We start from the raw sequence: 57,195 nt of genomic DNA on the forward strand, positions 1-57,195 counted from the left end.
ACGTACACATCGAGTTTTTGCCGCGGGTCGCTGCCATAGGCAATGCCCTCGGTCTTGTCGAAGCTGTCTTTAGGGGTCAGTGCATTAAGCGCCTTGAGCGGTGAACAGGCCGCGATCGCAGCCAGCACCAGCGCGCCAATGGCCCGTTTGCAAAATAGCCGAATCCTGATCGCCATCGACGCCACACCTCAGGGTTTGTTGTTCTGCCACAGATAGCGCAGCCACAACCACTCATCGAGCACCTGTCGCTCGCTGAAACCTAGCGCCAGGCCTTCCTGAAGATGGGACCACGGGCGCTCGTAATCGGTCCCCGTGGTTTCACTCCACTGCCAGGCTCGCCCGCGCCAGGCCAACCGGCCCCACGCGAATCAAGCCTTGGCGCCAACCCGTCAGGACGACAGGTAAGACGAACGGGTCAGGCCCAGACGCAAGGCGTCGAGGAACTGGGTGCGTTCGGCGGCAGTGATGCGCGCGCTGGCGCATTTGTCGCGGTAGTGGGTCATCAGCTCTTCCGGCGACAAGTGCACGTAGCGCAGCATGTCTTCGATGGTGTCGTGGGTTTCGATACCGGCGTGATACACACTGCCATCCGCGTTCTGGTAGATGTTCACCGAGTCGGTGTCACCGAACAGGTTGTGCATGTCGCCGAGAATTTCCTGGTAGGCGCCCACCAGGAAGATACCCAGCAGGTAGTCTTCACCTTCGTTCAGACCGTGTACCGGCAGGCTGGTCTCGATGCTCTGCTCGTCGACGTACTGCTTGATCTTGCCGTCGGAATCGCAGGTCAGGTCTTGCAGCACGGCACGGCGCAGCGGCTCCTCGTCGAGACGGTGCAGCGGCAGGATCGGCAGGACCTGGCCGATGGCCCAGGTGTCCGGCAGGCTCTGGAATACCGAGAAGTTGCAGATGTACTTGTCGGCCAGTTTGTCGTTGAGTTCGTCGAGCACCTGGCGGTGCGAACGCTGACGCGCCTTCAACGAGTTGTGCAGGCGACGGCACACCGCGAAGTAGCATTGCTCGGCCAGGGCTTTTTCCGCCAGGGTCAGCTTGCCATCGGCGTACTGGGTAGCCACGTCGCTCATGTAGTGAGTGGCGCGCCAGTAGGTTTCGGTGACCATCTCGATGTCGGTCGGGCCCAGCAGGTCTACCAGCCACTGCACGGTTTCCGGCAGGGCCTCCTTGTTCTCGATCTGCGGCACGTCGTCGTTGTGTTTCTCGACGTCGGTGACCTGCACCACCAGCATGGCGTGGTGCGCCGTCAGCGAGCGACCGCTTTCGGAGAAGATGTTCGGGTGCGGCAGGCTCTGCGCGTCGCAGAATTCCTTGAGCATCCCGACCACGACGCCGGCGTAGTCGTCCATGTCGTAGTTGATCGAACTGGCGTTACGCGAGTGGGTACCGTCGTAGTCGACGCCCAGGCCGCCACCGACGTCGATATGATCCACCGGCAGGCCGAGGTTGCGCAGTTCGCCGTAGTAGCGGATCGCTTCCTTGAAGCCGTGCTGGTAGTCCGCCAGGTTGGCGATCTGCGAACCCATGTGGAAGTGCAACAGGCGGATGCCTTGGTCCAGGCCCGCCGCGCGGAAACGCTCGACCACCGACAGCAGCTGCGCCGCCGACAGGCCGAATTTGGATTTCTCGCCGCCGGTATCCGCCCACTTGGACGACGCCAGGGACGACAGGCGCACGCGCAGGCCGACCTGAGGCTTGACCTTCAGCGAGGCGGCTTCTTCGATCACCAGCTCAACTTCGGATTCTTTCTCGATCACGATGAACACGTTGTGCCCGAGTTTCTGCCCCATCAAGGCCAGGCGGATGAACTCGCGGTCCTTGTAGCCATTGCAGACGATGGTGCCGCCTTTGGGCGCCAGGGCCAGCACGGCCAGCAGCTCGGGTTTGGAACCGGCTTCAAGGCCAATGGAAACATCCTGGGTGGCGATGATGTTTTCGATCACCGCTTCCTGCTGGTTGACCTTGATCGGGTAAAGCGCGGTGTACTTGCTCTGGTATTCCAGGCGTTCGATGTTCGAATCGAATGCACCGGTCAGCTGACGCACGCGGTCTTGCAGGATGTCGGGAAAACGAACCAGCAATGGCAGGGACAAGCCGCTCTTGCGCAGCTGGTCCACTTGCTCGAACAGGTCGATAGGCGAACTGGCGGGGCCGTTCGGACGAACCTCGACGCGACCGGCGTCATTGATGGCGAAATACCCGGCCCCCCAATGGCGGATCCCGTAAACACTGCGGCTGTCCGCAACTGTCCATTGGCTGCCATCGTCTTTGCGTGTGCGTCGTACGGACATTGAAGTCCCCTATAAAGAAGTCATAGAGCGTCGCCTGGGTTCAGGCCGGCGCAGTCTAAAGAATGAAAATGACGGTTCGTCAACGAGGGGGTAGACCTCGCCGACCGCAGTGAGTTTAGAAACCGGTCAGAACAGGCTCTGTGAAAACCATGTGGACGACGCCAGACCTGCTGTGAGGACTGGATCAAGTCGAGGGTGGTTTTCACAGAGGCTGCTAGCCGCCGGACTTCTTTGCCTTGAAACCGAGCTTGATCAATTCCGCCAAGAGTAGTTCGACATGATCGCCCTGGATTTCAATGATGCCGTCTTTCAACGCACCCCCGGTCCCGCAACGTTTTTTCAACGTGGTCGCCAGGTCCTTGAGCGCATCTTCAGCCAGGGGCACACCGGTGATGGTGGTCACCGTCTTGCCGCCACGTCCCTTGCTTTCGCGACGTACGCGAGCAATGCCGTCACCGGCCGGGATCACGGTCTGTTTGCAGATGCAGGCGTCCACCGGTTTACTGCACTCGGGGCAATGACGACCTGCGTCGGTGGAAAATACCAGGCCACCTAGGGCGGCGAAGGATGCGGCTTTTTTGGCCACCGGCAATCCTCTTGGGAGGACAAAGACTGGCCGCAGCGCATGGCTATCGACCGCGAAGCCCCACTCAGGCAGGGGCAGCGCTACTGAAACGGAAAAGCCGGTGTAGGAGCTGACGAGTGCAACGAGGCTGCGATCTTTTGATCTTGATTCAATGGCAAATCAAAAGATCGCAGCCTGCGGCAGCTCCTACGCCGTACTGATGTCGGTTCAGTTTGAAAAGGTCGCGCAGTGTAACGGCAAAAACGCCGATTGCTAAGAGCCAATCGGCGCCAATTTATAGCTCTTTTGCGACGTCTTTCCCGCAGGCGCGAAGATAGCGCTTCAAAGCCGCCAGCGAGTCCGGGCAGTAAGGCTTCTGCCGGATTTCCAGCATTACCTGGTCGATGGGTAGAAAGCGCGCTTCAACCACCTCTTCCGGCTGCAGGATCAACGGCCCGTCCCACACTGCCGAGAACGCCGAACACCACAGGCGATTGCCGGTGTCCTCGAAGTAGAAATGGTCGTGGGCGGTCAACTCCACCCCGCCAACGCCCAGCTCTTCTTCCAGTTCCCGTGCGGCCGACTCGGCGTAGGTTTCGGTGGCAAGCACCATGCCGCCAGCGGCAACGTCCCAGTAACCGGGATAGATCGCCTTGCTCAGGGTGCGGCGGTGCACGCACAGCTCACCCGCCGAATTGAACAGCATGATGTAGGTGCCACGCCCGATCAGGCCCCGCTCGCGCAGGTCGGAACGGACCAGCGCGCCGAGCAGGTTGTCCTGCTCATCGACCCAGGCAATCTGCTCGGCGTCCGAGGCCGCGCGGTGGGCGGCCTCTTTGTCGCTGTCAGCCATGACTCAGCCCTGGTTGAGCAATTGACGCAAGTCGATCACTGCGGCGTTCGCTCGGGAAATGTAGTTAGCCATGACCAGCGAGTGGTTGGCCAGAACGCCAAAGCCGCTGCCGTTAAGGATCATCGGACTCCACACCGGCTCCTGCGAAGCTTCCAGCTCACGAATGATCTGGCGCACGCTGACGGTGGCGTTTTTCTTCGCCAGCACGTCAGCGAAGTCGACTTCAATGGCGCGCAGCAGGTGGGACAAGGCCCATGCCTGGCCGCGGGCTTCATAGAATACGTTGTCGATCTGCATCCACGGGGTTTCGACGATTTCCTCGTCAACCTGTGGTACCTGGCCCGGGGCCACGACCTCGGTTTTCAAGGCGGTGTTGAGCTTGACCCGGCCAACGCTGGCCGACAGTCGCTGCGACAACGAACCCAGGCGTGTGCCCACATCACCCAACCAGTTGTTGAGGTTGTCGGCACGGGCGTAGAACAGCGCATTTTTCTGCGAAGGATCGGACAGGCGAGCCTGGTAGCGGCTCAGGGAATTGATGCCTTCCTGATACTCGGACTCACTGGACGGCAGCACCCAGCTCTTGTTGTCGAAGTTGAAGCGCGGTTCGGCCTTGGCCAGGTCCGAGTCTTCCGCCGATTGCGATTGCGAGCGGGCAAAATCTTTACGCAGTGCTCGCGTCAGGTCGCGCACCTGCACCAGCACCCCGTATTCCCAGCTTGGCGTGTTGTCCATCCACAGGCCTGGCGGGAAACGGTCATTGGAAATATAGCCGCCCGGCTTGCTCAGCAAGGTATCGGCCACGGTCTTGAGGGTTTCAACCGTGGTGTAGCCGATGACCATCTGCTTGCCTTCTTTCTCGGCAGCGACCTGGGCATTCTGCTGAACCGGGAACAGTGCCGGCTCCTGGCTCCAATACCAGCCCAGGGCGATAGCCACCAACAGGTACAGGCCGATCAAGGTGACCAGCGCCCGGCTGAACAACAGTCCACCTATATAGCTGCGGGTGGCTGATTTTGGTTCAGCGGCACGTTCAGGCGCGCTGCCCGCGCGGTTCTTCCAGTCCAGCATGGCGATATCCTTTCAATCACTTGAGTTCATCGGTTCGACCACAACCCTACGCCATCGTGCCTCGTTTGCCGCGCATTAATACGCGCATGCCGCAAGCATCAATCGCACGGTCGATACCGCCACTATAAATGAACACCACGCCTTGTGTTGGTGCGGCGTACGCATCCCGTACGCAGCACCGCGACTCGCCAGTCATAAACTGAATGAGCTCGCTATGCAGATTATTGACATGCGACACTGATCCACCCTCGGAAGAGATGCTAGCATAGAGCCACCAGTCGATCTCAGCATGCACCCTAACTAGTAGTCAGGATATGACCGAGCCAGAAGACCCCAGCCGTGAGCGCCTCAAGCACCACTTTGCCCAGCGGGTAATTCATCAGGCACGTCAGATTCTTGAGACATGGCAGCGCCTGCAGCGCAGCGAGTGGTCTGCCACCGACCTGGCGGAACTGAGCGAAGCCAACCTGCGCCTGTTGCGGTTCGCCGAGCGCTTCGAGCAGCCGGAACACATGCAACTGGCCCGCCACATCGGCCAGGCACTTGACGCAGTCGAGACCAATCGCGGTCGCCTCAGCAGCGGCCTGATCACTGACCTTAACCGCCTGATGCAGCGGCTGTCGCGCACCGGCCTGCGCCAGGGCGATCAGCTCGATCAGACGTTCCTGCCGCCCTTGCGCAAACCGATCTACGTGATGCTGCAGGATCACGACCGCGCGGAGCGCCTGGCCAAACAGCTGGAATTTTTCGGTCTTAGCGCCCAGTCCCTGGACAGCGTGGCGGCGTTTCGCTCCTCGATGGTCGAGCGCCTGCCGGCGGCGATTGTCATGGATGTGGATTTCAGCGGGCCCGGCATCGGCCTCAAACTCGCCGCCGAAGCCCAGGAAGGCCTGGAACAACAACTGCCGCTGCTGTTCTTCAGTCTTAATGAAACCGACACCCCGACCCGCCTCGCCGCCGTGCGTGCCGGCGGCCAGGAGTTCCTCACCGGCACCCTCGAAGCGTCAAGCCTGCTGGAAAAGATCGAAGTGCTGACCTGCGTCGCGCAGTACGAACCGTTCAAAGTGCTGATCATTGACGATTCCCGGGCCCAGGCCATGCACACCGAGCGCCTGCTCAATAGCGCCGGCATTGTCACCCGCACCTTGATCGAGCCTATACAGGCCATGGCCGAACTCGCGGACTTCCAGCCCGACCTGATCATCCTCGACATGTACATGCCGGCCTGCACCGGCACCGAGCTGGCCAAGGTCATCCGCCACAACGACCGATACGTCAGCGTGCCGATCATCTACCTTTCGGCCGAGGATGACCTGGACAAGCAACTCGACGCCATGAGTGAAGGGGGCGACGATTTCCTGACCAAACCGATCAAACCGCGGCACCTGATCACCACCGTGCGCAACCGCGCGGCACGGGCGCGCAACCTGAAGGCGCGGATGGTGCGCGACAGCCTCACCGGCCTGTACAACCACACCCATATCCTGCAGTTGCTGGAAGACTGCAGCTTTCGCGCGCGCCGCGAGAACAAGCCACTGAGCTTTGCCATGCTCGATATCGACCACTTCAAGCGGGTCAATGACAGTCATGGCCATCCGATGGGCGACCGGGTGATCAAGAGCCTGGCGCTGTTCCTCAAGCAGCGCCTGCGCAAGACTGACTTCATCGGCCGCTACGGTGGCGAAGAGTTCGCCATTGTGATGCCCGATACCGATCTGGAGTCGGCCCACAAAGTGCTCGATGAAATCCGCCAGCGCTTCGCCGAAATTCACTATCCGGCGCAGCCCCAGGACCTTTGGTGCACGTTCAGCGCCGGGGTGGTGGACCTCGGTGAAAACTCCGACAGCTTGATGATGGCGAGCCAGGCTGACGAGGCGCTGTACCGCGCCAAGCATGCCGGGCGCAACCGCGTGCAGTCCTCGCGGGAATCAAAGCAAAAGGCCACTATTTCATCTGAATCCACCGAACCAGTCATAACCCTGTAATAGAAACGCAATAACTTCGGGCGCTTACCATTCTGCCGTTGGTAGTCCCGCGATGCGCCTCAAGCTGCTGACCAATCTCAACACCGTCCTCTTAATTGCCGTGTGCGCTGCGCTTGGCGCGACCCTATGGTGGTCGCAAAAAGCCCTTGAACGACCCTATCTGCTGATGGAGCGTTACCTGAGCCTGTCCCAGCAGTTTCAACGGCAGGTGGTGGGCAACGTGCAGGATTACCTCGTCAGCGGTGATGCCCTGCGCCTGAGCAGTGCGGGCCAGGCGATCGATGAGCTTAAACACGAGCTCGATGAACTGCCGCCCTCCCTGGCCGACGCCGTGCGCCCCAGCCTTGCGGAGCTTGAAGGGTTCAGCAAAACCGAACTGCTCGCCGCCGGCAAGCTTGCAGGCGACCCCCAGGCGTTGCTGCTGCAGGCAGAACGGGAGCTGGGCGCAAACCTTGACCAGCTCAGCCAATATGCCAGTGCCAACGCGGACTACCTCAAGCCCTTGCTCAACGCCTCGCAGAACGTGGGCAAGCTGTCGCTGGCCCGGGACAAACTGGTCAGCAGCGGTCGCAGCGAACTGGCTGCGGAGGTGGAGCGCGAAGTCAGCAATATCCGCACCCAGGCCAGTATTCTGGAGGCCCTGCCCTTGCTGGGCGTGACGAGCAGCAGCGAGTCCAATACCGATGATTTTGCCGCCATGATGGGTCTGGAAAGCACTGAGAAGACCGTCGCCGAAGACGCCGGCATTGCCCTCAAACGGGAACTCAACAGCCTGTTGGCCCGCTACCCCGCAGAACTTGCCCGCACCCGCGAACAGATCGAAAAACGCAGCGAGCTCAGCGCTGCGACTCACCAGAAAATGACCGCCGTGCAGCAGTCCATTGCAGATCTGGAGCCGGCAGTGCGCGCGCAACACGGGCAAATCCAGAGTGAGGTGCGACTGCTGCAGGGGTTGATGATCGGCCTGATCCTGCTGATCGCACTGCTGATCGACACTCTGCAACGGCGACTGGCTCGCACCCTGACCAACCTCGCACCCGCCCTGTCGACCTGGGCCGAGGGCGATTTCAGCCGGGACATCGAACTGGGCAGGACCAACCGCGAATTGCACGACATTCAGGCTTCGCTCAACCGCCTGCGAGCCTACCTGGTCGACCTGGTGGGAACCATTCGCCTGAACGCCGAGCAAGTGGCCGGCAGCAGTCGCACCCTGGCCGAGTTGAGCAACGACCTGCACGGCGGCGCTGAGGATCAGGCTGGCGACACCGCGATGATCCGCGATTCTCTCGCAGAGCTGGAAGCTACGATCCAGCAAGTGGCCGGCGATGCCAGCCAAGCCGCCGACGCCAGTCGCCATGCGGGGCTGGCGGTAGAGCAAGGGCAGAAAGTCATCGGCCTGAGCCTTGCCGGCCTGCATGCCCTGGTCGGCGAAGTGCAAGGCAATGCGCAGATGATTGAACATCTGGCCGAAGAGTCGGCCACGATCGGCGGGGTACTGACGGTCATCCGCTCGATCGCCGACCAGACCAACCTGCTGGCCCTGAACGCCGCCATCGAGGCGGCTCGTGCCGGGGAAATGGGTCGCGGGTTTGCCGTGGTTGCAGAGGAAGTTCGCTCGCTGGCACAACGCACTGCCGGTGCCACGGCGCAGATCCAGACCTTGATTGCCGGGCTGCAAACGGCGGCACGCCAATCGGTCGAAGGCATGCGCGCCCAGGTCGGTCACGCGCAGTCCACCGCCAACCAGGCCCAGGCGGCGGACGGCGCACTGGATAAAATCGTCGATGCGATCCAGACCATTTCCGACACTGCAGTGCGCATTGCCGATGTGACTGCGCAGCAAAGTGGTGCGGTCAGTGAGATTCGCGATCACAGCGAGCGGATTCACCAGCTGGGTGGGGATAACTTGCTGCGAATTGGTGAAGGCCGTGAGCAAGGGGAACACTTGCTGGTGCTGGGCGGACGGTTGCACACGGCGGTACAGGCGTTTCGCGTCTGATCGAGCGCCTTCGCGAGCAAGCCCGCTCCCACACTGGATACATGCGCGGCACAGGCCCCAGTGGGAGCGGGCTTGCTCGCGACGGCAGCACACCTGCCAACCCCATCATGCCGGCCGGGCCCAAATGACCGGATTCAATCGGGCGGTCATATATTTCGCGCAAACATCGGCCATCGTGCTGGCTATTGCATAGAACTGGACAGTCACAAAGTCTTTGCGGCATAGTCGCCGGGTTCTGACAAATGCACTCGGATAACAAGGAACAGCAGATGGCAACCTTTCTGGTTCTGCACGGACCCAACCTGAACTTGCTCGGCACCCGCGAACCGGGCACCTATGGCGCCACGACGCTGGCCCAGATCAACCAGGACCTGGAACGCCGTGCCCGTGAAGCCGGCCACCATTTGCTGCACCTGCAGAGCAATGCCGAGTATGAATTGATCGACCGCATCCACGCTGCCCGCAGCGAAGGTGTGGATTTCATCCTGATCAATCCAGCAGCTTTTACGCACACAAGTGTCGCTTTACGTGACGCGCTGCTGGCGGTGAGCATCCCATTCATCGAAGTGCATTTGTCTAACGTGCACAAACGCGAACCATTCCGCCATCACTCTTACTTCTCCGACGTAGCGGTGGGAGTGATCTGCGGCCTTGGCGCCAGCGGTTATCGACTGGCCCTGGAGGCCGCACTAGAGCAGCTTGAAACACAGGCAACGACTTGAACTACAAGCGTTAAGCGCCCCTGACCGACCCTTGGGAGTTGATGATTCATGGATATCCGTAAAGTTAAGAAACTGATCGAATTGCTGGAAGAGTCCGGCATCGACGAGCTCGAGATCAAGGAAGGCGAAGAGTCCGTACGTATCAGCCGCCACAGCAAGACGCCAGCTCAACAGTACTACGCACCGGCTCCAATGCACGCTCCGGCTCCAGCGCCTGCCGCTGCCGCCCCGGTTGCCGCCGCTCCTGCCGCTGCAGCCGCGCCTGTGCTGAACGGCACCGTTGCCCGCTCGCCGATGGTGGGTACTTTCTATCGCAAATCTTCGCCAAGCTCGCCGTCCTTCGTTGAAGTCGGCCAGACCGTGAAGAAAGGCGACACCCTGTGCATCGTTGAAGCGATGAAGATGATGAACCACATCGAAGCTGAAACCAGCGGTGTGATCGAATCCATCCTCGTCGAAGACGGCCAGCCGGTTGAGTACGACCAACCGCTGTTCACCATCGTTTGAACCGCGGAGAAACTTTGATGACTGCGAAGTTGGAAAAAGTTCTGATCGCCAACCGCGGTGAGATTGCCCTGCGGATCCTGCGTGCCTGTAAGGAAATGGGCATCAAGACTGTCGCCGTTTACTCCAAGGCCGACAAGGAGCTGATGCACCTGGGCCTGGCAGACGAATCCGTCTGCATCGGTCCGGCGTCGGCCGCCCATTCTTACCTGCACATTCCGGCAATCATCGCCGCAGCTGAAGTGACCGGCGCTACCGCCATTCACCCAGGCTACGGTTTCCTCGCGGAAAACGCTGATTTTGCTGAACAGGTCGAGAACTCCGGCTTCGCCTTCATCGGTCCGAAAGCCGACACCATTCGCCTGATGGGCGACAAGGTATCGGCCAAGCACGCGATGATCGCTGCTGGCGTTCCAACCGTTCCGGGTTCTGACGGCCCGCTGCCGGAAGACGAAGAAACCGCCCTGCGCATCGGTCGCGAAGTCGGTTACCCGGTGATCATCAAGGCCGCTGGCGGCGGCGGTGGTCGCGGCATGCGCGTTGTGCATAAAGAGGAAGACCTGATCTCCTCGGCGAAACTGACCCGTTCCGAAGCTGGCGCGGCGTTCGGCAACCCGATGGTCTATCTGGAAAAATTCCTGACCAACCCACGTCACGTGGAAGTTCAGGTGCTTTCCGATGGCCAGGGCCACGCCATCCATCTGGGCGACCGCGACTGCTCGCTGCAACGTCGTCACCAGAAGGTCCTCGAAGAAGCACCGGCACCGGGCATCGACGAGAAAGCTCGCCAGGAAGTCCTCGCACGCTGCGTTAAAGCCTGCATCGACATCAACTACCGTGGCGCGGGCACCTTCGAGTTCCTGTACGAGAACGGCGCGTTCTATTTCATCGAAATGAACACCCGCGTTCAGGTCGAGCACCCGGTTACCGAAATGGTCACTGGCATCGACATCGTCAAGGAGATGCTCAGCATCGCCGCTGGCAACAAGCTGTCGTACACCCAGGAAGACGTCGTCATCCGCGGTCACGCACTTGAATGCCGGATCAACGCCGAAGACCCAAAAACCTTCATGCCAAGCCCAGGCACGGTCAAGCACTTCCACGCTCCAGGCGGCAACGGCGTTCGCGTCGATTCGCACCTGTACAGTGGTTATGCCGTTCCGCCGAACTACGATTCGTTGATCGGCAAGCTGATCACCTACGGCGCAACCCGTGACGAAGCCCTGGCGCGCATGCGCAATGCGCTGGACGAAATCGTGGTCGACGGGATCAAGACCAACATCCCGCTGCACCGCGACCTGGTCCGCGACGAAGGCTTCTGCAAAGGTGGAATCAACATCCACTACCTGGAACACAAGCTGGCTGGCGACAAGCACTAAGCTTTAGCTGGTAATCAACCAAGCCGCCTTCGGGCGGCTTTGTTGTTTTTGAAGCACAGTCAAAAGATCGCAGCCTTCGGCAGCTCCTACATTTGGAATGCGCTCCCCTGTAGGAGCTGCCGAAGGCTGCGATCTTTTGATCTTCAACCATGGTCGTCTTCTTAGCCACGCTCGCGTAAACTTGCGCGCTTCTCGCAGCCCGCTAGGCTGCAATCAATATTTTTCAAAGGTGCCCGCCATGCCTTGGCTGCAAGTCCGTCTCGCCATCAGCCCAGAACAAGCCGAAACCTACGAAGACGCTTTCCTTGAAGTGGGCGCCGTGTCGGTGACCTTCATGGACGCTGAAGATCAGCCGATTTTCGAACCGGAACTCAACACCACGCCACTGTGGTCGCACACGCACCTGCTGGCCCTGTTCGAAGGCGGCACTGAAGCGGCGAGCGTGCTGGCGCATCTTGAATTGCTGACCGGCAGCCCATTGCCCGAGCATCACAGCGAAGTCATCGAAGACCAGGACTGGGAGCGCAGCTGGATGGACGGTTTCCAGCCGATGCGTTTTGGCCAGCGCCTGTGGATTGTCCCGAGCTGGCACGCCGCACCCGAGCCTGACGCGGTGAACCTGTTGCTGGATCCGGGCCTGGCGTTTGGCACCGGCACACACCCGACCACCGCACTGTGCCTGGAGTGGCTCGATGGTCAGGACCTGAAGGATTGCAACGTGCTCGACTTCGGTTGCGGCTCGGGCATCCTGGCGATCGCCGCCCTGTTGCTGGGCGCCAGGGAAGCCGTAGGCACTGACATCGACGTGCAGGCGCTGGAAGCTTCCCGGGACAATGCGGGGCGCAACAACATTGCCGAAGCGTTGTTCCCGTTGTATTTGCCAGAAGATCTGCCGCAGGTGAAGGCCGACGTATTGGTCGCCAATATCCTCGCCGGGCCGCTGGTTTCCCTGGCGCCGCAACTGTCCAGCCTGGTCAAGCCGGGTGGCCGCCTGGCGCTGTCGGGCATCCTCGCCGAGCAGGGCGAAGACGTCGCCAGGGCCTACGCCCAGGACTTCGACCTGGACCCGATCGCCAATCGCGATGGCTGGGTGCGCATCACTGGCCGTCGGCGCTAGAATGGGCGCCTGCATTCATCGGATCGCCGCATGACCGACAGCTTCGTCACCCAGTGTCCGCATTGCCAAAAGAGCTTCCGCGTCAGCCATGCCCAGTTGAGCGTGGCCCGCGGAGTGGTTCGTTGCGGGTCATGCCTGCAGGTTTTTAATGCCGCCAAGCAGCTGCTGGAGCAACACGCCGGCAAGGAGCCTGTTGCCTCCACATCCCCAGTCATCGTCGAGCCGCCAGAGCAACGGGCCATCAGCCTGAAGCAGTGGACGGCCGCCGAGCTGGACCTGGACAGCATGGACCTCGACGAAGAACTCGCGCGCCTGGAGCAGCGGGAGATCCAGCCGACCACCGAATTCGGCCGGCACCGCGAAGATTCACTGAGTGCGCGACGCGACAGCGCCGATCATGAGCATGCCCCCTGGGCCGATAGCCTGTACAGCGAATCGGCGGCCGAGCGGGCACAGGCCAGCCAGGTCCAGGAAGCGGCCGCGGTGGTGCCGTTTACTCCACTCAAGCCAGCCCGTACCGAACCCTCGCTGACCCTGGAGCTGGTCGAGCTCGACGATGAGCCGCGCCCTCCCCTGGTGCGCCAGGAACTGGTGCTGGAGCCGCCACCCGCGCCGGAACGCCTGTCCCTGTCCGCGGTGGATGACCTGGATGACGACCTGCCTTCGATCGAGCCGTTGCGTAAAAAGCGCAGCGAACCGGCAGTGCGCGCCGAGGTGCTGCAGGACCTGACCGACGACCCGCTGCAACTGGACTGGCAAAAACGTCGTTCGCCCTGGGGCCGCCGTTTCATCTGGATGCTATTGGTGGCGCTCGCCGCGCTTGCGCTGGGCGGCCAGTACGTTGCGTATCATTTCGAAGAACTCGCGCGTCAGGACCAGTACCGTCCCTGGTTCCAGCAGCTGTGCCCGCAAATCGGTTGCACCGTGCCGTCCAAGGTCGACATCGCGAAAATCAAGAGCAGCAACCTGGTCGTGCGCAGCCACCCGGAATTCAGCGGTGCCCTGGTGGTCGATGCGATCATCTACAATCGCGCGCCGTTCTCCCAGCCATTCCCCCTGCTGGAGCTGCGTTTTGCCGACCTCAACGGTCACCTGATCGCCAGGCGTCAGTTCAAACCCGGCGAATACCTCAATGGCGATCTCGAAGGCATGGCGGAAATGCCGCCGCAGACGCCCATCCACATCGCGCTGGATATTCTCGATCCAGGCTCCAAAGCGGTGAACTACAGCCTGAGTTTTCATTCGCCCGAGTGAAACGCTTCACTGATCCGCGATTGACGACGGATTTCTGCCTGAGCGTGCCTGGACCAAACCGCTGGCGATAACAGAATAACTGTTCAGATTTTGTTCAATTCAGCCTTTATCCAGTCATCGAGAGCGGGTATCATGCCAACCCTTTTTCGAACTCTCATGATCCGGCCCCACAACAGGGAAGTCCTATGTCGGCGGTACGCATCGGTCCATATACATTGCACAACGGCTTGATTCTCGCCCCCATGGCGGGCGTCACAGACCAACCCTTTCGTCAGCTGTGCAAGCGACTGGGCGCCGGGCTGGTAGTTTCAGAAATGGTCACCAGCGACATGAGCTTGTGGAACACCCGCAAGTCCCGCATGCGCATGATCCACGAAGGTGATCCCGAGCCCCGCTCGGTACAGATCGCCGGTGGCGATGCGCAGATGCTGGCAGATGCGGCACGGGCCAACGTCGAACTGGGCGCACAGATTATTGACATCAACATGGGCTGCCCGGCCAAGAAGGTCTGCAACAAGGCCGCCGGCTCCGCACTGTTGAAGGATGAAGCATTGGTGACCGAGATCCTGCGGGCCGTCGTGGCCGCAGTCGATGTGCCGGTCACCCTGAAGATCCGCACCGGCTGGGACCGGGACAACAAGAACGGCCTGACGGTGGCGAAGATCGCCGAGCAGGCAGGAATCACGGCGCTGGCGGTGCATGGCCGCACCCGTGCCGACCTGTACACCGGTGAAGCCGAGTACGACACCATTGCCGCGATCAAGCAGGCGGTGTCGATCCCGGTGTTTGCCAACGGCGATATCGATTCGCCGGAAAAGGCCCGGTATGTGCTCGACGCCACCGGTGCCGATGGCCTGCTGGTAGGGCGGGCTGCCCAGGGGCGGCCATGGATTTTTCGCGAGATCGATCATTACCTGCGCACCGGTGAAAAACTTCCGGCGCTGGAACTGATCGAGGTGGAACGCATACTGCTAGAGCATTTGGCCGCGCTGCACGTTTTCTATGGAGACGTCATGGGTGTGCGCATTGCTCGCAAGCATGTGGGCTGGTATCTCGCAACCTTGCCGGGCGCCAGGGAGTTTCGCGCCCACTTCAATCGTTTGGAAGATACGGAAGCACAATGCGCCAACGTTCAGGGCTTCTTCGCCGAACGTTACAAGAGCCTGACAGGGGACGGAGAAGGGGTGGCCGCATGACGATGATGACCGAGACTTTAGTGAGTGGAACAACACCCGTGAGCGACAACGTGAATTTGAAACAGCACCTCAATACGCCTAGCGAAGAAGGCCAGACCCTTCGCGGGAGTGTCGAGAAGGCGCTGCACAATTATTTCGCCCACCTTGAGGGCGCTGCCGTCACGGATGTGTACAACCTGGTGCTCTCCGAAGTCGAGGCTCCCCTGCTCGAGTGCGTGATGAACTACGTCAAGGGCAACCAGACCAAGGCCAGCGAACTGCTCGGACTGAACCGGGGCACGCTGCGCAAGAAACTCAAGCAGTACGATTTGCTGTAAGCATTCAATCAAACCAGAAAGGCGCCCGCGTAAAAACGGTCGCCTTTTTTGCTGACTCCTTTGCTTTTGATGGAAATTGAGATGACCGACCAGACTACCCGCCTGCCGATCCGCCGCGCCTTGATCAGCGTTTCCGACAAGACCGGGATCCTCGAATTCGCCAAGGAGCTTGAAGCCTTGGGCGTCGAGATCCTCTCCACCGGCGGAACGTTCAAGCTGCTGCGCGACAACGGTGTTGCCGCAGTGGAAGTCGCGGATTACACCGGTTTCGCAGAAATGATGGACGGTCGGGTGAAAACCCTGCACCCGAAAATCCACGGCGGGATCCTCGGTCGTCGCGGCATCGATGACGCCATCATGAACGAGCACGGCATCAAGCCGATCGATCTGGTAGCCGTCAACCTGTACCCGTTCGAAGCCACCATCAACAAGCCAGGCTGCGACCTGCCGACCGCCATCGAAAACATCGACATCGGCGGCCCGACCATGGTCCGTTCCGCGGCAAAAAACCACAAAGATGTAGCGATCGTGGTGAATGCCAGCGACTACGCCAGCGTGCTCGAAGGTCTCAAGGCCGGCGGCCTGACCTACGCCCAGCGTTTCGACCTGATGCTCAAGGCCTTCGAACACACGGCCGCCTATGACGGCATGATCGCCAACTACATGGGCACCGTAAACCAGGCTGCCGATACGCTGAGCACTGAAGGTCGCAGCGAATTCCCGCGCACTTTCAACAGCCAGTTCGTCAAGGCCCAGGAAATGCGCTACGGCGAGAACCCGCACCAGAGCGCGGCGTTCTACGTGGAAGCCAAGCCTGCCGAAGTCGGCATCGCCACCGCGACCCAACTGCAAGGTAAAGAGCTGTCGTACAACAACGTGGCGGACACCGACGCCGCGCTGGAATGCGTGAAGAGCTTCGTCAAACCAGCCTGTGTGATCGTCAAGCACGCCAACCCGTGCGGCGTGGCCGTAAGCCCCGACGCCGAAGGCGGTATCCGCCAGGCCTACGAGCTGGCCTACGCCACTGATACCGAGTCTGCGTTCGGCGGCATCATTGCCTTCAACCGCGAACTGGATGCTGAAACGGCCAAGGCCATCGTCGAGCGTCAGTTCGTCGAAGTGATCATTGCCCCGTCCGTCAGCGAAGAAGCTCGCGCCATCGTCGCCGCCAAAGCCAACGTGCGCCTGCTGGCCTGTGGCGAGTGGTCGGCCGATCGCGCTGCTGCGTGGGATTACAAGCGCGTCAATGGCGGCCTGCTGGTGCAGAGCCGTGACATCGGCATGATCGGCAGCGAAGACCTGAAAGTGGTGACCAAGCGCGCACCGACCGAACAGGAAATCAACGACCTGATCTTCGCCTGGAAAGTCGCCAAGTACGTCAAATCCAACGCCATTGTGTACGCCAAGAACCGCCAGACCATCGGCGTCGGCGCTGGCCAGATGAGCCGCGTGAACTCCGCGCGAATCGCCGCGATCAAGGCTGAACACGCGGGTTTGCAAGTGCAGGGTTCGGTGATGGCATCGGACGCGTTCTTCCCGTTCCGCGATGGCCTGGACAATGCGGCCAAGGCCGGTGTCACTGCGGTGATCCAGCCAGGCGGCTCGATGCGCGACGCAGAAGTGATTGCCGCCGCTGATGAAGCCGGCATCGCCATGGTGTTCACCGGCATGCGCCACTTCCGTCACTAACCAGACAACGGCCGCACTGAAACCGGCATCTGCTGCGTTGGAGGCTACCTTGATGATGCTCATTGCCAAAAGGCAACTCCGCTCATCAAGGTAGCCTCCGCCTTGCATCTACCGGCTTCATTGCGACCTCCTGCAGCGCGAAGCGCTTCAGGTTCTAAAACAGAATTAGCTTCATCCGAGGTTTTTGAAATGAATGTTTTGATCATTGGCAGCGGTGGCCGTGAACACGCCCTGGCCTGGAAAGTGGCTCAGGATCCGCGCGTGCAGAAGGTTTTTGTTGCGCCTGGCAACGCCGGCACCGCGATTGAAGCCAAGTGCGAAAACGTTGCGATCGATGTGCTGGCCCTTGAACAGCTTGCCGACTTCGCCGAGAAAAATGTCTCACTGACTATCGTAGGCCCGGAAGTGCCACTGGTGGCCGGTGTGGTCGATCTGTTCCGCACACGCGGCCTCGACTGCTTCGGCCCGACCGCTGGCGCAGCCCAGCTGGAAGGCTCCAAGGCGTTCACCAAGGACTTCCTGGCTCGCCACAAGATCCCGACAGCCGACTATCAGAACTTCACCGAGATCGAGCCTGCCCTGGCTTACCTGCGTGAAAAAGGTGCGCCGATCGTCATCAAGGCCGACGGCCTGGCGGCCGGTAAAGGCGTGATCGTCGCCATGACCCTGGCCGAAGCCGAGGACGCCGTACGCGACATGCTCGCTGGCAATGCCTTCGGCGACGCTGGCTCCCGCGTAGTCATCGAAGAGTTCCTGGACGGTGAAGAAGCCAGCTTCATCGTCATGGTTGACGGCAAGAACGTACTGCCAATGGCCACCAGCCAGGACCACAAACGCGTCGGCGATGGCGATACCGGCCCGAACACAGGCGGCATGGGTGCCTACTCCCCTGCCCCGGTGGTCACCAGCGAAGTGCACCAACGCGTAATGGATCTGGTGATCTGGCCGACCGTTCGCGGCATGGCCGATGAAGGCAACGTTTACACGGGCTTCCTGTACGCCGGCCTGATGATAGACAAAGCCGGCAACCCTAAAGTCATCGAATTCAACTGCCGTTTCGGCGACCCTGAGACCCAGCCGGTCATGCTGCGCCTGCAGTCGAGCCTGGTGTTGCTGGTCGAAGCCGCCCTGGCGCAAGCGCTGGACAAGGTCGAAGCACAGTGGGATCCACGTCCGAGCGTCGGCATCGTGCTGGCAGCGGGCGGCTATCCTGGTGATTACGCCAAAGGCGTGGCCATCAATGGCCTGGACGCTGCCGCAGCACTGGAAGGCAAGGTCTTCCACGCCGGTACCGCGCTCAAGGATGGACAAGTGGTCACCGCCGGTGGTCGAGTGCTCTGTGCGACCGCCATGGGCGCCAGTGTCGATGCGGCTCAACAGCAGGCTTACCAGCTGGCAGCCAAAATCGATTGGGAAGGCTGCTTCTATCGCAAGGACATCGGCTACCGCGCCATTGCCCGTGAGCGTGGCGAAAATCAGGAATAGTCGATCCATTCGGTCGGGCAAGGGCCTCAAGCCCTTGCCGGACTATTCCGGCGCCGCGCATAGTTATATTCTGGCATCAACCTACGAAGGGATTTCGCCGTGCGCTGGCTCAGGATTGCCGTAAGTCTCACCGTCACTCTGCTGACCTTGCTCTGCATGCTCCCGGCCCAGGCCGCGCAAGGCAGTGGCTGGGCCGTATTGCTCGACGAGCAGGGCAACCTGCAGTTGAGCGACATCCGTTCCGCCCGTTATACCAATCAATTCAGCCCTATCGAACTTGAACGCCTGACGGCGGCCGAGCCCGGTGGCGCGCTCTGGCTACGCTTCAGGCTGGCCCCCGGCAAACACGAGCAGGTGCTGAAGATATTCGCTCCGGACCTCGAAAACCTCAAACTCTACGTGCTGGACGGCGACAAGCTCATCGACCAGACCCAGGCCGGCGCCGATCAGCCGCAAGCTGAGAGGCGAATGGCTGGCAGTGATGTCCTGTTGCCGCTGCCACAAAGCAATAACACCCTGGATGTCTACCTGCGCCTGGTTTCCGATCACCAGATGCGCCCCTACATCACCCTGCAATCGGCTATCAGCACCGCCGCCAACCAGACCCAGACACTGATCTACGGCCTGCTGTTCGGTTGCATCGCCATGCTGATCCTGCACAACCTCATCCGTTACGCCTACACGCGATCACGCAGCAGTCTTTGGCTGGCCGGGTGCGAGGCCTTGTTGATGCTCAGCCTGGCCCTGTTGCTGAATCTTGCCGGCCCCTGGTTGCCAGCCTGGCACGCCATCCAGACGCCCGGAGCGTATCTGGCCCTGCTGCTGACCGCGCCCTGCGGACTGATGTTTGCCTATCGCTTTTTTGCCCCCCTGGGCTCGCACCCGCTCAATAAACTGCTACAGGGGGAAATGCTGTTCATCATCGCCTGCGGCCTGTTGCTGTTGTTCGTCAACACGCTGCCGCTGAACATCATTACCTATGGGCTGGTCGCCCTCGCCGGCCTGAGCATGTTGTTCGCCGGGGCCTGGCACCTGCAAAAAGGCTATCGCCCGGCGCGCTTTTTCGTGGTGGCCATGGTGGCGTTCAACCTCGGCACCTTGATCATCCTCCCGGCACTGCTGGGGCTGACACTGGTGGAACCCCAGGGCCTTATCACCACGCTGCTGGCGTTCATCTGCCTCAGTGGCCTGTTGATGAGCATCGCCCTGAGCGAGCGCCAGCGCAGCATCACCGAAAGCCGTTTCAGCATCAGCCGCGACCTGGCTGCCAGCAATGCCGAGATCAATGCCAAGGCCGAGTTCCTCGCCAAGATCAGTCACGAAATCCGTACGCCCATGAATGGTGTACTGGGCATGACCGAACTGCTGCTGGGCACCCCGCTTTCAGTCAAACAACGCGACTACGTCCAGACAATCCACAGCGCCGGCAACGAACTGCTCACACTGATCAACGAGATTCTCGACATCTCCAAACTCGAATCCGGGCAGATTGAACTGGACGATGTGCAGTTCGACCTCAACGCGCTGATCGAGGACTGCCTGAGCATCTTCCGCGCCAAGGCCGAGCAACAGAACGTCGAGCTGATCAGCTTTATCCAGCCGCAAGTCCCGCGGGTCATCAGCGGTGACCCGACGCGCCTGCGCCAGACCCTGCTGAGCTTGCTGGAAAACGCCCTGAAAAAAACCGACGAAGGCGAAATCCTGATCGTTGTGGCATTGGATGAACGCAGCGCCAAACCGCGGTTGCGCATTGCCGTGCAGGACAGTGGCGAGCCGATGGACGCCGAGGAGCGCGACGCGCTGATGCACGCCGAACTCCACAGCAAGCATTTCCTGTCGGCCAACCGTGTGGGGGGCAACCTGGGTCTGGTGATCGCCCGTCAACTGATCCGGCTGATGCATGGCGAGTTCGGCATCAAGAGCGGCAACAGCCAGGGCAGCACCTTGTGGCTGACCTTGCCGCTGGATCCAGATCGCCTGGAACACCCCACCTCCGATCTCGATGGCCCTCTTCAGGGTGCGCGGGTGCTGGTCGTCGACGACAACGACACGTGCCGCAAGGTACTGGTGCAACAATGCACCGCCTGGGGCCTGAACGTCAGTGCGGTGCCGTCCGGCAAGGAAGCGCTGGCACTGTTGCGCACCAAGGCGCACCTGCGGGATTATTTCGATGTAGTGCTGCTGGACCAGAACATGCCTGGCATGACCGGCATGCAACTGGCGGCAAAGATCAAGGAAGACCCGAGCCTCAACCACGACATCCTGCTGATCATGCTGACCGGCATCAGCAACGCGCCCAGCAAGATTATCGCGCGCAATTCCGGGATCAAGCGCATCCTCGCCAAGCCGGTAGCCGGCTATACGCTCAAGACCACCCTGGCCGACGAACTTAACCAGCGTAACAAAGGCCTGGCGACCCCCTACCCGTTACCAACGGGGCCGACCCTGCCGGTCAAGGTGCCGGGGGATTTCCGTATCCTGGTGGCCGAGGACAACAGCATTTCCACCAAGGTGATTCGCGGAATGCTGGGCAAACTCAATCTGCAGCCCGACACCGCCAGCAATGGCGAAGAAGCGCTTCAGGCCATGAAGGCCCAGCGGTATGACCTGGTGCTGATGGACTGCGAAATGCCGATTCTCGACGGTTTCTCCGCCACCCAGCAACTACGCGCCTGGGAAGTCGGCAACCAGCGCGTGCGCACCCCTGTGGTCGCCCTGACGGCGCACATACTGGCCGAACACAAGGAGCGGGCTCGCCAGGCCGGCATGGATGGACACATGGCCAAGCCGGTGGAGCTCTCCCAATTGCGCGAACTGATCGAGCACTGGGTCGCCCAGCGAGATGAACAGAACCGCGCGGCGACGCAATCCAGCTGAGCCGACAGACACTGCAACGCCTGTTAGACTTCCCTTCGACTTTTCCCTGCAGTGAGCTCGCACCATGCTCCATGTGTTGTTCAGTGTGTACCTGAAGATGCTGGTGCTCTACAGCCCGTTCTTCGTACTGTCCTGCTTCATCAGCCTGACGCGCGGCTACTCGCGAAAAGAACAACGCCGCCTGGCCTGGAAAGTGGCGACCGCCACGCTGGTTTCGAGTGTGCTGCTGTACTTGTTCGGCCGGGTGATTTTCGATGTGTTCGGCATCACGGTGGATGCCTTTCGCATCGGCGCCGGCAGCGTGCTGTTCATCTCGGCATTGGGCATGGCGCAGGGCAAATCGGTGGTGCAGACTGACAACGTGCAACAGGACGTGACCATCGTCCCGCTCACCATTCCCCTGACGGTCGGCCCCGGGACTATCGGCGCGCTGTTGGTCATGGGCGTCAGCCAGCCGCATTGGGACGACAAGCTGACGGCAATCGTCAGTATCGCCCTGGCCAGTTTCACTGTGGGCGTGGTGCTTTTCCTGTCGAACCGCATCGAGAGAATCCTGGGCGACCAGGGGCTGCAGATTGTCAGCCGCTTGATGGGGTTGTTCGTGTGTGCGCTGGCGGCGCAAATCATCTTTACCGGGATCCGAGGGTACCTGGTGCCCTGAACACAGGCCCCCTCAAAACCTGGCGATTACTTGATTTCGACCAGCTTGTCTCCGTAACTGCGCGGCGTATACACCCATGACAAACCCTGGGCTCGAGGGAACACGCGAGTCGTCGAAGAACCAATCAATACCATTGTTCGCATATCAACCTGATCCGCAGTCAACTGCCCCAGGGTAGTCACCCGTAACGTTTGACCGGGCCGCCCGATATCTCGCCCCAGCACGACCGGCGTCTCGGCAATGCGGTACTGCGCCACGATCTCAAGGGCGCGCCCCAGCTGCCAGGGGCGTGATCGTGAAATCGGGTTGTAAAATGCCATGGCCAGGTCGGCTTGAGCGGTCAGCGCCAGGCGCTTCTCGATGATTTCCCATGGTTTGAGATTGTCCGACAGCGACAGTACACAGAAGTCATGCCCCAGCGGAGCACCTGCCTGGGCAGCGGTAGCCAGTGACGCTGAAACGCCGGGAAGAATTTCCAGGTCAACGCTGTGCCATGCGGGATCACGGGATTCATGCAGCGCTTCAAGCACCGCCGCGGCCATCGCAAATACCCCTGGGTCACCAGAAGACACCACGACCACGCTGCGACCTTGCGCCGCCAACTCAAAGGCATGTCGCGCTCGCTGCATTTCCTCACGGTTGTCGGTGCAGTGCAGCACTTGATCGGCGCGGAACGGCCCCGCCATGCGCACATAGGTTTCATAACCTAGAACATCATTGGCGCGGGTCAATTCCAGCTTCACTGCAGGCACCATCAAATCCGCAGCGCCCGGGCCAAGCCCGATGACGGCCAGGCGCCCCCGTGCACGACCAATGCGCGAGGGGTCCAACGGGTGTTCGGCGACGGCAACCGTGATCCCGTTATCGCCATGGACGGTCAGCGGTGGCGACGTTAGCTCGGCCAACTGCTCGCAAACAGTGTCCGCCCTGGAAAACCGCAGTGGCACATTGAGTTCGACGGCGGCGTCACGAAGCGCCTGGCTGGCCATCTGCTGTTCACTGGCCAACAAACAGGCCAGCGAGTGCACGGCAATGTTCGCGTTGTGCAGGCGCTTGCGAATGGCATCGGCCAGGTCTGCCACCTCTTCGTTCACCAGCACCAGCACGCTCTTGGGATAAATCAGCAGCTCATTGGCGGATGGCTCGCGCTCGGTACTCCCGACATGAATGGCCAGACGCGCCTGCTGATCCTGGGCCAACTGCGCTTGCGCCAGCCACGGCGCATCGCCTTCAATTCGAACCGGCTCACCGCCGAGCAAATCGGAAACAAAGCGTTTACCGAGCTCCAGATCGCCCAAGGCGTAGCCGCTGGGCGGGTTCAGCAAACAGGTACCAAAGCGCAGTTCGCCGCTGGTAGTGATGGCCGGCGCGATCCCCAGGCTTTCAGCAATTTCGCGGGCCAATACGTTGACACCGCCCAGGCCACCCAACAGCGGCACCACGGCGCTGGCGTCTTCAGCCACGACCAGTACCGGCGGTTCCACGCCTTTTTCCAGGAGCAGCGGCGCCAGCGTACGGATCACGATACCGGCGGCGCACAGTGCAATGATCGGTGTGTTCGTCGTGTAGAGTTCGCGCAGGGTAGCGCCGAACTCCTGATATACGACGTCTGCGCCCTCGACCCTTGAGGACAGTCCGTAGATCAGGGCGCCGGGCAGGGATCGCTGAATCAGGCGTGCAGTCGCGAGGCTGCCATTACCTAGAATGACGATTGCAGGAACGGATCGACTCATCAGCCCTGCCACCTTTCACCCGGAACGATGATCAATGAGAAGTACGGCGAAGACATCGGCTCGACCTGATCCAGCGGTACTATCTTCTGGTTAGCCATGGTGGCGCGCTCAACGTACAGCGCCCGCTCTGCGAGGCCCAGCTCGCCCAGTACTTCTCGAACCTTGGGAAAGTTGCGCCCCAGTTTCATGATCACTGCCGCGTCAGCGTCGGCCAGGCGGCGCTTGAGATCTTCACGGGGCAACACGCCGGACAACACCGACAGACTCTGATTTCGATAGACCAGAGGGGCACCGAGTACCGACGCGCCTCCCAGCATCGAGCAGACACCCGGCACCACTTCGGCTTCGTAGCGCTCGGCCAGGCGGTCGTGCAGGTACATGTACGAACCGTAGAAGAACGGGTCGCCTTCACAGATCACCGCCACATCTCGCCCGGCATCCAGGTGCTCGGCCAACTCTTGCGCAGCGGTGTCGTAGAAGTCGCTGATCACTTGCTCATAGGACAACGGTGCCGGCAATGCTTCGGTGGTCACCGGGTACACCAGCGGCAGCAGTGTTTGTGCATCCTGCAGGTGCGCCTCAATGATACCGAACGCATTGCCCTTCTTGCCCTTGGCGACGAAGTACGCGACCACAGGCGATTCGCGTAACAGGCGCAGGGCTTTGACCGTGATCAGTTCCGGATCACCCGGGCCGACGCCCAGGCCAATCAAACGTCCAGATGGCTGCATCATTCGATCTCCGTAGCCAGGGCATTGACGGCGGCGGCAGCCATGGCGCTGCCTCCCAGCCGCCCTTGCATGATCACGAACGGTACGCCTCGGCTGTCGGCGGCAAGCGCTGCCTTGGATTCGGCTGCGCCCACGAAACCTACCGGAAAGCCCAGAATCAGCGCCGGTTTCGGCGCGCCGGCATCGAGCATTTCCAGCAAGTAGAACAAGGCCGTCGGCGCGTTACCGATGACGACCACGCTGCCTTCCAGATGCGGGCGCCACAACTCGAGCGCAGCAGCGGAACGGGTGTTGCCCAACTCACGCGCCAGCTCTGGCACGCTGTCGTCGCGCAACGTACAGATCACCTGATTGTTGGCCGGCAAGCGCGCGCGGGTCACGCCTTCGGACACCATCCGCGCATCACAGAGAATCGGCGCCCCGGCCATCAGAGCCTCACGCCCCGCCTTGCCCGCCCCTTCGGAATACTGCAAGCCGTCAATGGCCCCGACCATGCCGCAGGCGTGGATTACCCGAACCGCGAGTTTTTCCAGGTCAGCCGGGATCCGGTCGAGGTTGGCCTCGGCGCGAATGATCGCGAAGGAGTTGCGATAGATCTCCTGACCGTCGCGGATGTAATCAAGCATCAAGGGGGCTCCGTGGGCGGGCATCAAGCAATGCACGCGCCGCTTCAATAGTGAGATTGCGTGCTTGCAGCGCGCCGAAACCCGGCAGTGCTGCATCGCGAAAATAAACATCGTAGTGACCCGCACTGGTCGCCAGCAGCGTCACGGGGGCAGGGTGCGCGCAGGCGCAGGAGCGTGGGCAACCTGTCAGGTGAACCTGTTGCCCGCGCGGGCCTGGCTGCAGCGCCCCCAACAGCCGGGCATCGCCCTTGGTATCCGACAACCCTTTGGCGCAGCCGCAAGAACCGGTGCAGGCCACCAGATCGGTCAACGGCTCATTGGCGTCGACCAGGAAACCCAGGGCCTGCAATTGCCGGGTGACCCAGGGCGCATCCTCCTGGCGGATGTTGGGCAGCAGCAGGCTTTGCCAGGGCGTCAGGCGCAGGCTGGCGTCGCCGAACTGCTCAGCCAGGTCCGCGGCGCCCTTGAGCATCGACGGATCCAGCCGCCCGAGCGGCGGTGCGACGCCAACATACACAAGGCCTTCATGGCGCTGGGCAACAGTGCCCAGGTGCAATTTCGCTCCCGCCGCCGGGCGCTGCCACTCAGTCACGCCCAGTAGCGGCACCCGAGTGGCCAGCATCTGCAGCAACAGCTCTGGTGACCGTTCGGCCAGCACATGGCGCATACGGGTCTGGTCCGGCCGAGCAAGCTCAAGGAACAGATCCAGGACGGCGATCACCAGCGCATGGGCGTTCTGCAGCTGTACCGCGGCCGCCGGCAAGTCTGTGGGGCAGCCGGCAAAACCGAACGCCAGCACCACTTCTCCCGCCCGGTCAGCCGCGCTCAGCCACAGGTCGTGAGGATGCTCGAGCATGGCCAGCGCCTCACCGCCGTCCAGTTGCAGGGCGAACTTGGCCGACAGGGCATGGAAGCGTTCATGGGTTTGCAGGCTGTCGAGTATTTGCCGGGCCAGTGGACGGGTGTCGAGCAGCATTTTTCGATCGATACCGGCGCCAGGGCTAAGCATCACATTGCGCACGTCGTCGCCAGCGGCGGTGGCAGGCCCCAACCCGGCAGCCAGCAAGCTGTCGATCAGTGCGGTTTCCTGCCCGCCAATGCCGCGAATCTGCAGATTGGCCCTGTTGGTCGCTTCCATGACCCCATCGGCATACCGCTGCGCGGCCTGGGCAACAGCCTTGGCCTGAGCGCTGCGGATGGAACCGCCATCGAGTTTGATCCGGCAAATCCCCCCGTCCAGCGCCTGAACGACACGCAGCAATCCCGGGCAAGCCGAAGGACGCAAGGGACTGGAGGTCGGTCGTGATTTCACGGGTTAGCCGGCAAGGGAATTAAGCTCGGCATTATGCCTGCTTTGCCCCGCAGGATGAAAAGCCCGTACGTTTTGACGACGAAACGCGAGGAGCTTTCGAGTTGCAAAAACACCGACAGTGAAGCGCCAGGCCCTCATCCCGGCGACTGATAAGGACAACCGGTCACAGGCTACGCCGGGCTATAATGGACGGCCGCACGGGCAACTCAGGCCCGGGTTGCGGTGATGATGTGCTTGGCTTGATAAAAGAGGAACGGCATGACCCCTTGGCTGACGGTGGTAGGTATCGGTGAAGACGGCTTCAAGGGCCTTGGCAAGAATGCCCGACGCGCCCTGCTGTCTGCATCGCGGATCTTCGGCAGCCCGCGCCAGCTCGAACTGTTGCCCCTGTGTATCGTCGGCGAACGTCGTCAATGGCCGAGCCCGTTCTCGCTGGATTCACTGCTGGCCCTGCGCGGCGAACCGGTTTGCGTACTGGCCAGCGGCGACCCGATGTTCTTCGGCGTCGGGGCCAGCCTCACCCGGCAACTGTCCACTGACGAAATGCTGATCCTGCCGGCGCCGTCCTCTTGCTCCCTGGCCGCTGCGCGAATGGGCTGGGCGCTGCAGGACGTCGTCACCCTGTCCGTCGTCGCCCGGCCGGTCGCTGCGCTCAACGCACATCTGTTCAACGGCACGCGCCTGCTGGTACTCAGCAATGACGGCCAGAGCCCTGGTGCCATTGCCGCGTTGTTGCGCGAGCGCGGGTTCGGCCCGAGTCGCCTGAGCGTGCTTGAGCACCTGGGCGGTGACGCCGAACGCCGCATCAACGCAGTGGCCAATGACTGGAGCAATCCGGTCATCGCCGATCTCAACCTGGTTGCCATTGAATGCTTCGCAGAAGCCGACGCACCGCGCCTGTCGCGGTTAGCCGGTTTGCCGGACAGCGCCTTCAAGCATGATGGTCAGCTGACCAAGCGTGACGTGCGGGCGATCACCCTCGCTCGCCTGGCGCCGGTGCCGGGCGAACTGCTGTGGGACGTCGGCGCTGGCAGTGGTTCGATCGGGATCGAGTGGATGCGTGCGCACCCGAGTTGCCGCGCACTGGCGGTCGAGGCTGACGCAGGGCGCCAACTGTTGATTGAACATAATCGCGATGCCCTCGGCGTGCCCGGCTTGCAGCTGATTCGCGGCAGCGCGCCGCAGGCGCTGGATGGGCTTGAGCGCCCCGACGCCATTTTCATCGGCGGCGGCGTCACCCGCGAAGGCGTGCTGGACACCTGCTGGGCAGCGCTCAAGCCCGGCGGCCGCCTGGTGGCCAACGCAGTTACGCTGCAGAGCGAAACGACCCTGATGGCGTGGCGCGAGCAGCACGGCGGCGAGCTCACGCGAATTCACATCGCCCAGGCGCAACCCCTGGGTGACTTCGACACCTGGCGCCAGGCGCTGCCGATTACCCTGCTGGACGTGGTCAAACCCTTCGATGCGTGATGAAACCGCGGAACAACCCGCCCCCCTGCGCAGCGGCCTGACCACCGGCAGCTGCGCCACCGCTACCAGCCTCGCGGCCGCCCGGTTGCTACTCGGCGGCCTGGGTGCGGACGCTGTGGATATTGTGCTGCCCAAGGGCAAGCAGGTGCAGATGCGCCTGGAGTTCTGCCGTTTGACCGAAGACGGCGCGGAGGCCGGCACTATCAAGGATGCCGGTGACGATCCGGACGTCACCCACGGCGCCCTGCTCTATTCAGGGGTGCGCCTGGACGCCGACCCAGGCGTACGTTTCAGGGCTGGCCGTGGCGTTGGCACCGTCACACGCCCGGGGCTGGTCCTGGGTGTGGGCGAGCCGGCAATCAACCCGGTGCCGCGCAAGATGATCAGCGATCACCTGACCCAACTGGCCGCCGAATTGGGTTACGGCGGTGGGTTCGAGGTCACGGTCAATGTCGAGGGCGGCGAGGCGCTGGCATTAAAGACCATGAACCCGCGGCTGGGGATTCTCGGCGGGCTGTCGATTCTCGGCACCAGCGGTATCGTCCGGCCGTTCTCCTGCGCCGCGTACATTGCCTCTATTCATCAGGGCATCGACGTCGCCAAGACCAACGGCTACCTGCACATTGCCGCGTGCACCGGCAACGCCAGCGAAGACACCATGCGCCGGGTCTACGACTTGCCGGAAATCGCCCTGATCGAAATGGGCGACTTCGTCGGTGCTGTGCTCAAGCACCTGCGCCGGGTGCCTGTGGATAAACTGAGCCTGTGCGGTGGGTTTGGCAAAATCAGCAAGCTGGCCGCCGGGCACATGGACCTGCACAGCCGGCACTCAAGCATCGACCTGGCGCAATTGGCTGACTGGGCCGCCGCCATCGGCGCCGACGAGGCCTTGCAACAGGCGATCCGCGAGGCCAATACCAGCCAGCAAGCCCTGGCCATGGCCAGCGCAGCCGGGATCGCCCTCGGTGATCTTGTGTGCCAGCACGCACTGGATTTTGCCCGCAGCGTGGTGCCGGCCCAGGTGCAGGTCGAAGTGTTCGCCATCGACCGCCAGGGCGGCGTGGTCGGCCACGCGGGAGCCTTCCAATGAAACGCATCCTGTTGCTGGGCGGCGTCACTGAAGCATTGGCCATTGCTCGAACCCTGGCACCGCCACACATTTACAGCCTGGCCGGCGTAGGCCGCGTGCCCACGGATCTGTCATGCCAGGTGCGCGTCGGTGGCTATGGCGGTGCGGATGGCCTGGCGCAGTTCATCGGCGATCAAGGCATCGACCTGCTGCTGGACGCCACCCATCCCTACGCAGCCCAAATCAGCCAGAACGCCGCCACTGCTGCGCGCATCAGCGGCATACCCTGCTGGGCCCTCAGGCGCCCGGCATGGCAGGCCCAGGCCGGTGATGACTGGCGAGAAGTGAAGGACTGGGCAGATCTGATCAGCGCCCTGCAACCCTTCAGACGCCCACTGTTCACCCTCGGCCGCGAGCCTTTGCAACACCTGCACGAAATCCCGCCCGAACAGTTCTGGACGCTGCGTGCACTGGACGTCTACCCCGGCAACGAACGCTGCGAAGTGATCGGCGCCCGCGGGCCCTTCCTGATCGACGACGAACGCCACCTGTTCGAGCGCCGGCAGATCGACGTGCTGATCAGCAAGAACAGCGGCAGCACCGCCACCGAGCCGAAGCTGGAAGTGGCGCGGGAGCGTGGGGTGCCGGTGCTGGTGTTGAAAAGACCGGTGTTGCCGGTGGTGGACAGGGAATTTGAGTCGGTGATGCAGGTGTTGGGGGCCCTGTCGTCGTAGATGTCCCCGACATTCTTTCGAAACTCGAGGCTTTGTCGACCGGGTTTTTCGGAATAAGCCGTATATCCAGCCTATCGCGTCAATCTTATAGTTCGGCATTGAGCAGCGCTGGCAATCTGGAATTCGCGACTATCATGAAGGTTATGAAAGCCTTGGGCCTGCGCTTGCATGCCAATGCGCCCTGACTGCTGCGACACCACACCGCAGGCGGACTTTTTACTTATCGGCACTGATCAGGCTAAATAGCCGCGCCTGATCGCCCATCCACCGGATTTCCCCATGTCCCGACAACGGCTCGCAATTGCCTGGATCGCCTGCTTTGCAGTGCTGTTCAACATGCTCGCCATGCCGATGAGCGGGGCGCTGGCGCAGTCGGCTAAATCGCCGGCCGATCAGTTGTTGTGGGGCAGTTTCTGCTCTTCCAGCGGCACGAAGATGGTGGCGATTTCACTGGGTGACGTCGACCAGAAAGCCCCCTCAGGGGACGATCATTCCAACATGCAGCATTGCTGGTGCTGCTCCGGGTCTGCGCCATTGGTGGCATTGCCCGGGCATGAGCCGCAGCTGTATTTCGCACAGTACCAGGCCAATCGCAGCCTGGCAGTCGGCATCCTGGATACACCCACACCTCGCCAGCAATGGCCTGCCTTGAACCCCCGCGCGTCCCCTCTGGTGTGATTCCTTCTCGCAATTGACCTGCGTTTTGAATCGTTCTGGAGAACCGCCATGTTGAACAAACTCATCGTCCTGGCCGCCTTGGTGTTGCCTGCCTGCTTTGCCAATGCCCACGATTACAAGGCCGGGCAACTTGAAGTTGCCCACCCCTGGTCCATGGAGCTGCCACCCAATGCACCGACCGTGGCCGCGTATTTCGTGATCACCAACAAAGGCGACACCGCAGACAGGTTGGTCAGCGTCGACTCGACGATCGCCGGCAGCGCCCAATTGCATGAGCACGTGCAGCAAGGCGACCTGATGAAGATGCAGCAGGTACCCAGCGTGGCAATCCCGGCCGGTGGAATCGTCACCTTCGCCCCCATGGCCTATCACGTCATGCTGCTGGACCTCAAAGACCGCGATCTGTTGAGAGACGGCCAGAAGTTCCCGCTGACGATGCACTTTGAAAAGTCCGGTGAAGTGACGGTCGACGTCACGGTGCAGAAGCAGGCGCCGGATGGCGCGCCAATGCACGCCCACGCCCAATAACCGACCGAGCCCGCACGCCCATGCGCCCGCTTAGCGCCAGGTTCCCAGCTACCCGCCGTCAGCCATTGCGCCTGACTCGCGGCAGCTGGGTCAGCCTGTTCGCCATGTTGATGATCTTTATCGGCCCGCTGATTTCCCAGTCGATGCCGATGGATCAGCGCGCGCCGATGCCCATGGACATGTCCACGAGCATGAGCATGGACATGTCGACGATGGTGCACGCCGAACATGGCGCGCAGGTCGACGATGAGCATTGCCCGCCGAAAACCGATCATCACGCGCTGTGGGAACGATGCGGCTACTGCAGCCTGTTGTTCAATTGCCCGGCACTGACGGGCGGCCACTCTTTCGCGGCCTTTGACGCCCCCAAGACCAGCACTTTCACCACACCCGCCACACGCCTGGGCCATGCCCGGCCAACCTTCTTCCCCGGCGCCCGCACCCGCGCGCCCCCTTCCGCCGCGTAAACATCTGCCCAAACCCACACGGCTATAGGACAGCAAAGCTTCCTGTGGGAGCGGGCCTGCTCGCGAAAGCGTTGTGCCAGATGACATCCATGTGGCTGACATTCCTCTTCGCGAGCACGCCTGCTTCCACAGTTGATTCGATGCTTTGGCTGCCAGCCGTGACGTTTACGACTGTTCGACGGAAATTTTCATGTCCATGTTTTCTGCAGACACACGCCTGGGCGCCGCCCAGGTTTCTTTCGCCCTGAACCCGACCAGCGTCCGGGTCAGTCACGCCACCGCGATCCTTTGCGGCGCTTTGCTCATGCCCCTGGCGCAAGCCGATGAACACGCCGGGCACAATGAAGAATTGAGCCCCACGGTCATCACCGCCATTGCCCAGAGTTCACCGCTGACCATCGTCACCAACCCCAAGGACCCGCGCCAACCCGTGCCGGCCAGTGATGGCGGTGACTACCTCAAGACCATCCCCGGCTTCGCCCTGGTGCGCAATGGTGGCACCAACGGCGACCCTGTGCTGCGCGGCATGTTCGGTTCACGCCTGAATATCCTCACCAATGGCGGCATGATGCTCGGCGCCTGCCCCGGCCGAATGGACGCACCCACCTCCTACATTTCGCCGGAAACCTACGACAAGCTCGCAGTCATCAAGGGCCCGCAAACCGTGCTCTGGGGCCCCGGCGCATCAGCCGGGACCGTCCTCTTTGACCGAGAACCGGAAAACTTCGGCGAGCTTGGTTCGCGGGTAAATGCCAGCCTGCTGGCCGGTTCCAACGGTCGTTTCGACAAAGTGGTGGACGCTGCTGCCGGAGGACCGTTGGGCTATGTGCGAGTGATCGGCAACACGGCCCACTCCGACGACTACCGTGACGGCAACAATGACACCGTGCCCTCGCGCTACGACAAGTGGAACGGCGACGTCGCCGTGGGCTGGACGCCGGATGCCGACACCTTGCTGGAGCTGACCGCTGGCAAGGGTGACGGTGAAGCGCGGTACGCCGGACGCGGCATGGACGGTTCCCAGTTCAAGCGCGAGAGCCTGGGCCTGCGCTTCGAAAAATCGAACATCGGCGAGGTGCTGGACAAGGTCGAGGCACAGATCTACTACAACTACGCCGACCATGTGATGGACAACTACACGCTGCGCACGCCTTCCGGCACCGGGATGATGGCCGGTCCCATGGCCTCGAACGTCGACCGCCGCACCCTCGGTGCGCGCATCAAAGGCACCTGGCGCTGGGCCGACGTGCAATTGATCAGCGGCCTCGATGCGCAGACCAATGAACACCGCCAGCGCAGCGGCATGGGCATCGATACCTACAAGGACGTGCCGTTCACCAAGGACGCCGATTTCCATAACTATGGCGTCTTCAGCGAGCTGACCTGGTTCGCCACGGACAGTGACCGGCTCATCAGCGGCGCCCGCCTGGATCGCGCCTCGGCCAGGGATTTTCGCCAGACCACCGGCTCGGGGATGATGATCCGGCCCAACCCGACCGCCAACGACACCCGCGCCGACACCCTGCCCAGCGGCTTCATCCGCTACGAGCATGACTTGGCCGACAGCCCGACCACTCTCTATGCAGGCCTGGGTCACACCCAGCGCTTCCCGGATTACTGGGAGCTGTTTTCGCCCAACTCAGGCCCGAGCGGGTCGCTCAACGCCTTTGATTCGATCAAGCCGGAAAAAACCACCCAGCTCGATTTCGGCCTGCAGTACAAGAGCGCTGAACTCGAAGCCTGGGCCTCGGGTTACGTCGGCCAGGTGCGCGACTACATCCTGTTCGATTACACCCCGGGGATGATGGGAATGACCTCGCAGGCGCAGAACATCGACGCGCGAATCATGGGCGGCGAACTCGGTGCCGCCTACAAGCTGACCGACAACTGGAAGGCTGACGCGACCCTGGCTTATGCCTGGGGCAAGAACAGCAGCGACGGCAACGCACTGCCGCAAATGCCGCCGCTCGATGCCCGTTTCGGCCTGACTTATAGCGAAGACAACTGGAGCGCCGGGGCGCTGTGGAGAGTGGTCGCCGCGCAAGACCGGATCGACCGCAACAAGGGCAACGTGGTGGGCAAGGACTTCGACAAGACCGCAGGTTTCGGGGTGTTCTCGCTCAATGGCGCCTACCGGATCAATCAGCACTGGAAGGTCAGCACCGGCGTGGACAACCTGTTCGGCAAGGCTTACGCCGAGCACCTGAACCTGGCCGGCAACGCAGGCTTTGGCTACCCGGCCAACGACCCGCAAGCCATCAAGGAACCGGGGCGAACGCTCTGGACCAAGATTGATATGAGTTTCTAACAAGAAAAGTCAAAAGATCGCAGGCTACGCCAGCGCCTACATCGCATGCACCCTGTAGGAGCGCTGTAGGAGCTGTCGAGTGAAACGAGGCTGCGATCTTTTTACGGGACAATCGATTCGCCAAGCGGAGCACCCACCATGCAACAGCCCAAAGTGAATTTCTACAACCTGGCCTGGCGCTGGCATTTCTACGCCGGTCTGTTCGTCGCGCCATTCATGGTCATGCTGGCCCTGACCGGGGTCATCTACCTGTTCAAGCCACAGCTTGACCCGTTGATGTACGGCAGCCTGCTGAATGTCCCGGCCGGCCATCACAGCCTGCCGGCCGACGAGCTGCTCAAACGGGTGAAAATTGCCTATCCACAAGGTCAGGTCACGCAGTACCTGCCACCGGTCAATGCCGAACGCAGTGCCCAGTTTGTGGTGACCCAGGCCGACCAGGAACTGAACGTCTTTATCGATCCTTATCACGGCGACATCCTCGGCGAGCAAGACGCCAAGATGAACCTGCAAGCCGTGGCCCGGGCGATTCACGGCGAGCTGATGATCGGCACGGTGGGTGATCGCCTGGTCGAACTGGCCGCCGGTTGGGGCATTGTGCTGGTGGTGTCCGGCGTCTTCCTCTGGTGGCCACGGGGCCAGGCAGCCGGCATCCTCTGGCCGCGCCTGAGCAGCCGCGGCCGAGTGCTGTGGCGCGACCTGCACGCGGTCACCGGTTTCTGGGGCGCGACCTTTCTGCTGGTGATGTTGCTCAGCGGCATGACCTGGACCGGGTTCTGGGGCAAGCAATATGCGGGGGTCTGGAACGTCTTTCCGGACGCGATGTGGAATGCCATGCCCAAGTCCGACGTCGAGGCGCGCAGTCTCAATACCGCCACTCGCCAGACTGTCCCATGGGCCATGGAAAACACGCCGATGCCGATGTCCGGCGATCATGCCGAACACATGAACCACGGCGATAAATCTGCCGGCCCGGCCGCACCGATCATCAGCCTGCAAGACGTGCAAAACGTCGCCGAACAACGCAAGGTCGAGCCCGGCTACAGCATCACCCTGCCCACCACCGACACCGGTGTGTTCACGATCGCCGTGTTCGCCGACGACCCGCGCAACGATGCCACCCTGCATGTCGATCAATACACCGGCAAGGTGCTCGCCGATGTGCGCTGGGAAGACTACGGCAATGTCGCCCGCGCCACGGAAGTCGGCGTGATGTTGCATGAAGGCAAGATGTTCGGGGTCATCAATCAGATTATCGTGCTGCTGATCTGCCTGATGATTCTGCTGAGCGCGGTCAGTGGCGTGGTGATTTGGTGGAAACGTCGCCCGCAAGGCAAGCTCGGCGTGCCACCGCTGCGCCACGACCTGCCGAAATGGAAAACCGCGATGGTCATCATGCTCGCACTGGCGGTGGCATTTCCGTTGGTGGGGGCCTCGTTGGTCGTTGTCTGGGTTTTGGACCGTGTGCTGTTTTCGCGATTCAACCGGCAGCCTGAATCGGCTTCTACTTCCTGAATCCGGCTTCCTCTGCAGGAGCGGGCTCGCTTGCGATCAACGTCGTGACGCTGCGGTCAGACAGAAACCAGCGTTATCGTTGACGTCCATCGCGAGCGAGCTTGCTCCGACAGGTAGGGGCGGCGCTCCTGCCCTGTTGTGGCGCACCCCGGCGCACCAACGCCCCGACCTCGACCCTTCCTGGTGCGCCGCCCAGCCGCGCACCCTGTCTAAACCGACACTTTCCTGCCTTATGCCGACCAGGCACAGCCCTTGCTAAAGACTCTTCAGTAGCCCGCATCTGCCAACCAAGAAAAATATCTAATGTTCATGGAGATTGCACAATGAAGCGTCGTAGCTTGATCAAGGCTTTCACACTCACGGCAAGCATCGCCGCAATGGGCATGACCTGGACTATCCAGGCCGCCGAGACCATCAAGATCGGGATTCTGCACTCGCTGTCCGGCACCATGGCAATCTCCGAAACTTCGCTCAAAGACATGGCGTTGATGACCATCGACGAGATCAACGCCAAGGGCGGCGTGAACGGCAAGATGCTCGAACCGGTAGTGGTCGACCCTGCGTCGAACTGGCCGCTGTTCGCCGAGAAGGGCCGCCAGTTGCTGACACAGGACAAGGTCGCCGTGGTCTTCGGTTGCTGGACTTCGGTGTCGCGCAAATCAGTGTTGCCGGTATTCGAGGAGCTCAATGGCCTGCTGTTCTACCCGGTGCAATACGAAGGCGAAGAAATGTCGCCGAACGTGTTCTACACCGGCGCAGCGCCGAACCAGCAGGCGATCCCTGCGGTGGAATACCTGATGAGCGAGGAAGGCGGCAGTGCCAAGCGCTACTTCCTGCTGGGCACCGACTACGTCTACCCGCGCACCACCAACAAGATCCTGCGTTCTTTCCTGCACTCCAAAGGCGTGGCGGACAAGGATATCGAAGAGGTCTACACCCCGTTCGGCCACAGCGACTACCAAACCATCGTTGCCAACATCAAGAAATTCTCGGCAGGCGGCAAGACGGCGGTGATCTCTACCGTCAACGGCGACTCCAACGTGCCGTTCTACAAAGAGCTGGCCAACCAGGGCCTGAAGGCTACCGACGTTCCGGTCGTAGCGTTCTCGGTCGGTGAAGAGGAACTGCGCGGCATCGACACCAAACCGCTGGTGGGTAACCTCGCAGCCTGGAACTACTTCGAGTCGGTGGAAAACCCGGCGAACAAGAAATTCGTTGCCGACTGGAAAGCCTACGCGAAGAAACACAACCTGCCGGGCGCCGACAAAGCGGTCACCAACGACCCTATGGAAGCCACCTACGTGGGCATTCACATGTGGGCCCAGGCAGCTGAAAAAGCCAAGTCCACCGACGTCGACAAAGTCCGCGAAGCCCTGGCCGGCCAGACCTTTGCCGCGCCGTCCGGCTACACGCTGACCATGGACAAGACCAACCACCACCTGCACAAGCCGGTGATGATCGGCGAGATTCAGGCGGACGGTCAGTTCAACGTGGTCTGGCAGACCGAAGGCCCGATCCGTGCCCAGCCTTGGAGCCCGTTCATTTCGGGTAACGACAAGAAGCCGGATTATGCGGTGAAGAGCAACTAGATAGCAGGAACAAGCCCCTAACCCTGTGGGAGCAAAGCTTGCTCGCGATGGCGGTACATCTGGTACAGCGCTATCGCGAGCAAGCTTTGCTCCCACAGGGCCCATCGTCGCCTCTCAGGACGTAGCTATGTCCCTATATCGTTTGCTGCTTGCCATCACTTTCCTGTTGCTGCCGATGGCTACTTTTGCCGGCGACGCCGAAGACTTCGTCGCCGCCAATCCGGTTCAACAAGCCAAGCTTCTGGAAGCCTGGGCCGCGCAGCCCGACCCGGCGCGTGTCGAGCTGATCAACGCCTTGCAACAAGGGCAGTTGACCGTCGACGGCCAGCCGAAAACCCTGCGCCTGAACAACCGCCTGCGGGGTCTGATCGACACCGCACTGGCCAGCCACCAACTGCTCGCCGCCGATGCCAAACTGCGTCTGGCCGCCGCACAACAATTGCAGAAAAGCGCCAAACCGGCGCAACTGAAATTCCTCGACCAGCAACTGGTCGCAGAATCGGACGAAAACGTCCACGCGGCCCTGAGCCTGGCCCTGGCCAATCTGCAGCTGGTCGACACCGACCCAGCCGTGCGCCTGGCGGCCGTGCGCCTGCTCGGGGAAACCGGCGACCCGCTGGCCCGCACCCGCCTTGAAAGCCTGCTGGAACCGGGCGTCGAGGCCGACGCCGGGGTGCGTACCGCCGCCGAAACCAGCCTGGCCCAAGTGAAACGCAAACTGCTGATCGGCGAGGTCCTCGGCCAGGCGTTCAGCGGCATGTCCCTGGGCTCGATTCTGCTGCTTGCCGCCCTCGGCCTGGCGATTACCTTCGGCTTGCTCGGGGTGATCAACATGGCCCATGGCGAGATGCTGATGCTCGGCGCGTACTCCACCTATGTGGTGCAGCTGATGTTCCAGCGCTACGCCCCGCAAGCCATCGAGTTCTACCCGCTGATTGCCCTGCCGGTGGCGTTTTTTGTCACCGCAGCAATTGGCATGGCACTGGAGCGAACAGTGATCCGCCACCTCTATGGGCGCCCACTGGAAACCCTGCTCGCCACCTGGGGCATCAGCCTGATGCTGATCCAGTTGGTGCGGCTGGTGTTTGGCGCACAGAACGTCGAGGTGGCCAACCCGGCCTGGTTGTCCGGCGGCATTCAGGTGCTGCCAAACCTGGTGCTGCCCTACAACCGCATCGTCATCATCGCGTTTGCGCTGTTCGTGGTCGTGCTGACCTGGCTGCTGCTGAACAAGACGCGCCTGGGGTTGAACGTGCGCGCCGTCACGCAAAATCGCAACATGGCCGCCTGCTGCGGAGTGCCGACCGGTCGCGTCGACATGCTCGCGTTCGGGCTCGGCTCCGGTATCGCCGGGCTCGGCGGCGTGGCCCTGAGCCAGATCGGCAACGTAGGCCCTGACCTTGGCCAGAGCTACATCATCGACTCGTTCCTGGTGGTGGTGCTCGGCGGCGTAGGTCAACTGGCCGGGAGCGTCTTTGCCGCATTCGGCCTGGGCATTGCCAACAAGATTCTCGAACCACAAATCGGAGCCGTACTCGGCAAGATCCTGATCCTCGCGCTGATCATTCTGTTTATCCAGAAACGTCCGCAAGGCCTCTTTGCACTGAAAGGACGGGTGATCGACTGATGAACCAGCCCCTGATGCTCACGGCTACACAAAAGGCCGGCCCCAAGGCCACGATCGCCGTCGGTGCGGTGATTCTCGTGCTGCTGCTGGCACTGCCGTTGCTTTCGCTGTTGCCACCGGACAGTACGTTCCACGTCTCCGCCTACACCCTGACCCTGGTGGGCAAGATCCTGTGCTACGCCATCGTTGCCCTGGCCCTGGATCTGGTCTGGGGTTACGCCGGCCTGTTGTCCCTGGGCCACGGCCTGTTCTTCGCCCTCGGCGGTTATGCGATGGGCATGTACCTGATGCGCCAGGCCTCGGGCGATGGCTTGCCGGCCTTCATGACGTTCCTGTCGTGGACCGAGTTGCCATGGTACTGGGCCGGCACCAGCAGTTTTCTCTGGGCCATGTGCCTGGTGGTGCTGGCGCCGGGACTGCTCGCGCTGGTGTTCGGCTTCTTCGCCTTCCGCTCGCGCATCAAGGGCGTGTATTTCTCGATCATGACCCAAGCGCTGACGTTCGCCGGGATGCTGCTGTTCTTCCGCAATGAAACCGGGTTCGGTGGTAACAACGGCTTCACCAACTTCCGCACCATTCTCGGCTTTGGCATCACCGAACCCGGTACCCGCGCAGTCCTGTTTATTGCCACGGTGCTGTTACTGGTGGCCAGCCTGTACATCGGCTGGCGCCTGGCGCAAAGCAAATTTGGCCGGGTGCTGACCGCGCTGCGCGACGCAGAAAACCGCCTGATGTTCTGCGGCTACGACCCACGCGGCTTCAAGCTGTTTGTGTGGGTGTTGAGTGCAGTGTTGTGCGGCCTGGCCGGTGCGCTGTATGTACCGCAAGTCGGCATCATCAACCCGAGTGAAATGTCGCCGACCAACTCCATCGAAGCCGCTGTCTGGGTAGCGCTGGGTGGGCGCGGCACGCTGATCGGGCCGCTGCTGGGCGCCGGCGTGGTGAATGGCATGAAGAGCTGGTTCACCGTGGCCTTCCCCGAGTACTGGCTGTTTTTCCTCGGCGCACTGTTCATTGTCGTGACGCTGTACCTGCCCAAGGGTGTGATCGGCTTGCTGAAGAAAAGGGGCGAACAATGAGAATCACACCGACGGCGCAATTCATGCTTGAACCCGCCTTCTTCCCACCGGAACCGAACAAGGATGCCGGCAGCAGCCGGGACGCCATCGGCCTCGGCCAGCGCGTGACGCCCGGCCTGAACACCCGTCACGGCACCATCCTGACCCTGGAAGACATCAGCGTCAGCTTCGATGGCTTCCGGGCGCTGAACAACCTGAACCTGTACATCGGCGTCGGCGAGTTGCGCTGCATCATCGGACCCAACGGTGCGGGCAAGACCACCTTGATGGACGTGATCACCGGCAAGACACGCCCCAGCCATGGCAAGGCGTGGTTCGGTGAAACCCTTGACCTGACGCAGATGAGCGAAGTGCAGATCGCCCAGGCGGGCATCGGTCGCAAGTTTCAGAAACCGACAGTGTTCGAGGCGTTGAGCGTCTTTGAAAACCTTGAACTGGCGCAGAAAACCGACAAGTCGGTGTGGGCCAGCCTGCGGGCTCGCCTGAGCGGTGAACAGAAGGATCGCATCAGCGAGGTGCTGGACACCATTCGCCTGACCAGTTCGGTCAATCGTCCGGCGGGCCTGCTGTCCCATGGTCAGAAGCAGTTCCTGGAAATCGGCATGTTGCTGATGCAGGACCCGCAGCTGCTGCTGCTCGACGAACCGGTGGCGGGCATGACCGATGCCGAGACCGAATTCACCGCTGAGCTGTTCAAGCGTCTGGCCGGCAAGCATTCGCTGATGGTGGTCGAGCACGACATGGGTTTTGTCGGCTCGATTGCCGACCACGTAACGGTGCTGCACCAGGGTAGCGTGCTGGCCGAAGGGTCGCTTGCGCAGGTGCAGGAAAATGAGCGGGTGATCGAGGTTTATCTCGGACGCTGATGCACTTCGTAGGAGCGAGCTTGCTCGCGATGGAGATCAACGATTACGCGGGCTGCCTGAATGAACGCTTCGATCTCGGGATCATCGCGAGCAAGCTCGCTCCTACAAGGGTTTTGAGGAGAATTTGGAATGCTGCAAGTCGACAAGCTGCACCAATACTACGGTGGTAGCCACATCCTGCGCGGCCTGACGTTTGACGTGAAAATCGGCGAAGTCACCTGCCTGCTCGGGCGCAACGGCGTGGGCAAGACCACCTTGCTCAAATGCCTGATGGGCCTGCTGCCGGCCAAGGACGGCGCGGTCAACTGGGAAGGTAAACCGATCACCACGTTCAAACCCCACCAGCGGGTACACGCCGGAATTGCGTACGTTCCCCAGGGTCGGGAAATTTTCGGCCGACTGACCGTCGAAGAAAATCTGCTGATGGGTCTGTCACGCTTTCCCGGCAGCGAAGCGAAGGAAGTCCCGGCGTTCATTTACGAACTGTTCCCGGTGTTGCTGCAAATGAAGCAGCGACGCGGTGGCGATTTGTCCGGCGGCCAGCAGCAACAGCTGGCCATCGGTCGCGCATTGGCCAGTCGCCCACGCTTGCTGATCCTCGATGAGCCCACCGAAGGTATCCAGCCTTCGGTGATCAAGGAAATCGGCGCGGTCATCAAGAAGCTTGCCGCCCGCGGGGACATGGCGATTTTGCTGGTCGAGCAGTTCTACGATTTTGCTGCCGAACTCGCCGATCAGTACCTGGTGATGTCCCGCGGCGAGATCGTGCAGCAGGGGCGCGGCGAAAACATGGAAGCCGAAGGTGTGCGCGGCCTGGTAACCATCTAATCTGCAGCGTCCAGACGATCATTGGTACTTATGAACTTACCTGTTTCCCCTGCCCTGTTTACCCCGAGCTGGCACGCCGAGCTGGAACTGGGCTATGCCAGATTTGGCGACAGCACGCGCCCGGTACAGCGCCGCCACATGGGCCCGTTGCGGGTGCAAAAACACCTGTATGCCGAAGGCCCCGAAGTGTGCCAGCACATCATCGTGCACCCGCCAGGAGGTATTGCCGGCGGGGATAGACTGGACATCAGCGCCAGCGTGGGTCGCGATGCCTGGGCGCAAATCACCAGCCCCGGCGCGGCCAAATGGTATCGCGCCGCAGGGCCCGCCTATCAGCAACTCGACTTGAAAGTCAGCGCAGGCGCGACACTGGAGTGGTTGCCCCAGGAGACCATCATTTTCAGCGCCGCGCAGGCAGAGCTCAGCACGTCCATCGACCTGGAAGGCGATGCGCGCCTGTTCTACTGGGACGTCGTGGCATTGGGACGGGCGGCCAGTGGCGAGCGCTTTGACCTGGGGCATTTCCAGGCGCAACTCGACATCCGTCGCGACGGCCAGTTGCTCTGGCACGAACGCCAGCGCATTGTCGGGGATGACGGCTTGCTTGACTCGCCTATCGGGCTGGACGGGCGACCGGTGTTTGCGACGCTGCTGGTAACGGGTGAGATCGACAATGACTTGCTGGAAAAATGCCGCTCTCTACCCAACGACGTCCGCGGGGATTTAACCCAGTTACCGGGACTTCTGGTCGCCCGATGCCTGGCCAGCGAAGCCCTGTTGGCCCGCAGCTGGATGATTGATTTATGGCGATTGCTCAGGCCGGCGTTGTTAGGCCGCGAAGCGCTGCCACCGAGAATATGGAGCACCTGAACACGTCATTTGCAGGAGCCGGCTTGCCGGCGATGGCGGCCGGTCAGGCGCCTGATGGGGTGAATGTGCCGACGCCATCGCTGGCAAGCCAGCTCCCACAAGATTACGTGTGAACAGATCCGAATTTTTTACTGCCCAAGATGGATTCCAACAATGGACCTGACCCCACGCGAAAAAGACAAGCTGCTGATCTTCACCGCCGGCCTGGTGGCCGAGCGACGTTTGGCACGCGGCGTGAAACTCAATTACCCGGAAGCCATGGCCTACATCTCCGCCGCGCTGCTCGAAGGCGCGCGCGACGGTCAGACCGTGGCGCAGCTCATGCATTTCGGCACAACACTGCTCAGTCGCGAACAAGTGATGGAAGGCATCCCGGAAATGATCCCGGAAATCCAGGTGGAGGCAACGTTTCCCGACGGCACCAAACTGGTGACCGTTCACCAACCCATCGCCTGAGGACGCGTCATGAACTTCCACATCCGCGATGCCGTCCACGCCGACCTGCCCGCGATCCGCGATATCTACAACGATGCCGTACTGAACACCACGGCCATCTGGAACGAGCAGGCGGTCGACCTGGGAAACCGCCAGGCCTGGTTCAGCGCCCGGCAGTCACAGGGTTATCCGATTCTGGTCATCGTCGACGGCGACAACACTGTACTGGGCTACGCTTCATTCGGTGACTGGCGGCCGTTCGACGGTTTCCGCCACACGGTGGAACACTCGGTGTATGTGCGCAGCGACCAGCGTGGCAACGGCCTAGGCCCGCAACTGATGGCCGTGCTGATCGAGCGCGCCAAAGGCTGTGACAAGCACATCATGGTGGCCGCCATCGAAAGCGGTAACGCCGCTTCCATTCGTCTGCATGAGCGCGCCGGTTTTATCACCACCGGCCAGATGCCCCAGGTCGGCACCAAGTTCGGCCGCTGGCTGGACCTGACCTTCATGCAACTGACGCTCAATCCTGGCGCGCAACCGCCGATCGCCAGCAAGGAGTAACGCCCCGATGAACGCCGCTCAACTGCGCCGCGTCAATGTTGAAAGCTTCGCGCACTATCGCCAGGGACTGATCGATCTGCTGCTCGATGCAGTGGGTTATGGCGCCAGTGTCGGATTCATGGCGAACCTGGACGCGGTGCAGGCCCGCGCCTATTTCGACGAAGTCCAGGACAACCTGAACAAGGGCAATGTACTGCTCTGGGTGGTGGTCAAGGACGAACAGGTGCAAGCCAGCGTACAGCTGACCCTGTGCCAGAAAGCCAATGGCCTGAACCGTGCCGAAGTGCAAAAACTGCTGGTGCGCGAGCACGCGCGACGTCGTGGCCTGGGGCAACAGTTGATGACCGCCCTGGAGACCGCCGCGCTGCAGCACAAGCGCGGCATGCTGTACCTCGACACCGAGGCCGGCTCACCGGCCGAAGACTTCTACAAGGCGCTGGGCTACACCCGTGCCGGCCAGATCCCCGACTACGCCTGCGACCCGAGCGGCCAGTACAAGCCGACCGCCCTCTACTACAAGATTCTGCAAGGAGCCCATTGATGATTCCCGGTGAATACCAGATCCAGCCCGGCGACATCGAACTCAACACAGGCCGCCGCACGATCAGCCTGAAAGTGGCCAATAGCGGCGACCGGCCAATTCAGGTTGGCTCGCATTACCATTTTTTTGAAACCAACGACGCGCTCACCTTCGACCGTGCGGCCAGTCGCGGCATGCGCCTGAACATCCCTGCCGGCACTGCCGTGCGTTTCGAACCGGGGCAGAGTCGGGAGGTCGAGCTGGTCGACCTGGCGGGAAATCGCCGGGTGTTCGGGTTTGCCGGGCGGATCATGGGTGACCTTTGAGCAATGCGGTGCTTGCAATGGCCCCATCGCGGGCAAGCCTTGCTCCCACAGGTGAGCCTAAAACACAATTGAACCCCAAGGCATGCGCATGAAAATTTCCAAACAAGCCTACGCCGACATGTTCGGCCCCACCGTTGGTGACAAGGTCCGCCTGGCGGACACCGAACTGTGGATTGAAGTGGAAAAAGACTTCACCACCTACGGCGAAGAAGTAAAGTTCGGCGGCGGCAAAGTCATCCGCGACGGGCAGGGCCAGAGCCAGCTCTTGGCCGCTGAAGTCGCCGACACTGTGATTACCAATGCACTGATCATCGACCATTGGGGCATCGTCAAAGCCGATGTCGGCCTCAAGGATGGACGCATCGCCGGCATCGGCAAAGCGGGCAACCCGGACGTGCAACCCGACGTGACCATCGCCATCGGCGCCAGCACCGAAATCATCGCCGGCGAAGGCATGATCCTCACCGCGGGCGGCATCGACACCCACATCCACTTCATCTGCCCGCAGCAGATCGAAGAGGCGTTGATGAGTGGCGTTACCACCATGATCGGCGGTGGCACTGGCCCGGCCACCGGCACCAACGCCACCACCTGCACCTCCGGGCCGTGGCACCTGGCACGGATGCTTCAGGCAGCGGACGCGTTCCCGATGAACATCGGCCTCACCGGCAAGGGCAACGCCAGCCTGCCGGAGCCGCTGATCGAACAGGTCAAGGCCGGCGCCATCGGCCTCAAGCTGCATGAAGACTGGGGCACCACGCCGGCGAGCATCGACAACTGCCTGAACGTCGCCGACCAGTACGACGTGCAGGTGGCGATCCATACCGACACGCTCAACGAGTCGGGCTTCGTCGAAACCACACTTGCCGCGTTCAAGGGGCGCACTATCCACACCTACCACACCGAAGGCGCGGGTGGCGGTCACGCACCAGACATCATCAAGGCCTGCGGCTTTGCCAACGTGTTGCCTAGCTCGACCAACCCGACCCGGCCGTTCACCCGCAACACCATCGACGAACACCTGGACATGCTGATGGTCTGCCACCACCTGGACCCCGGCATCGCCGAAGACGTGGCCTTCGCCGAAAGCCGCATCCGCCGCGAAACCATTGCCGCCGAAGACATCCTCCACGACCTCGGAGCGTTCTCGATGATCAGCTCCGACAGCCAGGCCATGGGGCGAGTCGGTGAAGTGATCACCCGAACCTGGCAGACCGCCGACAAGATGAAAAAGCAACGCGGCGCGCTGCCCGGGGATGGTCCCGGCAACGATAACTTCCGCGCCAAGCGCTACATCGCCAAGTACACCATCAACCCGGCGATCACTCACGGCGTCAGCCATGAAGTGGGCTCGATCGAAGTGGGTAAATGGGCCGACCTGGTGCTCTGGCGGCCAGCTTTTTTCGGGGTCAAGCCGACGCTGATCCTCAAAGGCGGTGCGATCGCGGCCAGCCTGATGGGCGACGCCAATGCATCGATACCCACACCGCAACCGGTGCACTACCGCCCGATGTTCGCCAGCTATGGCGGCTCGCTGCACGCCACCAGCCTGACTTTTATCAGCCAGGCAGCGCACGACGCCGGCCTACCCGAGGCGCTTGGCTTGAAGAAGAAAATCGCCGTGGTCAAAGGCTGCCGTGAGGTGCAGAAAACCGACCTGATCCACAATGATTATCTGCCGACCATCGACGTCGATCCGCAGACCTATCAAGTCAAGGCCGACGGTGTGTTGCTGTGGTGTGAACCAGCGGATGTGCTGCCGATGGCGCAGCGCTATTTCCTGTTCTGACCCCACGTTGAGCAGGCAGGAATCCGGCATGCCAGGTTCCTGCCTGCAGCAACGGCCGATCAGGTGGCCGTTTTAAAGGTGAAAAGGATCTCCAACCGCTGCAGTGACCGCAGAACATTTCCTGATCGAGGCTCTCGCCGCGTAATGGTAGTTTTTAGTGCCCGCCAAAGGGGCTAAGATGCGCCAGACTTCTCCCTCAGGAATCTGGCCATGCGCCTACCCGAATTCATCAGGCAACACGTAGACCGTATCGTCGATGAATGGGAGCAGTTCGCCAGCACCATCACCCCCGCTGCCGAGCACATGGACAGCGTCGCTTTGCGCGACCATGCCCGGGTCATCCTGCTGGCCGCAGCGCGGGATATGACCACCGCACAAAGTGCCAGCGAGCAAATGGCCAAGGCCAAAGGCGAGGGACCCGAGAAAACCCCAAGCCTGGATGAGGCCGGAGCCAGCCACGGTGAGCTGCGGCACACGGTGGGTTTTGACCTGGTGCAGATGACCAGCGAATTCCGTCACCTGCGCGCCTGCGTGATCCGGCTGTGGGTCGGGAGCCTGGACTCACCGGACCTCGCCTACTTCCAGGACATGATCCGTTTCAACGAAGCCATTGACGAAGCCCTGGCGGAGTCCACGGCCGCCTACGCCGAACAGGTCGACCGCTCCAGGGACATCTTCCTGGCGATACTTGGCCATGACCTGCGCGCGCCCTTGCAGGCGGTGAGCATGTCCACGGAATTGTTACTGCGCAAGGTCAAGCTTGAGGGCGATGCCCTGGCCTGCGCCCACAACATCAAGCGTGGCGCCCGGCACATGGCCGTGATGGTCAGCGATCTGCTCGAACTGGTACGCAGCCGCCTGGGCAAGAGCCTGCCGATCGAACCTGCGCCGATGGACCTGGCCGATGCCGCCCACGCGGCCATTGGCGAGGCGTGCGCCGGCAACCCGGAGTGCGACCCGAAACTGGTCATCTCGGGCAACACCCAGGGCAACTGGGATCGCGGACGGCTTGATCAACTGTTGCAGAACCTGATCGGCAACGCCCTGCAACACGGCCTGAACAAACGGGATGTCACCATCACCCTGGCCGGCGAACCCGAGGCGGTGTGCCTGACGGTGCATAACTTCGGCAAACCGATTTCTGAAGAGGCCATCGGCACCATCTTCGACCCACTGGTACGCAGCGCCGACGAAGAACTGGGCCAGCCGTCCACCAGCCTTGGTTTGGGGCTTTTTATCGTCAATGAAGTGGTTCAAGCCCATTCCGGTACGATCGAGGTGAGTTCCAACGAAACTGACGGCACGCTGTTCACGGTAGTGTTGCCCCGCAACATTTGAGGGCTTGCCAGCGTTACGCCAGAACGGGATGCCCTCAAGCGTCCCTGTGCCCAAGCCGGCTACCTACTCAACCACCAACCGCCCCAACCGCTGCTTCAACATCCGGTTTTCCGCCCGAAGCTGCTGCACCTCCTCCAGCAACTCCAGCGCCAGGGCAACCCCTTCCCATCCCAGCTCCAGATCGCGCCGCAGCTTGGCGGCGCGTTTGGCCAGGGCCAGTTCGTAGTCGTTGAATCGCCAATCCTTGGGCACCGAGCCCTGAGGTTCGAGGATGCCGTGCTCGACGATCTCGATCACGTAGACGTCCGATAAGTCGGTCGCTTCGCAGAATTCGGCCAGGTCCAGATGAACGATCAGGGGGTTGCTCATGATGGGCTACTCCGTCTGTTGACTCAGAAGTTCTCTCTTGGGTTGAACGCAGCTTTCTCTGCCAGTTCCTGCCACAGCGCCTTGACCTCGTCGCTGGCGGCTTTGGGCATCACGGCCTTGAGCTGGATATACAGGTAGCCGCGTTCGCCGGCCTTGTTCAGCAGGCCGTGGCCCTTGGCGCGCATGCGCTGGCCGTTCTGGCTGCCTGCCGGGACCTTGAGATTGATCTTGCCGGTGAGGGTCGGCACTGCGACCTCGGTGCCCAGCGCCAACTCCCACGGGGCCAGGGGCAACGTGATGATCAGGTTTTCGCCCTCGACATCGTACTTGGGGTGCGGGGCGAAACGGATGATCAGGTACAGGTCGCCATTGGCGCCGCCACCCACACCCGGTGCGCCCTGGCCCTTGAGCCGGATGCGCTCGCCGTCGGTCACGCCGGCCGGGATCTTCACGTTCAGGCTCTTGCTGGTGTTACTGACGTGCTGGCCGGCAGCGTTGTACTGCGGCACCTGGAAACTGACCTTCTTCGATTCGTTCGAGAGGGTCTCTTCCAGAAAAACCGGTAATTCCATTTCCACGTCTTGCCCTCGACGCCCGGCACTGCGGCCCGGCTGTGCACCACCAAAACCGGGACCACGGTTGCCGAAGATCGAACTGAAGAAGTCCGAAAAATCGCCCGTGTCCTGACCACCTCCAAAGCCGCCATCCCCACGCCCCTGCCAACCTGGCGGGCCCTGGAATGGCTGGCCATGCTGGCCGTACTTGCGCAAGTCATCATATTCGGCGCGTTTGTCGGCGCTTTTCAGCGCTTCATAGGCCTCCGAGGCGTCTTTGAATTTGGCCTCGGCGTCCTTTTCCTTACTGACATCGGGGTGATATTTGCGCGCCAGCTTGCGATAGGCCGCCTTGATGGCCTTATCGTCAGCTGTCGGCTCCACACCGAGAATCTTGTAATAGTCTTTGAAGTCCATCTAAGGATCACCATCCGTTATCAAATTCGTTCTGCCACCCGCAGCATGCGCCGCAGGCTCGATGCAGACAAGTTTGGGGCAAAGGATAGTCTTTCAAGACGCTATTCGCTTCGATTTAGCGGATAGTCGGCCTTCGAATCTGTGCCGCAGTGACATACACTGCGCGGCCGTTTTTTAACCGGAACTCGAAAGACATGAAAAACGCATCTCCAGCTCGTGCCTGTGGTATCGACTTTGGCACGTCCAACTCCACCGTCGGCTGGATTCGGCCCGGCATGGAAACGCTGATCGCGCTGGAGGACGACAAGATCACCCTGCCATCGGTGGTCTTCTTCAATATGGAAGAACGCCGCCCGGTGTACGGCCGCCTGGCCCTGCACGAGTACCTGGAAGGCTACGAAGGCCGGCTGATGCGCTCGCTCAAGAGCCTGCTGGGCTCCAAACTGATCAAGCACGACACCAGCGTCCTCGGCACCGCGATGCCGTTCAAGGACCTGCTCGGGCTGTTTATCGGCCAGTTGAAAAAGCGTGCCGAAACCGCCGCAGGCCGGGAGTTCGAGGAAGTGGTGCTGGGCCGTCCGGTGTTCTTCGTCGATGACGATGAAATGGCCGACCAGGAAGCTGAAAACACCCTGGTCGACGTGGCCCGGGCCATTGGCTTCAAGGATGTGTCGTTCCAGTACGAGCCGATTGCCGCCGCGTTCGACTATGAGTCGACCATCGAGAAAGAAGAGCTGGTGCTGATCGTCGACATCGGCGGTGGTACCTCGGACTTCTCGCTGGTGCGCCTGTCGCCCGACCGTCGCCACAACGACAACCGCCACGATGACATTCTCGCCACCGGCGGCGTGCACATCGGCGGTACCGATTTCGACAAGCAGCTCAGCCTGCAAGGCCTGATGCCGCTGTTCGGCTACGGCAGCCGGATGAAGAGCGGCGCGTACATGCCCACCAGCCACCACATGAACCTGGCGACCTGGCACACCATCAACTCGGTGTACTCGCAGAAGTCCACCCTGGCCCTGGGCAGCATGCGCTATGACATCGAGGACACCGGCGGCATTGACCGCCTGTTCAAGTTGATCGACCAGCGCGCCGGGCACTGGCTGGCCATGGAAGTGGAAGAAACCAAGATCCAGCTGACCCATGCCGAGCACCGTCATGTTCCGCTGGACCGCATTGAGCCGGGTTTGAGCGTGGAATTGACCCGGGCGCTGTTCGAATCAGCCATCGAAGCGCTGCTGGAACGCGTGCGCAACAGCGTGACCCAGATGCTCAACGACGCCAACGTGCGGGTTGATCAAGTGGATACGGTGTTCTTTACCGGGGGTTCTAGCGGGATCCCGGCGTTGCGCACCAGCGTCTCGGACATGCTGCCCAATGCCCGGCACGTCGAAGGGAATATCTTTGGCAGCATTGGTAGCGGGTTGGCGATTGAGGCCAGCAAGCGTTACGGCAGCATGGACTGATCAAAAACCGAGTCGCCTGCATCGCGGGCAAGCCACCCTCCCACAGGTTTTGTGCCTTACCTGAAACCTGTGGGAGCGGACTTGTGCGCGATGGCGTCAGATCAGGCAACACATCCCTACCTGGTCAAACCATCCCCACCTGCTTCAACTCACTCTTCAGATACGCGTAGTAAATCGGCCCCGCCACCACCCCCGGCAGGCCGAATGCGGCCTCGAACACCAGCATCGCCAAGAGCAACTCCCACGACTTGGCGCTGATCTGCCCACCGACGATGCGGGCGTTGAGGAAGTATTCGAGCTTGTGGATAACGATCAGGTAACCCAGCGCCGCCAATGCCACCCAGATCGACAGTGACAAGCCGACGATGGTGATCAGGGTGTTGGACATCAGGTTGCCAATCACCGGCAACAAGCCCAGCAGGAAGGTCAGGACGATCAGGGTCTTGGTCAATGGCAGCTTGATGCCGAACATTGGCAGCACCACCGCCAGGAAGATTCCGGTGAAGAAGGTGTTTAGCAGGGAAATCTTGATCTGCGCGAAGACGATATTGCGGAATGCCTGCACCAGCAGGTGCAGCCGATCAAACAGCGCGGCAGCCAGCGGCTTGCGTTTGGTCAGGTCCGGAATCCGCTGCAGGGCGATGATCGCGCCCAGCACCATACCGATAAGCAGCGTCACGAACATGTGCGCCGCATCCTTGCCAACCAGCTGCAAATCGCTCAGGTGTTTGCTCATCCACTCGCCGATTGCCACGCGGAATTCGGCAGCACTGGCCGGCAAATAGACATCGATGAACGGCGGCAACTGCCCGCGGGCGCGATCGATCACGCCCATGAACTTGTCGAGAGAGGCACCGGGGTTCTCCGCCTCGTGCAACAGGAAGCTGATCGCACCGGCAAAAATCAATGCCAGCACACTGACCACCAGCGTGCCCAGCAACGCCACCGCCAACCAGCGGGCGCGTCGACCTTCGATCAGCCGCTGCAGCTGCGGGGTCAACATGTTAACCAGTTCAAACACCAGTAACCCGGCCAGCAGGCTTGGCAGCAGGCGCAGGGGAATCACCAACAGCAAGCCACCAAAGATGATGACCCAACTGATGACCAGCAAGACTTGGCGTTGAGAAAACGTTGGCATACAGCCTCAAAACGAACGGCGTAAAAAGGATTGGCAGTCTGCCAGCGTTCCGAACCCAGCACTAGGAAATGTGGGGGAGACTTTTGTCGGGGCTGTGTGGGGCCTGCGGGCCTCGGCGCGGGCAAGTCGAACGTCGCACCGCCGGCTCCGACTGCGATCTCCAGTGTCTGCAAATCCGGCGAACACGCAGAGCTCCTGCGGGAACAAGACCTGCCCGCGACGAGGCCATCACCCACAGCGCATTATTTTTTCTTCAGGCACTCGCTCATGAAGGCCTTGCGCGCATCGCCTTTGAGCGCCTGGGTGGCCGCCGTGGCGTTGCAGGTTTTCATCTTTTCCTGCTGCGGGGTCAGCGCCTTGCCGTCATCGTTGGCCGCCGGCGCCGCCTTCAGGCAGGTGCTCATGAAGGCCTTGCGCTCATCCCCCTTCAAGCTCTTGGCCGTAGCGTCGGCGTTGCAAGTGGTCATTTTGTTCTGTTGGGCCGTAGCCGCGAAACCCTGAGAGCAGAGCAGCAAGCCGATCATCAATACGGGGGCACGCAACATCTTCATGGAGTTTTCTCCTGGTCGCCGCAGGGAGGAACGCGGCCTTGTGCTGGAGTGTAGACAACACCTGTTACACCTTCCTGCTTTCACGTTGTGGCGGCCATTTTGCGCCCCAGGCCCGACGGCATGGATATGCGCTGCGCAGGCGGGGATAATCCCCCCTCATTAATGTTCTGGTTGTTCCTGATGCAATACGCTTACCCCCTGCTCGCGATCTTTATCTGGGCGGGCAACACCGTTATCAACAAACTCGCCGTAGGGGCGATATTTCCGGCCGAGATCGGTTTCTACCGCTGGCTGCTGGCCGGTGTCCTGTTCACTCCATTCATGCTTAAACCGGTCATCGCCCACTGGCCGCTGATCCGTCCGAACCTGGGGCGAATTTTCGTGCTCGGGGTGCTGGGCATGGCTGTTTATCAGAGCCTGGCGTATTTCGCCGCCACGCTGACGTCGGCTACCAACATGGGGATCATCCTGTCGCTGATGCCGTTGATGTCGCTGGCCATGGCGATCGCCAGCCTGGGCCAGCGCCTGACTGCGGGGGCGCTGGCCGGTGCCGTGCTGTCGTTTGCCGGCGTGCTGGTCGTGGTGTCCTCCGGCAGTCTCGGGGTATTGCTGGAGCACGGAGTGAACCTGGGTGATGCAATGATGCTGGTGGCCACCCTGGCTTACGCGATCTACAGCACGCTGCTGAAGAAATGGCAACTGCGCTTGCCGCCGCTGGTGCTGCTGTATTTGCAGGTGCTGGTGGCGATAGTCGTGTTGTTGCCGCTGTTTATTGCCTCGCCGAAAATCGGCCCGACGCTGCAGAATATCCCGCTGGTGCTGTACGCCTGCCTGCTGGCTTCGATGCTGGCCCCTTTGGCCTGGATGCAGGCCGTAGTACGCCTGGGGCCGAGCCGGACCACCTTGTTTTTCAATTTGCTGCCGTTGATTACCGCGCTGATTGCCGCCGTGGTGCTGCATGAGCAGTTGGCGCTGTATCACTTGGTGGGTGGGGTTTTAACGTTGGGTGGGGTGATTCTCTCGGAGCGCTGGACGACTGTTTTGGGGCGAAAAATCAGCGTTGCCTGATGGAAAAAGATCGCAGCCTTCGGACGATCTTTTGATCTTGGTCTTACAAGCCCGCCGCTTTCAGCCGCGCCGCATGTTCGACGAACAGGCGGATCGGTTCGGCGCCCTTGCCCACCAGTCCCAGCGACTGATTGACGATGTCAAAGTGATCCAGCGGATAGTTGTCGCCAATCACCGTGCCCAGGTGCGAGCTGTAGCGTCCGACCATGCCGTCGCAATGCCCGGCTTCACGGACGAAGGTCCTGGCGAATAACCGGCAGCTGCGGTTCGTCCCGTCAATCAGATTGCGCCCACGATCGGTCTTGCCCGGTTGCAGGGTGCCCGACCACGAGTAGTACCGCACCCCATTCACCAGTTCCGGGCCCTGGCCACCCCAAGTCAGCGGCAAGCCCTGGGGATACCGTTGATTGAACAGCGCCACACCCTCCGTGGTCAGCGACTGGTGGGAAGCCGGGATATCGACCGGCAACTTCGGCCCGCGATAGCCCGTTTCAAGCAGGCTCATCACGGCACCAATCAACCGCAGCAACACGCTGAGCACTCGCCCCTTGGCGCTCTGCGCCGGATAGTGATTTTCCAGGTAGTCCGCCAGTTCAGAGCCATGATTGGGCCCCGCCACCGAAGTCACCGACGCCACCCGGTCGGGACGCATGGCAGCGGCATAGCGCGCGGTCAGCGAGCCCTGGCTGTGGCCGATCAGGTTGACCTTCTCTGCCCCTGTTTCCCGCAGAATCTCGTCGATCCGCGCCAGCAACTGTTCACCACGAACTTCGCTGGAATTGAGGGGAGAGACCTGCACCGCGAACACGGTTGCACCACCGCGGCGCAACGCCGAGATGATCCCGTACCAGTAGGGATAAAGCAGCAACCGCACAAACCCGAGCATTCCCGGGACCAGCACCAATGGATAGCGCGGGGCTGAATCTTGCGACATGGGCGGACTTCCTTGTGAGGGACAGGTAGGGCAAGCGCGATGCAAGACCTCAGCCAAGCATCACTGCAACAGATGACAACTCGACGACCGAGACCTGGCAGTAAGCAAGCGGCACCCATCGGTGCGCACCGCCCTTTTCGTGGCGACAGGACGAAGTGCGACTGTCGGGCCTGATGCCACGTCAGAGCGCATCGGACGGACAGCCGACAATCCCGTAAAACTTTTCACCGCACTCATTACTCACACTTTAAGTAGCGATCACGTCCCCCAGAGCCGTGACGCCAACCGGATTAGCCTCCAGGAGAACGAGATGAGCGACATGCATTTGTCTGATGTAACCACCCTGCGCGCCCGCGCCCGGCAGAACGTCGAAAACGGTGCGGTGACCGAAAGCTACAGCGCCAACCTCGACGAAGTGCTGCGCCTGCTCAATGAGTCGCTGGCCACTGAACTGGTGTGCGTGTTGCGTTACAAGCGCCACTACTTCATGGCCAACGGCTTGAAAGCCCACGTTGCGGCCGAGGAGTTCCTCGAACACGCCAAACAGGAAGGCCAGCACGCCGACAGGCTTGCCGAGCGCATTGTGCAACTGGGTGGCGAACCGGAATTCAACCCTGACACGCTGTCCCGCAATTCTCATGCGCAATACGTCGCTGGCAACTCACTGAAAGAGATGGTCTATGAAGACCTGGTGGCCGAGCGAATTGCGATAGATAGCTACAGGGAAATCATTCAATACATCGGAGAGAAAGACCCGACTACCCGGCGTATTTTCGAAGACATCCTGGCTCAGGAAGAAGAGCACGCGGATGACATGGCCGATATTTTGAAGGACCTCTAACCCCACGAGCCTTATCGCCCCCAAGCGACGATAAGGCTCGCCCTTCCTCAACACCAGCCTAGTTCTTTACAGTTTTCGGCGCCTTGCCCGCCTTCATCTGCTCAAGCAACGGCGCGCACTGATTCGGCTCACCCCCGCTAGGTGCAATCAGTGCCAGCAAGCCGGCGGCAGGCGCCGCTATCACACCCAGGGCAACCATGCCGGCACCACGCAATAACAGCGGTACCGCCTTCACACCCGCATCCGGCTTGATGAACTTGCCCCGCACGTAAAGGGGAGATCGCAGGGAAATCAAGCGCCAGCCCTTGGATTCCGGGGTAATCGCCAGGTCCAGTTGCTCGGTCGCCATGTTTGCCGTGCCATCGATATAGATGATCGCGTTCTCGGTATCAAATACAAACAGGCGCGTCGTCGCCAGGCCCGTCTTGATATCGAAGTCGGCAGCCGCGCAGTTGATCTTCACCTCTTTGTCGCCAAAGATCTTGCCGACTACATAGTTACCCACATTCAACCCGGCCAGTTCCATCAGCTCACGACTGATCGCACCATCGTTGATCAGCATCTTCAGATTGCCGTTGGAGGTCGCGAGGAGTTTGGCGACCGAATTGCCCCGCCCGGTGATGTCGGCATCGCCATTAAGCTCGCCGAAACTGGTTTTCATCGGTTCGAAGGTCGGGAACAGCTCCTTGAGCTTGAAGCCCCGCGCGGTCAGCTTTGCCTGGCCCTCCAGGGGCTCGGTACGGCCGTTCAGGCGAATCTGCGCATCCAGCTTGCCGCCCGCCACGCCGAAACGCAGGGGTTCCAGGCTGAGCACTCCGTCGGTAAGCACCAGGTGGGTATAGAGGTCGTTAAAAGGCATTTTTTCGCTGTGGACGATGCGCTTGCCGGTGAATTCGACATCCGCGTCCATGTCGCGCCAGCGTTCAGTCTTGAACTCCTCGACTGGCAGCACCTTGTCGGTCGGCTGCTTGCTTTCGCCACCACGTGCTTTCTGTTTGGCGTTGGAATCCGCACCAATCAGCGGCGCGAGGTCGGCAAACAGCAATTGGTTGGAAACCAGTGCGCCGCTGAGTTTGGGTCGTGGCTTACCGGCCAGGTAGGCCAGGCTGCCGTGAATATCGCTTTCGCCAATCTTGCCGTTGAATTCTTCATAGCGGAACAGCGCACCGCCAGGCTCATGCAGCTTGGCGATCAAATGGCCGTCCGTAGCATAAGGCGGGGTGTCCGGAAGTGTGACGCCCGTCAGTGGATACAGGTTGCCCAGGCTCGCGCCCGCCAGCTTCAGGCGTAGATCCAGTGCGCCAAGGTTAAGCGGATCGGTCAGGGTGCCGGCGAGTTCCACCCGGGTGTCGGCAATATTGACCTTGGCCTGCAGTGGAAACGGTCTGTCTGAGTCCTGCAACGCCAGCAAGCCGCCGATCTTGCCTTCGCCGTTGAGCTTTTGCTGGTGATATTGACCCTTTACCTTGATACCAAACGCGTAATCCTGCGGCGCAGCGCCCTTGTCCTGCGCAGTCTTTGCCGCCTTTTCGCCGACGATATCGCTGAACGGGATTGGCTTGCCAAGTGGGTCGATCAGCACATCAAGTTGGGTTTTCAGGCTCTGGTCATCGAGGGTAACGTGGCCCTTGTCGAAACCAATGGCGCCAATGTCCACCACCCAACTGGACGGTTCGGCATCGGGATCCTTGGGATCGAACTGGAACGTCCAGTTCGCACGACCGTCGGCCAGGCGCTGCAGATCGGCATTGGGCCCGGTCAGGTCAATTCTCGGGATGACCACACGCTGCGCCAGCAAGGCCAGGGGCGAAATGCGCAACTCCACGCGCTTGAGCGTGACCATCTGGGGCTGCTTCGACCACTCGGGGTTGCCCAGGCTCAGGTCCTCGGCCACCACATGCGGCCAGGGCACCCACGCGCGCCAGCCGCCTTCCTCGGGCTCGCGCTGCCAGACCACAGCCAGGTTGCCGTTGATGGCGAACGGACGGTGCAACTCCTCGGACACCTTGGCATTGAGCGGGGGTTTAATGCGGTTCCAATCGAAGAACACGATGATCAAAACCAGCACCGCCAGCAGGACTAACAAGCTGGCGAGGGTCCAGGCAATTACTTTTCGAGTGCGCGTCATTGCACAGGGCTCCTTGATACGACTGAGCGCCCTGACCGCGACGCACGTTTTGAAATGCAGGCCAGAACCGGCCTGTCATGAGATCTACGACTGAAAAATGGCCCGCAGGTTTAACCGAAATCCCGATTAATCCTCAAATAATCGTCCCGGGACAGACTGCCCACTCGATAAGGCGTTACCGACACCGCACTTTTACGTCGCACGTGTGAGTCGAAAATACCCACCCCGGTGCGAAAACACCCGCCGGAAACGCCCGGTCTAGAGCCATTTCGCAGAACAATCAATTCCGTTGATTATTACCATTGCGTTTATGAACTTTTATATCGACTTATCGAGAGTAGCATTGACCTCGTACCCACTTTATCGCCCCCCCAAGGAGCAACCCATCATGAAACGCCAATTACTGCTAAGCCTTACCCTTTCCATGCTAGCCAGCACCGCTTTCGCTCTGCCAGCTGCTGACCAGGCTACCCCACAAGTCAAAGACAGCCGCTCGGTATTCAGCCAAACCATCGCTGCCGACGGTTCGGATCGCACTCCACAAGGCCAGACCCTGGCTGAAGGCGGTAACGATCGTTTGAAAGAAAAAGGCCTGATCACCCAGGACGGCTCGGACCGCACTCCACAAGGCCAGACCCTGGCTGCTGATGGTTCGGATCGTACGCCACAAGGCCAAACCCTGGCTGCTGACGGTTCCGATCGTACGCCACAAGGTCAAACCCTGGCTGCTGACGGTTCCGATCGCAC

At 61.3% G+C, this 57,195-nt stretch carries 52 protein-coding genes and 2 pseudogenes (2 of these 54 only partly in view); 38 read left to right on the forward strand and 16 right to left on the reverse strand.

The annotated features are described in order from the left end of the window. The 6 genes and pseudogenes from AAEZ05_RS09435 to AAEZ05_RS09455 all read right to left on the reverse strand — a co-directional run. Window positions 1-176 carry the start of an alpha/beta hydrolase gene (locus AAEZ05_RS09435; RefSeq protein WP_045060323.1) on the reverse strand. The gene continues 700 nt to the left of window position 1, outside the view, so only the first 176 of its 876 coding nucleotides appear in the window; the start codon lies at window positions 174-176; its stop codon lies beyond the left edge, outside the window. A 12-nt stretch (window positions 177-188) separates the two neighbouring features. Further along, a pseudogene (locus AAEZ05_RS30695) lies at window positions 189-335 on the reverse strand (DUF4123 domain-containing protein); the annotation flags it as partial. A gap of 54 nt (window positions 336-389) precedes the next feature. Then, the gene (speA, locus tag AAEZ05_RS09440) at window positions 390-2,303 is read right to left on the reverse strand and encodes an arginine decarboxylase (RefSeq protein ID WP_045060324.1); all 1,914 of its coding nucleotides are present in this window, start codon (window positions 2,301-2,303) and stop codon (window positions 390-392) included. A 214-nt stretch (window positions 2,304-2,517) separates the two neighbouring features. Next, entirely contained in the window at window positions 2,518-2,889 is a 372-nt protein-coding gene (locus AAEZ05_RS09445; protein ID WP_045060325.1) for a translation initiation factor Sui1, read from the reverse strand. A gap of 274 nt (window positions 2,890-3,163) precedes the next feature. Beyond that, complete coding sequence (locus tag AAEZ05_RS09450) at window positions 3,164-3,721, reverse strand: NUDIX hydrolase (protein ID WP_045060326.1); 558 nt, start codon at window positions 3,719-3,721, stop codon at window positions 3,164-3,166. Between the two features lie 3 nt (window positions 3,722-3,724). Then, window positions 3,725-4,792: a DUF2333 family protein gene (locus tag AAEZ05_RS09455; protein WP_045060327.1), complete on the reverse strand. Its 1,068-nt coding sequence runs from the start codon at window positions 4,790-4,792 to the stop codon at window positions 3,725-3,727. 314 nt (window positions 4,793-5,106) lie between these two features. Between AAEZ05_RS09455 and AAEZ05_RS09460 the strand changes: the two genes are divergently transcribed. The 13 genes and pseudogenes from AAEZ05_RS09460 to tspR all read left to right on the forward strand — a co-directional run bounded on the left by AAEZ05_RS09460 (window position 5,107) and on the right by tspR (window position 21,977). Then, a complete protein-coding gene (locus tag AAEZ05_RS09460) occupies window positions 5,107-6,777 on the forward strand; it encodes a response regulator (RefSeq protein ID WP_045060328.1) in 1,671 nt (556 codons plus the stop codon). A gap of 1,492 nt (window positions 6,778-8,269) precedes the next feature. Next, a pseudogene (locus tag AAEZ05_RS30700) lies at window positions 8,270-8,776 on the forward strand (methyl-accepting chemotaxis protein); the annotation flags it as partial. A 269-nt stretch (window positions 8,777-9,045) separates the two neighbouring features. Further along, window positions 9,046-9,498, forward strand: coding sequence for a type II 3-dehydroquinate dehydratase (aroQ, locus tag AAEZ05_RS09470; protein ID WP_045060330.1), 453 nt, complete (start codon window positions 9,046-9,048; stop codon window positions 9,496-9,498). A gap of 48 nt (window positions 9,499-9,546) precedes the next feature. Beyond that, on the forward strand, window positions 9,547-10,005 hold the full coding sequence (accB, locus tag AAEZ05_RS09475; RefSeq protein WP_045060331.1) for an acetyl-CoA carboxylase biotin carboxyl carrier protein: 459 nt from the start codon (window positions 9,547-9,549) through the stop codon (window positions 10,003-10,005). A 17-nt stretch (window positions 10,006-10,022) separates the two neighbouring features. Continuing rightward, a complete protein-coding gene (gene accC / locus AAEZ05_RS09480) occupies window positions 10,023-11,381 on the forward strand; it encodes an acetyl-CoA carboxylase biotin carboxylase subunit (protein ID WP_045060332.1) in 1,359 nt (452 codons plus the stop codon). Window positions 11,382-11,619: 238 nt separating this feature from the next. Then, window positions 11,620-12,498 (forward strand): 50S ribosomal protein L11 methyltransferase, encoded by an 879-nt coding sequence (gene prmA, locus AAEZ05_RS09485; protein WP_122841618.1) that lies wholly within the window; start codon window positions 11,620-11,622, stop codon window positions 12,496-12,498. Window positions 12,499-12,528: 30 nt separating this feature from the next. Beyond that, entirely contained in the window at window positions 12,529-13,752 is a 1,224-nt protein-coding gene (locus AAEZ05_RS09490; protein ID WP_350647025.1) for a DUF3426 domain-containing protein, read from the forward strand. 185 nt (window positions 13,753-13,937) lie between these two features. After that, the gene (gene dusB, locus AAEZ05_RS09495) at window positions 13,938-14,948 is read left to right on the forward strand and encodes a tRNA dihydrouridine synthase DusB (RefSeq protein ID WP_045060335.1); all 1,011 of its coding nucleotides are present in this window, start codon (window positions 13,938-13,940) and stop codon (window positions 14,946-14,948) included. After that, a complete protein-coding gene (gene fis, locus AAEZ05_RS09500; protein ID WP_007907419.1) occupies window positions 14,945-15,265 on the forward strand; it encodes a DNA-binding transcriptional regulator Fis in 321 nt (106 codons plus the stop codon). Before dusB ends, fis begins: the two co-directional genes overlap by 4 nt. Window positions 15,266-15,346: 81 nt before the next feature. Beyond that, window positions 15,347-16,954 (forward strand): bifunctional phosphoribosylaminoimidazolecarboxamide formyltransferase/IMP cyclohydrolase, encoded by a 1,608-nt coding sequence (purH, locus tag AAEZ05_RS09505; protein ID WP_045060336.1) that lies wholly within the window; start codon window positions 15,347-15,349, stop codon window positions 16,952-16,954. Window positions 16,955-17,143: 189 nt separating this feature from the next. Continuing rightward, window positions 17,144-18,439: a phosphoribosylamine--glycine ligase gene (gene purD / locus AAEZ05_RS09510; protein WP_045060337.1), complete on the forward strand. Its 1,296-nt coding sequence runs from the start codon at window positions 17,144-17,146 to the stop codon at window positions 18,437-18,439. 99 nt (window positions 18,440-18,538) lie between these two features. Beyond that, window positions 18,539-21,316 carry a hybrid sensor histidine kinase/response regulator gene (locus AAEZ05_RS09515; protein WP_045060338.1) on the forward strand — a complete coding sequence of 926 codons (2,778 nt, stop codon included), beginning with the start codon at window positions 18,539-18,541 and terminating at the stop codon, window positions 21,314-21,316. A gap of 64 nt (window positions 21,317-21,380) precedes the next feature. Beyond that, window positions 21,381-21,977, forward strand: a complete 597-nt coding sequence (gene tspR / locus AAEZ05_RS09520; RefSeq protein WP_045060339.1) for a type III secretion system genes modulator TspR — start codon at window positions 21,381-21,383, stop codon at window positions 21,975-21,977. Window positions 21,978-22,003: 26 nt separating this feature from the next. Here the strand turns inward: tspR and cobJ are convergent, their stop codons facing one another. Genes cobJ through cobG form a run of 4 tightly spaced genes read right to left on the reverse strand, consistent with a single transcriptional unit; the run spans window position 22,004 to window position 26,379 of the window. Further along, a complete protein-coding gene (gene cobJ, locus AAEZ05_RS09525; RefSeq protein ID WP_350647027.1) occupies window positions 22,004-23,710 on the reverse strand; it encodes a precorrin-3B C(17)-methyltransferase in 1,707 nt (568 codons plus the stop codon). Beyond that, window positions 23,710-24,444, reverse strand: a complete 735-nt coding sequence (locus AAEZ05_RS09530) for a precorrin-2 C(20)-methyltransferase (protein WP_045060341.1) — start codon at window positions 24,442-24,444, stop codon at window positions 23,710-23,712. Before AAEZ05_RS09530 ends, cobJ begins: the two co-directional genes overlap by 1 nt. Beyond that, a complete protein-coding gene (locus tag AAEZ05_RS09535; protein ID WP_205891979.1) occupies window positions 24,441-25,067 on the reverse strand; it encodes a precorrin-8X methylmutase in 627 nt (208 codons plus the stop codon). The genes AAEZ05_RS09530 and AAEZ05_RS09535 overlap by 4 nt, the downstream gene beginning before the upstream one ends. Continuing rightward, window positions 25,060-26,379 (reverse strand): precorrin-3B synthase, encoded by a 1,320-nt coding sequence (cobG, locus tag AAEZ05_RS09540; protein ID WP_205891980.1) that lies wholly within the window; start codon window positions 26,377-26,379, stop codon window positions 25,060-25,062. The genes AAEZ05_RS09535 and cobG overlap by 8 nt, the downstream gene beginning before the upstream one ends. Window positions 26,380-26,637: 258 nt before the next feature. Here cobG and AAEZ05_RS09545 point away from each other — a divergent pair, with 258 nt between their 5' ends. The 21 genes from AAEZ05_RS09545 to AAEZ05_RS09645 all read left to right on the forward strand — a co-directional run bounded on the left by AAEZ05_RS09545 (window position 26,638) and on the right by AAEZ05_RS09645 (window position 46,979). Beyond that, window positions 26,638-27,849 carry a bifunctional cobalt-precorrin-7 (C(5))-methyltransferase/cobalt-precorrin-6B (C(15))-methyltransferase gene (locus tag AAEZ05_RS09545; protein WP_045060344.1) on the forward strand — a complete coding sequence of 404 codons (1,212 nt, stop codon included), beginning with the start codon at window positions 26,638-26,640 and terminating at the stop codon, window positions 27,847-27,849. Beyond that, window positions 27,842-28,939 carry a cobalt-precorrin-5B (C(1))-methyltransferase gene (locus AAEZ05_RS09550; protein WP_350600560.1) on the forward strand — a complete coding sequence of 366 codons (1,098 nt, stop codon included), beginning with the start codon at window positions 27,842-27,844 and terminating at the stop codon, window positions 28,937-28,939. The genes AAEZ05_RS09545 and AAEZ05_RS09550 overlap by 8 nt, the downstream gene beginning before the upstream one ends. Then, window positions 28,936-29,652 (forward strand): cobalt-precorrin-6A reductase, encoded by a 717-nt coding sequence (locus tag AAEZ05_RS09555; protein ID WP_045060346.1) that lies wholly within the window; start codon window positions 28,936-28,938, stop codon window positions 29,650-29,652. Before AAEZ05_RS09550 ends, AAEZ05_RS09555 begins: the two co-directional genes overlap by 4 nt. Before the next feature lie 32 nt (window positions 29,653-29,684). Further along, window positions 29,685-29,837 (forward strand): helix-turn-helix domain-containing protein, encoded by a 153-nt coding sequence (locus AAEZ05_RS09560; RefSeq protein ID WP_414704638.1) that lies wholly within the window; start codon window positions 29,685-29,687, stop codon window positions 29,835-29,837. Between the two features lie 94 nt (window positions 29,838-29,931). Beyond that, entirely contained in the window at window positions 29,932-30,330 is a 399-nt protein-coding gene (locus tag AAEZ05_RS09565; protein WP_045060347.1) for a DUF2946 domain-containing protein, read from the forward strand. A 48-nt stretch (window positions 30,331-30,378) separates the two neighbouring features. Next, window positions 30,379-30,858, forward strand: coding sequence for a copper chaperone PCu(A)C (locus tag AAEZ05_RS09570; RefSeq protein WP_350647031.1), 480 nt, complete (start codon window positions 30,379-30,381; stop codon window positions 30,856-30,858). A gap of 20 nt (window positions 30,859-30,878) precedes the next feature. Further along, entirely contained in the window at window positions 30,879-31,325 is a 447-nt protein-coding gene (locus tag AAEZ05_RS09575; protein WP_350647033.1) for a DUF2946 domain-containing protein, read from the forward strand. Window positions 31,326-31,515: 190 nt separating this feature from the next. After that, on the forward strand, window positions 31,516-33,633 hold the full coding sequence (locus tag AAEZ05_RS09580) for a TonB-dependent copper receptor (RefSeq protein ID WP_350647035.1): 2,118 nt from the start codon (window positions 31,516-31,518) through the stop codon (window positions 33,631-33,633). 138 nt (window positions 33,634-33,771) lie between these two features. Next, window positions 33,772-35,148: a PepSY-associated TM helix domain-containing protein gene (locus AAEZ05_RS09585; RefSeq protein ID WP_205891987.1), complete on the forward strand. Its 1,377-nt coding sequence runs from the start codon at window positions 33,772-33,774 to the stop codon at window positions 35,146-35,148. Between the two features lie 323 nt (window positions 35,149-35,471). After that, on the forward strand, window positions 35,472-36,737 hold the full coding sequence (urtA, locus tag AAEZ05_RS09590; protein ID WP_205891988.1) for an urea ABC transporter substrate-binding protein: 1,266 nt from the start codon (window positions 35,472-35,474) through the stop codon (window positions 36,735-36,737). Between the two features lie 127 nt (window positions 36,738-36,864). Continuing rightward, a complete protein-coding gene (gene urtB, locus AAEZ05_RS09595) occupies window positions 36,865-38,364 on the forward strand; it encodes an urea ABC transporter permease subunit UrtB (RefSeq protein WP_350647038.1) in 1,500 nt (499 codons plus the stop codon). Further along, entirely contained in the window at window positions 38,364-39,443 is a 1,080-nt protein-coding gene (urtC, locus tag AAEZ05_RS09600) for an urea ABC transporter permease subunit UrtC (protein WP_350647040.1), read from the forward strand. Before urtB ends, urtC begins: the two co-directional genes overlap by 1 nt. Then, window positions 39,440-40,309, forward strand: a complete 870-nt coding sequence (urtD, locus tag AAEZ05_RS09605) for an urea ABC transporter ATP-binding protein UrtD (RefSeq protein ID WP_045060355.1) — start codon at window positions 39,440-39,442, stop codon at window positions 40,307-40,309. The genes urtC and urtD overlap by 4 nt, the downstream gene beginning before the upstream one ends. A 129-nt stretch (window positions 40,310-40,438) precedes the next feature. Further along, the gene (gene urtE / locus AAEZ05_RS09610; protein WP_045060356.1) at window positions 40,439-41,137 is read left to right on the forward strand and encodes an urea ABC transporter ATP-binding subunit UrtE; all 699 of its coding nucleotides are present in this window, start codon (window positions 40,439-40,441) and stop codon (window positions 41,135-41,137) included. 30 nt (window positions 41,138-41,167) lie between these two features. Then, window positions 41,168-42,007 (forward strand): urease accessory protein UreD, encoded by an 840-nt coding sequence (locus tag AAEZ05_RS09615; RefSeq protein WP_350647042.1) that lies wholly within the window; start codon window positions 41,168-41,170, stop codon window positions 42,005-42,007. 153 nt (window positions 42,008-42,160) lie between these two features. Beyond that, window positions 42,161-42,463 carry an urease subunit gamma gene (locus AAEZ05_RS09620; protein ID WP_045060358.1) on the forward strand — a complete coding sequence of 101 codons (303 nt, stop codon included), beginning with the start codon at window positions 42,161-42,163 and terminating at the stop codon, window positions 42,461-42,463. Window positions 42,464-42,472: 9 nt separating this feature from the next. After that, window positions 42,473-43,006 carry a GNAT family N-acetyltransferase gene (locus AAEZ05_RS09625; RefSeq protein ID WP_045060359.1) on the forward strand — a complete coding sequence of 178 codons (534 nt, stop codon included), beginning with the start codon at window positions 42,473-42,475 and terminating at the stop codon, window positions 43,004-43,006. Window positions 43,007-43,013: 7 nt separating this feature from the next. Continuing rightward, on the forward strand, window positions 43,014-43,547 hold the full coding sequence (locus tag AAEZ05_RS09630; protein WP_045060360.1) for a GNAT family N-acetyltransferase: 534 nt from the start codon (window positions 43,014-43,016) through the stop codon (window positions 43,545-43,547). Next, a complete protein-coding gene (locus AAEZ05_RS09635) occupies window positions 43,547-43,852 on the forward strand; it encodes an urease subunit beta (protein ID WP_045060361.1) in 306 nt (101 codons plus the stop codon). Before AAEZ05_RS09630 ends, AAEZ05_RS09635 begins: the two co-directional genes overlap by 1 nt. Window positions 43,853-43,940: 88 nt before the next feature. After that, window positions 43,941-45,641 carry an urease subunit alpha gene (ureC, locus tag AAEZ05_RS09640; RefSeq protein ID WP_045060368.1) on the forward strand — a complete coding sequence of 567 codons (1,701 nt, stop codon included), beginning with the start codon at window positions 43,941-43,943 and terminating at the stop codon, window positions 45,639-45,641. Window positions 45,642-45,851: 210 nt separating this feature from the next. Next, window positions 45,852-46,979 carry a sensor histidine kinase gene (locus AAEZ05_RS09645; protein WP_205891991.1) on the forward strand — a complete coding sequence of 376 codons (1,128 nt, stop codon included), beginning with the start codon at window positions 45,852-45,854 and terminating at the stop codon, window positions 46,977-46,979. 63 nt (window positions 46,980-47,042) lie between these two features. On the opposite strand, the gene AAEZ05_RS09650 is transcribed toward AAEZ05_RS09645, so the two are convergent. Continuing rightward, entirely contained in the window at window positions 47,043-47,348 is a 306-nt protein-coding gene (locus AAEZ05_RS09650; protein ID WP_045060363.1) for a chaperone modulator CbpM, read from the reverse strand. A 23-nt stretch (window positions 47,349-47,371) separates the two neighbouring features. Beyond that, window positions 47,372-48,319 carry a DnaJ C-terminal domain-containing protein gene (locus AAEZ05_RS09655; RefSeq protein WP_045060364.1) on the reverse strand — a complete coding sequence of 316 codons (948 nt, stop codon included), beginning with the start codon at window positions 48,317-48,319 and terminating at the stop codon, window positions 47,372-47,374. Between the two features lie 194 nt (window positions 48,320-48,513). Between AAEZ05_RS09655 and AAEZ05_RS09660 the strand changes: the two genes are divergently transcribed. Then, complete coding sequence (locus tag AAEZ05_RS09660) at window positions 48,514-49,788, forward strand: Hsp70 family protein (protein ID WP_045060365.1); 1,275 nt, start codon at window positions 48,514-48,516, stop codon at window positions 49,786-49,788. 124 nt (window positions 49,789-49,912) lie between these two features. On the opposite strand, the gene AAEZ05_RS09665 is transcribed toward AAEZ05_RS09660, so the two are convergent. After that, window positions 49,913-50,926 (reverse strand): AI-2E family transporter, encoded by a 1,014-nt coding sequence (locus tag AAEZ05_RS09665; RefSeq protein ID WP_350647045.1) that lies wholly within the window; start codon window positions 50,924-50,926, stop codon window positions 49,913-49,915. Window positions 50,927-51,168: 242 nt separating this feature from the next. After that, window positions 51,169-51,477 carry a PsiF family protein gene (locus AAEZ05_RS09670; protein WP_045060367.1) on the reverse strand — a complete coding sequence of 103 codons (309 nt, stop codon included), beginning with the start codon at window positions 51,475-51,477 and terminating at the stop codon, window positions 51,169-51,171. Window positions 51,478-51,657: 180 nt separating this feature from the next. Between AAEZ05_RS09670 and AAEZ05_RS09675 the strand changes: the two genes are divergently transcribed. Then, window positions 51,658-52,545: a DMT family transporter gene (locus AAEZ05_RS09675; protein WP_350600574.1), complete on the forward strand. Its 888-nt coding sequence runs from the start codon at window positions 51,658-51,660 to the stop codon at window positions 52,543-52,545. 43 nt (window positions 52,546-52,588) lie between these two features. On the opposite strand, the gene AAEZ05_RS09680 is transcribed toward AAEZ05_RS09675, so the two are convergent. Then, window positions 52,589-53,479 (reverse strand): lipase family alpha/beta hydrolase, encoded by an 891-nt coding sequence (locus AAEZ05_RS09680; RefSeq protein WP_350647047.1) that lies wholly within the window; start codon window positions 53,477-53,479, stop codon window positions 52,589-52,591. A 310-nt stretch (window positions 53,480-53,789) separates the two neighbouring features. On the opposite strand from AAEZ05_RS09680, the gene AAEZ05_RS09685 reads away from it, so the two are divergent. After that, window positions 53,790-54,320 (forward strand): ferritin-like domain-containing protein, encoded by a 531-nt coding sequence (locus AAEZ05_RS09685; protein ID WP_045058952.1) that lies wholly within the window; start codon window positions 53,790-53,792, stop codon window positions 54,318-54,320. A 58-nt stretch (window positions 54,321-54,378) separates the two neighbouring features. Here the strand turns inward: AAEZ05_RS09685 and AAEZ05_RS09690 are convergent, their stop codons facing one another. Beyond that, window positions 54,379-56,448 (reverse strand): AsmA family protein, encoded by a 2,070-nt coding sequence (locus AAEZ05_RS09690; RefSeq protein ID WP_350647049.1) that lies wholly within the window; start codon window positions 56,446-56,448, stop codon window positions 54,379-54,381. Window positions 56,449-56,836: 388 nt separating this feature from the next. Here AAEZ05_RS09690 and AAEZ05_RS09695 point away from each other — a divergent pair, with 388 nt between their 5' ends. After that, window positions 56,837-57,195: the 5' portion of a hypothetical protein gene (locus AAEZ05_RS09695; RefSeq protein WP_045058950.1), read on the forward strand. The gene runs 154 nt beyond the window's last position; the window shows 359 of its 513 coding nt (coding positions 1-359); it begins with the start codon at window positions 56,837-56,839; the stop codon falls past the right edge of the window.

This window comes from Pseudomonas sp. HY13-MNA-CIBAN-0226 (genome assembly GCF_040310305.1).
Lineage (GTDB): Bacteria > Pseudomonadota > Gammaproteobacteria > Pseudomonadales > Pseudomonadaceae > Aquipseudomonas > Aquipseudomonas gregormendelii.

Bases quoted from the DNA above. Each gene is read 5' to 3' on its own strand.
- AAEZ05_RS09530 (WP_045060341.1), bottom strand. From the start codon at position 24,444: ATGATGCAGCCATCTGGACGTTTGATTGGCCTGGGCGTCGGCCCGGGT.
- AAEZ05_RS09625 (WP_045060359.1), top strand. From the start codon at position 42,473: ATGAACTTCCACATCCGCGATGCCGTCCACGCCGACCTGCCCGCGATC.
- AAEZ05_RS09585 (WP_205891987.1), top strand. From the start codon at position 33,772: ATGCAACAGCCCAAAGTGAATTTCTACAACCTGGCCTGGCGCTGGCAT.
- AAEZ05_RS09565 (WP_045060347.1), top strand. From the start codon at position 29,932: ATGTCCCGACAACGGCTCGCAATTGCCTGGATCGCCTGCTTTGCAGTG.
- purD (WP_045060337.1), top strand. From the start codon at position 17,144: ATGAATGTTTTGATCATTGGCAGCGGTGGCCGTGAACACGCCCTGGCC.
- tspR (WP_045060339.1), top strand. From the start codon at position 21,381: ATGCTCCATGTGTTGTTCAGTGTGTACCTGAAGATGCTGGTGCTCTAC.
- AAEZ05_RS09490 (WP_350647025.1), top strand. From the start codon at position 12,529: ATGACCGACAGCTTCGTCACCCAGTGTCCGCATTGCCAAAAGAGCTTC.
- purH (WP_045060336.1), top strand. From the start codon at position 15,347: ATGACCGACCAGACTACCCGCCTGCCGATCCGCCGCGCCTTGATCAGC.
- AAEZ05_RS09550 (WP_350600560.1), top strand. From the start codon at position 27,842: ATGCGTGATGAAACCGCGGAACAACCCGCCCCCCTGCGCAGCGGCCTG.
- urtA (WP_205891988.1), top strand. From the start codon at position 35,472: ATGAAGCGTCGTAGCTTGATCAAGGCTTTCACACTCACGGCAAGCATC.
- ureC (WP_045060368.1), top strand. From the start codon at position 43,941: ATGAAAATTTCCAAACAAGCCTACGCCGACATGTTCGGCCCCACCGTT.
- AAEZ05_RS09665 (WP_350647045.1), bottom strand. From the start codon at position 50,926: ATGCCAACGTTTTCTCAACGCCAAGTCTTGCTGGTCATCAGTTGGGTC.
- urtC (WP_350647040.1), top strand. From the start codon at position 38,364: ATGAACCAGCCCCTGATGCTCACGGCTACACAAAAGGCCGGCCCCAAG.
- AAEZ05_RS09685 (WP_045058952.1), top strand. From the start codon at position 53,790: ATGAGCGACATGCATTTGTCTGATGTAACCACCCTGCGCGCCCGCGCC.
- fis (WP_007907419.1), top strand. From the start codon at position 14,945: ATGACGATGATGACCGAGACTTTAGTGAGTGGAACAACACCCGTGAGC.
- dusB (WP_045060335.1), top strand. From the start codon at position 13,938: ATGTCGGCGGTACGCATCGGTCCATATACATTGCACAACGGCTTGATT.
- AAEZ05_RS09460 (WP_045060328.1), top strand. From the start codon at position 5,107: ATGACCGAGCCAGAAGACCCCAGCCGTGAGCGCCTCAAGCACCACTTT.
- urtD (WP_045060355.1), top strand. From the start codon at position 39,440: ATGAGAATCACACCGACGGCGCAATTCATGCTTGAACCCGCCTTCTTC.
- AAEZ05_RS09620 (WP_045060358.1), top strand. From the start codon at position 42,161: ATGGACCTGACCCCACGCGAAAAAGACAAGCTGCTGATCTTCACCGCC.
- aroQ (WP_045060330.1), top strand. From the start codon at position 9,046: ATGGCAACCTTTCTGGTTCTGCACGGACCCAACCTGAACTTGCTCGGC.
- speA (WP_045060324.1), bottom strand. From the start codon at position 2,303: ATGTCCGTACGACGCACACGCAAAGACGATGGCAGCCAATGGACAGTT.
- AAEZ05_RS09630 (WP_045060360.1), top strand. From the start codon at position 43,014: ATGAACGCCGCTCAACTGCGCCGCGTCAATGTTGAAAGCTTCGCGCAC.
- AAEZ05_RS09615 (WP_350647042.1), top strand. From the start codon at position 41,168: ATGAACTTACCTGTTTCCCCTGCCCTGTTTACCCCGAGCTGGCACGCC.
- AAEZ05_RS09655 (WP_045060364.1), bottom strand. From the start codon at position 48,319: ATGGACTTCAAAGACTATTACAAGATTCTCGGTGTGGAGCCGACAGCT.
- AAEZ05_RS09635 (WP_045060361.1), top strand. From the start codon at position 43,547: ATGATTCCCGGTGAATACCAGATCCAGCCCGGCGACATCGAACTCAAC.
- AAEZ05_RS09575 (WP_350647033.1), top strand. From the start codon at position 30,879: ATGCGCCCGCTTAGCGCCAGGTTCCCAGCTACCCGCCGTCAGCCATTG.
- urtB (WP_350647038.1), top strand. From the start codon at position 36,865: ATGTCCCTATATCGTTTGCTGCTTGCCATCACTTTCCTGTTGCTGCCG.
- AAEZ05_RS09450 (WP_045060326.1), bottom strand. From the start codon at position 3,721: ATGGCTGACAGCGACAAAGAGGCCGCCCACCGCGCGGCCTCGGACGCC.
- AAEZ05_RS09650 (WP_045060363.1), bottom strand. From the start codon at position 47,348: ATGAGCAACCCCCTGATCGTTCATCTGGACCTGGCCGAATTCTGCGAA.
- AAEZ05_RS09555 (WP_045060346.1), top strand. From the start codon at position 28,936: ATGAAACGCATCCTGTTGCTGGGCGGCGTCACTGAAGCATTGGCCATT.
- prmA (WP_122841618.1), top strand. From the start codon at position 11,620: ATGCCTTGGCTGCAAGTCCGTCTCGCCATCAGCCCAGAACAAGCCGAA.
- AAEZ05_RS09545 (WP_045060344.1), top strand. From the start codon at position 26,638: ATGACCCCTTGGCTGACGGTGGTAGGTATCGGTGAAGACGGCTTCAAG.
- cobJ (WP_350647027.1), bottom strand. From the start codon at position 23,710: ATGAGTCGATCCGTTCCTGCAATCGTCATTCTAGGTAATGGCAGCCTC.
- AAEZ05_RS09675 (WP_350600574.1), top strand. From the start codon at position 51,658: ATGCAATACGCTTACCCCCTGCTCGCGATCTTTATCTGGGCGGGCAAC.
- accC (WP_045060332.1), top strand. From the start codon at position 10,023: ATGACTGCGAAGTTGGAAAAAGTTCTGATCGCCAACCGCGGTGAGATT.
- AAEZ05_RS09645 (WP_205891991.1), top strand. From the start codon at position 45,852: ATGCGCCTACCCGAATTCATCAGGCAACACGTAGACCGTATCGTCGAT.
- accB (WP_045060331.1), top strand. From the start codon at position 9,547: ATGGATATCCGTAAAGTTAAGAAACTGATCGAATTGCTGGAAGAGTCC.
- AAEZ05_RS09690 (WP_350647049.1), bottom strand. From the start codon at position 56,448: ATGACGCGCACTCGAAAAGTAATTGCCTGGACCCTCGCCAGCTTGTTA.
- AAEZ05_RS09535 (WP_205891979.1), bottom strand. From the start codon at position 25,067: ATGCTTGATTACATCCGCGACGGTCAGGAGATCTATCGCAACTCCTTC.
- AAEZ05_RS09660 (WP_045060365.1), top strand. From the start codon at position 48,514: ATGAAAAACGCATCTCCAGCTCGTGCCTGTGGTATCGACTTTGGCACG.
- AAEZ05_RS09580 (WP_350647035.1), top strand. From the start codon at position 31,516: ATGTCCATGTTTTCTGCAGACACACGCCTGGGCGCCGCCCAGGTTTCT.
- AAEZ05_RS09455 (WP_045060327.1), bottom strand. From the start codon at position 4,792: ATGCTGGACTGGAAGAACCGCGCGGGCAGCGCGCCTGAACGTGCCGCT.
- urtE (WP_045060356.1), top strand. From the start codon at position 40,439: ATGCTGCAAGTCGACAAGCTGCACCAATACTACGGTGGTAGCCACATC.
- AAEZ05_RS09680 (WP_350647047.1), bottom strand. From the start codon at position 53,479: ATGTCGCAAGATTCAGCCCCGCGCTATCCATTGGTGCTGGTCCCGGGA.
- AAEZ05_RS09670 (WP_045060367.1), bottom strand. From the start codon at position 51,477: ATGAAGATGTTGCGTGCCCCCGTATTGATGATCGGCTTGCTGCTCTGC.
- AAEZ05_RS09570 (WP_350647031.1), top strand. From the start codon at position 30,379: ATGTTGAACAAACTCATCGTCCTGGCCGCCTTGGTGTTGCCTGCCTGC.